A 57,671-nucleotide genomic window follows, 5' to 3' on the forward strand; every position below is an offset into this window, starting at 1 on the left:
ACTTTAGTGGCTGACAGTGTAGGCAGAGGTTCATCAGAGTAACGACCTGCTGCCCAGTCAATAGCGACGTTGGTGAACTTGTAAGTGTTTGCACCTGCTTGTGTGTTCTTCATGACTTTATCATTGTGAATGAGCTCGCTAAATACGCGGTTTTGGCCTGCGCCACTGAGCATGTAACCGACTTGAGATGACTGTAGTACCAAGCCACCACCGTTGTAACGGAGGTCAACAACGACCTCATCAACTTGCGCTTCTGATAGTTTAATAAACGCATTGATCAGTGGGGTCTGCGCACTAGGTTCAAATGAGTTGTACTGAAGGTAACCGACTTTTTTGCCATTATAGTTAATGACTTTCGCATTGCGGACTGGGGATGTCACAACATCTGTAGCAGTTAATGTGACGGTTTTAGTTTGTCCGCTGACACTCTCAAACGTAAAAGTATAGTCTTGGTTCAGGTTCGGATTGAATAAGGTCGCATTAATAAAGTCTATGTCGGACTGGCTACCAGTATTGACAACATCAATGGAATTAATCGCAATTAGTTTATCACCACGAGCGATGCCATTTAGCGAAGCGGGTGAAGCATCCTCAGTGTAAGAGATTCTGACATCTCTTGGCTGAGTGCCTCGAATGAAGGACCAATTGAATCCAAACCCAGCAACAAGGCCAGACTGTGATGATTTCATGTCCTCTTCATAAGGTACCGTGAAATGGAAACGATCTTTCGGCTTGCCAGTTTGTGTCACTTCAGGTGTCACTAAGGTGTTGAAATAATCAACCACTGTGCGGTAGTTACTTGGATTGTTATCTGGTACTTCGTCATACCAAAGATAAGTTTCATTGGTAAATGCACGTAAGAACATCTTTTCTTGTAAAGAGGAACCGGCTTGGTCTGGGTATGCTGTGTTTCCTGCATACGGGTCTAAACCTGTTCGCGGATTTTCGCATTTATTCGCGAAGTCGCTAGAAGACTGACTAAAATCTCCTGCCTTCCAAACGGAATTGGTCGTCGTATTGGTGTTAGAAGATGAATCGCCACCTCCACAACCTTGAAGTAATGCAAGGGTCACTGCCGTTATCAATGAATACTTAAACTGCATGAAATTATTTCCTTATAAATTATGTAGTTATAATTGTTGTTTATGTTGATTTTTCTTTTCTAGGGTTGATGAATGTATAAATTTATCCAGTTTTTGCGCAAGTTTATATTTTGATTGTGTGACATGGTATGCATAAAGGTTGGAGTAAGGTATTGATATTCAGACATTAGGAGCGACTAATTATCTTTAAGTAATAGGCGTAAGCGGTATTCTCGACGAGTTTGCTCAAAAGATATGCTCTGGAGCAAGTTCAAAGTGGGAGTTTAGGGATATGATTGAGAGGTCAATGATCTAATCAGTCTATGACGAGTGTTACTAACACTGATAAGGGAGGGCGTTATGGAGTTTGAATTTTTTGTCCCATGCCAACCAGATTGGTTATGTCAGCCATTCATGACCGTGTTTACGATACTGCTTGTCATCGGGCTCATTGCTTTCATACGTATTGTTTATTTAGAGTACCTAAGCATTCAAAAAAGAACCAAAGTGAGACGCTTGCGGAAACTGACCAAGCAGCAGCGTGAGCAACTACGCCGCCGCTACCCAAGAAAAAATACCAACAAGTTAAGATAAGTTATCTAGTTTCTGCTGATATTTCTCTTTCAGAGCGTCATTGCCAGCGGCTCGCTCTAGTTCCACCATGAGTTGTAATGAGGTTTTCTTTAACCCGTAGGTCTGATGAAAACGCATGAGTCGAATACGGGCGTCCGTGTACTCTCCATCGTCAATTTCCAATTTTGCCAGTTGTAGGATGGATTTTGGTCGATGAGGGTCATGATCGATGGCTCTTTCAAAGTAATATTTTGCTCGCTTTGGTTGTTGAGACTTAAGAGCACAGAAAGCGGCATTTTCGTAGCTGGCGGGAATCAGATAGTAGTATGGCTGCTCGATCGCCCGAGTGAACATTTTATCGGCTTGTTCGTATTTCCCTTGTTTACACAGAAATGTCCCATAATTGTTCAATACGTTTCCGTTCTTAGTATGCTGGCGAAGTGAGCGTTTATACATACTTTCTGCTTTATCGACTTCACCTACTGTTTCGTAATAGTGCGCCATAGAGAGCTGGGTTCGGTAATATTGAGGTGCGTGAGAAAGCGCTTGTTGCAAATTATCGTGTGCACGAATCATGTTTCCATTTTCGAGGTACCCTAGACCCAGCGCAATGCGAGACTCAGCCATGGCGATGGGATCTGCTTTCTGGGTGGGCTCTCCTTCATTGACGGTTACACAGCCGTTTAACATCACCAGCGCACAAATTGAAAGTGAATTCTTTAAGCTCATCTACATCACCTAATTACCATTGAGTAAAGGCATGATATGAGTTCACGTGGAAATGACTAATAGCGCCAAATTACAATGCGACAAGGTTTGCAAATAACGATGAAATAGCCGGATTTAGCCGGCTATTTAAATAGGGCCTGTTGCTCTTTCGAGCTGATTTTTGCAGCGAATTGTTGGGTATTTATACAAGGCAGAGACTTTAATGTGTAGTTAGCCTACATGAGAAGTCGATAACGAGGTAGAAATGGCCAACAAACGCTGCCCAGAGGGTTCGGCTAGGCGCCCCCGACTAAAATCGTTTCATGCTTTGTTAAGAAGTATTTGCTTAGAATGACTAGGCTACGCACTTCTTGCCTCGCCTAAAACGATTTTACCTCGAACAAAATTTAACCGCGAAAGAGCAACAGACCCTAGTATTCTCAATCATCTTTAGTAAATGCAGACTCGCTGAAATGGTCTAAATCGTATGGTGTTTGTTGGTATACGCAGTAGTTTAGCCAATTTGAAAACAACAGATGGCCGTGGCTGCGCCAGCTCGCTCGTGGTGGGTTGTCCGGGTTGTTATTAGGGTAATAATTTACCGGTATTGCTGGCTCCATACCTTCTCCCAAATCGCGGATGTACTCATTGTGTAATGTATGCGAGTCATATTCGGGGTGGCCAGTTACAAACACATTGCGCTTATCTTTCGTTGCAGCAAGATAAACACCAGCCACATCTGATGTAGCGAGGATATCTAGATCGGTGTGCTCATTGAGATACTCAGGAGAGAAATCGGCGTACCGAGAATGAGGAGCAAGAAACGAGTCATCAAATCCTCGTAATATTGGATGGTATAGGTGATGAATGTCGTGATGATAAACCCCGGAAAGCTTCTCTTTACGAGTTTTCTTCGGCAAATCATAAAGTAGTTTTAACCCTGCTTGGGCAGCCCAGCACACAAATAGAGTTGATGTTACATGTTCCTTTGCCCAATTCATTATGGTCTTGAGGTGATCCCAGTAAATAACATCTTCGAATTGCACTAGACCTAATGGCGCGCCTGTGATGATCAAACCATCGAAATTTCGGTTCTTAACCATTTCGAACTGACGATAAAAGGTATCTAAGTGCTCTGTTGGTGTATTTTTACTCGGCCTATCGTCAATACGTAATAGTTCGACATCTACTTGCAGTGGGCTGTTTGAAAGTAATCGCAGGAACTGGGTTTCTGTTTCGATTTTTTTGGGCATTAAGTTCAGTATGAGAACGCGCAGAGGGCGGATTTCCTGACTAGCGGCACGTGTCTCATTCATCACAAAGATGTTCTCTGTTCTAAGAATATCTGACGCGGGTAATTGATCTGGAATTCGTATTGGCACAGCTTTCTCCCTAAGCTTCTAGACGTCTATACATCTAAAGCTAACTTAAATCAGGCCATATGTCGATACAGAATGTGAGATTGAAAGATTTTTATTGGCGTCGTCGAGTATGGCATCTTCCAATATGCAATGTAGTTGTGCGATCTGTGGTTGCTTTTTAGTTTAGCGAAAACCCTATAACTTAATCGTACTCTCATAGACGCGATGAAATTTGTTATGCCATTAATGGTATATGTTGATTTTGGTCAAGAAAACAACACTTTGGTACGTTGGCTGTTAATTCCCTGCTTACTATTGATAGAGGACAACGCATTAGCTCATTATGGCTGAAAGGGGAATTAACGTGCGTTACATAGTGATTTGTTTACCTTTGCTACTGATGGGGTGTGACTTCGGTAAAGATATTTCTGTTAAAGGTCGTACTTTGTATTTTTATGAGGAAATAACACCACAGACGGTTCAGTTTGCTCAGACGTTAATAAAGCAATCGAAAGAGCCGATTTCAACGATAATGGTAGATAGCAAGGGAGGGGAGCATCAAGCTGCGATGGAGCTAGGGCGCTGGATGCATACTAGCAATGTACACCTTATCATCAGTGGTGACTGTCAAGCTGAATGCGCAAACTATGTTCTCCCTGCGGCATCGTCAGTACTAATTACTGGTGGGGCATCAGTACTATGGGTTGATCATCTTGAGTATGCTTCTTTTAAGTTAACAAATGATAAAGAAGCAATGGAGCGTTGGAATCGCGCACTGCAGCTACTTAAAAACCATGAGAAGACCTTTTATTCTATGATTTCGGTTAACCCAAAAATCAGTCAGTTTGGGTATCTGAATAATCAAGAAAAATGGCAAAGCCAAGGGTGCAACTCAGACATGAAGGGCTGGAGCTATAATATCGATAGCCTCAAGAAATTAGGAATAAAAGACATCACTTACGTTGACTTGAAACGAACGCAATCGAACGACATCTGCATTCTTAATATAAACGAAAGTGAACTCTAGCCAATTTAAATCGATGAGTTCGGAAGATGCCCCATGATTCCCTTGATTATTGCTAGTACGTAAAATTGCTTTTCTAAAACTAGGCTAGATAAGCGGTAAAGAATCTCTATAATGCCGCGCTTGAGTTAATCTTCTTGCGTGGTAATTATACTCAAGTGACTTCAAGATGCAGGGTTCAGAGCGTTGTCACTGATTCAAGTTCAAGGAAAGCAACGAAGTGGAATAGCTCGCTCTTTCCAAGTTGTTTGACGAAGAAATTGCTTCAGTGACACGCTCCCGAAGGGCGAGTTGCCTTGGTTCGTATGCTTCGTTAACAATTTTCGATTTAGAACCACTAGATATTTAAATTGTTGCCTCGCCTTCAAACCAAGTCATTCTCGCTGAACTAAGCATCTCGAGGTTACTTGAGTATATGTTCAAGCTTTTAGTTTCTTTACCGCCATTGGTCGCGTTAAGTATTGCTATTGTTTGTGAAGTCATAGCAACATCCTATATCCCTAAAACCGAACAGTTCACGAAATGGTTGCCGAGTTCGATTGTACTGGTTGGCTATGCTATTGCTTTTTTCCTTTTGTCGGTGACGGTAAAAACAATGCCAGTTGGTGTTGTATACGCGATATGGAGTGGGGCGGGCATAGTATTGGTCGCTGGGGTTGGTTACGTCTTGTACGGCCAGAAACTCGATCTCGCTGCTCTAATAGGTATTGGCTTCATTATAATTGGCGTATTGATCGTTAATTTGGTGTCTAAAACAGCAGCACATTAGAGTGACAAAGGTAGGCAAGTGCCTACCTTGATTGCTCAACTTCTGTGTTGCATCAGTATTCAACCCCGTTTCTCAAGGCAAATTGCACGAGCTCCGCGTGTGAATCGAGTTCTAACAGGTCTAATAGCCGATACTTGTGTGACTCGATGGTTCTTGGGCTTAAATTCAGCTCTTTGGCACATTCCTTGGCTGACTTCCCTGTCGTTAGCAGTGCTAACACATCATACTGCCTCTGGCTTAGGCGTAGCATCTTTGTATTTTCATTATGTGTCGATACATCGGTCTTATATAAGGTTCGATGTAACTTAGAGTGCTGCCAAAACGACAGCCACATATGTGAAAGGTAAGTATACTCGTTGAGTTCTTTCTCGCTTAACGCTGCTCTTTGGTTGTTGAAGAGCGTAAAAGACATGCCCCCCCCAACGCTGTCCGAATTGAACCAATGGAATGGTATAGTGATGGCTACCGCCTTGCGCGGCGATCATTCTCAGCACTGTGACGTCGCTTGACTCCATCTCTTTCGTTGAAAACAGTTGTGTCTTAGATGAGTTGCCAATCAAGCGAAGGTACTTTTCTCCATCTACCGGAGATACCTGCTTTGCGGTTAAGATTTGATGAGGGGGACGAGCAACACTTATTGTTTTGCCATGACTAAAAAATAACATTGAGTTGGGGAACATCGTTGTTCGATCAATGTTGAACCAATCCATCGCCTCAAGAATACATTGCTTAAGGGTTTCTTCACAATTTTGGGCTTGGGTGTTGGCAAGTAGCATGGTTTGCTTTGTTGCGAGTGCCTCAAAGCTATCAACGATTATCGATGTATGTATCTCGCTTTCCATAAAAATTAATTAGCCTCACTGATTTTTATAAATGCAGTATTTTTACTCTACATTCTAATCATATCATTTTGCAGAATGTGTGCGGTGTTATTTCGAAAACTATGGAATAACTAATTACACCCAAGGTTAGCATTCTGATTGCACCATAACCAAAACAATGACTTCGATTGTTTATGGTGTTTTAGTTGATAACTCGGGTGTCTGTGCGTAAACAACAAGATGTAAAATTTATGAAAATGATGAAACTTCGCTACCGAATCGGAATGAGTGACCAATGGACAGAAGTTGTAGTATCCATGTTTGTGGCTCAAAGTTTAGCGAAAGAGTATCTTGGTTACGGATGGCAGGCTGAAGTTCTTTCAGTATAAAAATGGATTAGGGCAGTTGAGTCTTTTGACACTGCCCTTTATAACATCAACTAAGCGGATGCCTCATGATGACGGCTTTCCCATCAGGTTCGTAAATCGTTTTTTGGGTGTTCTCAAAACCAGCCGATTCAAAAAGTGTAATCCCCACTTTGTTTGAACAGGAAACGGTTGCACAAATAGAATTACTCTCCGCATCGATGGCGTAACCATAAACCATCAACTTTTGAAGCGTCGCTTTCCCAACGCCTTTCTGTTGAAACTGCTTGCCAATTACCATGTAGCTCAGCTTAAGTTCATGCCGTTTTGCAAACGGTGCATACTGAGCAAATGCCTTATCTATAACTAAGTAGCCTACCGCCAAGCTGTCTTGGAATATGGTATAAAACACTTCTGACTTACTTCGGTTTTGGTAAGCTTGCTCAAACGGTTTAAGAAATCCTTTTTGATCGTCATGCACTTCCAATTGCATCAAGCTCGCAAAATCTTTCAACTTTGCCGGTTTAATCGCGATCATATCTATCTGGATCTATTCAGAGGTGGTACACAGCATACCGCTATTATAGTGAGGGATGCGATAAAAGCGCAATTACGCTCATGAAGGTTTGAAGAAAAAGCCCCTGTCAACGCAGGAGCGGGTAATAGTAGCCTTGATGGATATAGGCACCAAGAGTAGTAAGTAGATGAGCGCACTCGGCACTTTCCACACCCTCAACGATAACAGTGCAATGGTAGGTACGTCCCATGGCGATTAGCTGACGAAGCATTTCTGACTTTTTATCATCCTGTTTGAGATCCATAACGAACAATCTATCGATCTTTAGGTAGTTGGGTGTGATATTACCAATAAGCTCAACATTGTTGTTACCAGTGCCGAAGTCATCAATGCTGACTTTGCAACCCAGGCCTTTCAGCTTGTTGACGTTCGAATATATCTCTTCGGTGTAGTACATGGACGCGTTTTCTGTAATCTCTATCGTTAGGAGCGAACAGTCCAACTTACTGAGTTGGCGATAGAGCTTGAGAAAGTTGCGCCCTTCAAGCAATGAAGGGCATACATTGATACTAAGTGGCGCGATTAGCGACCTAGATGAGCCGTAAATAAGCCGAATTAGTAGCATTGTATGAGTGAGCAAAAGCCCATTACTAATAAGACTCTCAATGAACTTTTGGGTGTTTTTCACTTGAAAGCGCGAAAGTACCTCATAGTGAATGTTCACTTTATTGGCCGTGTTGTAAATGGGCTCAAGCTTTAATTTGAAGTGACGGATGGCCCACATATAAGTCAGAAGTGAACGTAGTAGCTTGTGATTAACCAACACGATAAGAAGTAAGCTCAGCGCCAGAATACTACTCACAGGGCCAGTGACGTAATAGACTTCTCTATAGCCACTGCCATTGACGTTGTAAAGAAACGACTGACCTTTTGTATCGCCGATCTCCAAAGCAGGCCCCGTGTTTGTGCATACTTTCATTCCTGATAGGAACATCCGTGACATGTGATTTTCTATGTTATTTGTAATGTTGATGTTTTTGACTCGCACCATTGCCGTGGCGCCAGCAAGCTCGAATGTGTGGGTTGTATAACTGTCATTATCTAACCACTTGGTTATGTCGTTGTTGTTTACCGGGACCACAGCCTCAGGTGTGATAAGACAGCGGATATTATGTCGGTCAGTCAACAACGCTGATTCAACCAACCTTACATTGTCGAAAAAACCTTTCAAGCGGTCTTCATTTTCAAAACAGCTTTTAAGTGCAATGTCTTGAGCTAATGATGACGCGCTATCGAAATAATTCTGTCTTACGATGTTGCTTATCGCATAAAAACAGATCGCAAGATAAAGCAACCCAGTGAGTACAAGAAAGAACAAAATGTTCAAGTAGAGCAGTCGATTTCTTAAACAAATCTCTATAAAAGTCCTAATACTATGAGCAGTTCGCTTGTCGATACTCTCTTGCTGACGTAAGCCGTCCTTTTGTGCGTGTTGATTGTGGAAGGGAACAAAATACCCCTTGCGGTGAATATTTTCGATGAGTGATTACTGCATAGAAACATGGTTCTGCGTGAGGTGTCTGAATTTCTTTCTAAGTGAGGCGATTGAGTTTTTAAATCCATTTTCAGGCAGTACCAGCTGATACTGCGCTAATAACTTCTTTTCGATATTCCTCTGACTAATCGGTGCATTTAAGTTCCCAAAAGCCGCGATGGTGCTCAAAAGTAAATATTCAATTCTACTGATAGGAATAGAAGAGTGGGTGGAATTGTTGAGCTCAAGTGAAAGTTGTTTGTCGGACAAGCAAACGCAGATTTGGTTTCCTAGTTCAAACCTAATCATGTGTTAAAGCGCTCCAAATGTAATGTTTTGAATACGGTATCAATATTGAATTGGAAGGTATGTGATGTTCTACGGGCATATCCTAAATTTCTGGATATAGTGGACATTTTAGATTTTTTTATAAAGCTCAATCTAGAGGGAATTTTTCCTAGGTGGATATAGGAATGAAAAAAGCCCGAGCAATGCTCGGGCTTTTCAATTCAGAGAGAAGAGGGGGATTAGCAGATAACTTTAACTGCTAGACCACCTTGAGATGTCTCACGGTATTTCGCGTTCATGTCCTTACCAGTCTCTAGCATGGTCTCGATAACCTTATCTAGAGAAACTGTCGGAGCTGAAGAGCGACGTAGTGCCATACGAGTCGAGTTGATCGCTTTTACTGCCGCGATACCGTTACGCTCGATACATGGAACCTGTACCTGACCTGCAACTGGGTCACACGTTAGGCCTAGGTTGTGCTCCATTGCGATTTCCGCCGCCATACATACTTGCTCAGGGCTACCACCCATAAGCTCAGCAAGGCCCGCTGCCGCCATAGAACACGCTACGCCAACTTCACCCTGACAGCCAACCTCTGCACCAGAGATAGACGCGTTTCGCTTGTAAAGACCACCGATTGCGCCAGAAGCCGCGAAGTAACGGATGTAATCTTTTTCAGTTACGGTTTGGATGAACTTATCGTAGTAAGCCAGTACCGCAGGGATGATGCCACACGCACCGTTAGTTGGTGCTGTCACAACACGGCCACCTGCTGCGTTCTCTTCGTTTACTGCGAAAGCGAACATGTTTACCCAATCAACAACCGACATTGGATCGTTCGTTGTTTTTTCAGAAGTAAGCAGTTGCTGACGAAGTGCTGCTGCACGACGAGGTACACGTAGTGGACCAGGCAGAATACCTTCTTCGTTCATACCACGATCCATACACTCGCGCATTGTGCGCCAGATGTTTGCGAAGTATGTACGAGTCTCTTCATCAGAGTGCAGAGAGTGTTCGTTCTTCATTACCAATGCGCTAATAGAAAGACCGCTTTCTTTACACTGGTGAACAAGCTCTTCTGCTGTTGTGTATTCGTAAGGAACCTTGATTGGGTTCTCTACTTCTTTACCGAAGTTCTCTTCATCAACGATGAAACCGCCGCCGATAGAGTAGTAAGTCTTTGAGTACACTTTTTCGTCTTCGATCCACGCGTGGATCTGCATGCCGTTTTCGTGAAGCTCAAGGTTAGTAGTATGGAAGTTCATACCACCATCTTTCGGGAACGATACTGTGTGACAGTGCATGCCAACAGGAAGGCGTTCAGTTTCTTCTACGCGAGCGATAAAGCCCGGAATAGAGTCGATATCTACTTTCTCAGGGGAGTTGCCAGCAAGACCCATGATGATTGCGATATCCGTGTGGTGACCTTTCCCTGTCAGTGATAGTGAACCATAAACGTCAACGGTGATTTTAGTGATGTCGCGCAGCTTTCCCATTGCACGGAGATCATCAATAAACTCTTTACCCGCTTTCATTGGACCTACAGTATGTGAGCTTGAAGGACCAACACCGATTTTATAGATATCAAAAACACTAATCATATCGATTACCTCAGAACAAAGCCTCCCAAGGGGAGTTGGGAGGCTTTTTATTATCGTTATATTCTTGAATTAATCACGCTTTATAGAGAGCGGTGATTAAAGAGCGCCGTAGATTACAGAACTAATTGCTGCAAGACCACAGATTGCTGTGAAAATCTGTACAGGTGCTGAAGTTTTGTACTTCGCCATTGCAGGAACTTTGTTCATAGCGAATACAGGCATCAAGAATAGGATAGCTGCAATCATTGGAGCACCCATCGTTTCAATCATACCTAGGATGCTTGGGTTAACGATAGCAACGATCCAAGTAGTCACAACGATGAAGATTAGTGATGCTTTTTCAATCTTGCTCTTAGGTGATTCAGAGCGAGATTTGATTAGACCAACTAGACCTTCGTGTGCGCCTAGGAAATGACCGAAGTAGCTAGAAGTGATTGCTGCGAACGCCACTAGAGGACCCATGTAAGAGATAAGTGGAGACTCGTGAACGTTAGCTAGGTAAGACAATACTGAGATGTTTTGTTCTTGCGCAGTTGCTAGTTGCTCTGGAGATAGAGAAAGTACTACAGAGAATACGAAGAACATTACAAAGCCCATAAGCATCATCGCTGCACCGCCAGTGATCGCGTCAGTTTTCTTAACTGCGTCATCACCGTATACACGACGTTGTTCTTTAGAGAACTGAGAGATGATTGGGCTGTGGTTGAATGAAAATACGATGATTGGAATTGCTAGCCAAACGATTGAAGGCATTTCGCCCCAGTTTGGAGACACTTCCATCATTGATGTATTCCAATCAGGAATTAGGTAGAAAGACAGTGCTAGTAGGATGAATACTAGAGGGTAGACCATCGCTGATGTTGCTTTCAGCATTAGCTCTTTACCGAACACTACGCCTGCTGTCATAGCAGCGATTAACGCGCCAGAAAGTAGCCAGCGAGGGATAGATTCCATACCCATTTGGTTAACTAGGAAAGAGTCAACCGTGTTTGTGATACCAACACCGTAGATAAGTACGATTGGGTAGATAGCGAAGAAGTATGCAAAAGTAATAAGGTTTGCGCCAGTCTTACCGAAGTGCTCTTCTACTGTGTCAGTGATATCAGCTTCAGGGTTTTTCGCAGAAAGTACGAAACGAGCTAGAGATTTGTGTGCGAACCAAGTCATTGGTGCTGCGATTAGAGCAAGGATAACTAATGGCCAGAAACCGCCAGCACCCGCTTTAATTGGAAGGAATAGTACACCAGCACCTACTGCTGTGCCGAATAGAGACAAACACCAGGTGAAGTCTTTGTAAGAAAACTTACTAGACGATTGTGCGGTTGAAACCGCAGAAGTAGTTGTATTCATTTTTGAGTTACTCATTTTGGGAACAGGAAATAAGTCGGGAGCAATTTTGCAAGATTTTGCACTAGGAAAATTAGATCTAAATCATGTATTGCTCGAGCTTATTGAATGATATGTCAAAAACCTGCTTTTTATCACGAAAATGGCGTGCTACACGTGATTATTGCTAATGAGTGTGATTAGAAAAAGTTATCCGATGCATTAGTTGTATGAATTTATCTTTGCGCAAGCGTTTGCTTTATGAAAATTAAATTAAACTAATGTGAAGTGATGTTTGATAAATAACTTTTTATTAATATTGATGCACATGATGATTGACGTCATGCTGCGAAATTAATTGATAGAGCAATCAATTTGAAGTGATGTGTTTTTGCATCGATTCGATGATCTGTGCAGTCATGCCCCAAATGAAATGTTGTTGAAAAGGAATGGCAAATACGCGATGGCTGGTGTTTTTTAATTTGAACTGATTGCTGAATAGCTTGCTAGGATTCAAAATGTGGTTAGCTGGCACTTCAAATACTTCGGCCACTTCATTGGGATCGATTCGCGTCGTGTATTCAGGTGAAACGAAAGCCAAAAATGGTGTGACATTAAATTGGCTAATGGTTGGTAGTGTAGGGAGCTGTCCAAACACCCTAATATGAGACGATTCGATTCCGATCTCCTCTTCGACTTCCCTCAACGCGGTGTTTACTAATTGGCCATCTTCAGGTTCATACTTACCACCAGGGAAACTAATTTGCCCAGGATGGTGGCGCAAATGCATTGCACGCTTAGTAAAAATAACCTGTAAGCCTTGCTCTCTTTCTACAAAGCCGATCAATACTGCCGCTTCACGTAACTCCGCATTTTTTAAATGCGCTAAACGAACCAGAGACTCTTTATGGTATCCGGTTGGAAGCTGTAGTTGAAAGTTTTGTAAAAGCGTTGATTTGTTGATGACCAAAGTTCAATCCCTATTTTCGGCACTCTATGAGCAAAGCGTTGTTACCAACACATTTATTTGAAAGTTATAACGTTATACACCATTCTTTATTTTAAAGCCTCACTATAAGGTTAGTAGAAGAAGATGAAAGGGATTATTTTCACTGAGTTCATGGAGTTAGTTGAAGACAAGTTTGGTCTAGAAACATTAGACCAGGTTCTCGAACTTTCTAACGACGAAGGCATCTACACCGCAGTTGGTAGCTATGATCATCGTGATCTAGTTAAGCTGATTGTCAGTTTAAGCAAAATATCTAATATTCCTCCGGAGCAGTTGCAGGAAGTTTTTGGTGAATGTGTGTTCCAAAACCTGCTCGCTTCCATTCCTAACCATGCAAGCTTGCAGCAATGCCAAACAACTTTTCAGTTCGTGCGCCATGTTGAGGATTTTATTCATGTTGAAGTAAAAAAACTCTACCCAGAAGCCAGCCCGCCGCAATTTGACTTTATTAGTGAAACGGAAACAGAGATGGTTTTTGATTATCGAAGCGCCCGTTGTATGGCTCATGTTTGTGTCGGTTTGGTTAAAGGGTGCGCGAGTCATTTCGGTCAGTCTGTGAATGTACGTCATCAGAATCAATCGGCAGATGGAAGCCAAGTTCGTTTTTGGCTAGAGGTAGTATAACAGTTCATGACAAACCACTCTCCAATAGAACGAAAGCTAAAAAGAGAGATCGCCTCACGCAAAGCGGCTGAGCAGTTGTTGGAACAAAAGAGTCTCGAACTCTATGAATCTAATCAGCGACTTAGTATTGCGTTGAAGAAGCTTGAAATGAAATCAGAAAAGGATCTGTGCAAGTTTGAGTTCGAAGAGCAGATCGATGCGACTCTTATTAAGTTCGGACGTTCATTCTTATCGAGTGTTTTTGATGAAACGCTTGTGGCAAGTTTTCTAGAGCAACTGACTGCGAGCTCAGTCGTTAGAGGCGCTTTTTTGATTTTGGATGACGTGCATTTTTCATCTCTCAAACGACATCAATTTGGGCATTTGACTTTATTGGCCAATACAGTGAAACCAACACACCCAGTGTGGAATGGAGAGTTTCTCAATTTACCAGTTACTCTGCATAACCAGGTTCTTGGTGAACTTGTTTTTGATATTGCTCTAGAGCAGATGGATAAGGCATTTATCAGTAAACAGATGGCTTTGGTGTCTGACCTTGTGCATGGCGTGATCAGCCGTCACCTTAGTATGGAGCGAGAAATTGCTTCTCGTAAACGAGCAGAAGAGTCTGAACGTGCAACAAAAGAGTTTGTGGCGATGATCAACCATGAGCTAAGGACACCACTCAATGGCGTGTTAGGTAGTGCTGAGTTGCTAGGCCGAACCGAGTTAGAAACGGAACAACACCAATACCTCACGAACTTGATGCAATCAGGTGAGCTGCTGAGAGTCATCATTAATGATCTGCTTGATTTCAGCAAGATGAATGCGGGGATGATGGAAATTATCCGCAAAGATTTTGCGTGGCCAGAACTGGAAAGTTCATTAATGGGAGTCTTCGCAGCGAAAGCGGCGGAAAAGCGCATTCATTTCTCAATTGATAAGAAGCTAGGCATACCTAACTATCTCAATGGGGATGCTGAGAGGATAACGCAGATACTGGTAAATCTGGTTGGAAACGCCATTAAATTTACCAAATTGGGCGGAGTAGTCCTAAGGGTAGAGTGGCTAGATGGACACCTTTGCTTTGATGTTGAAGATACTGGTATTGGTATCCCACTAGACGCTCAGGCGACGTTATTCGATCCGTTTGTGCAAGTTGATCGTTCGAGTAAACGTAATTTTGAAGGTTCTGGGCTGGGTTTGGCAATCACCAAGAACTTAGTGGAATTAATGGACGGAGAAATTAGTTTTGTCAGTAAAGAAAAGCAAGGAACGATATTCAAAGTATCTATCCCTTTAGCGCTAGGGAAAGAGCAAACACTCATGTCCGTTGGTGGGGTCAGCACTAAGAAGGGGATTCGTCTTGCGAACAGGAACGTTCTCGTCGTCGATGATATCCGAATGAATCAGGTCATTGTCACGCAGATGCTTAAAAAATTAGACGTTGTTCCTGATTTAAGAAACAACGGAATGGAAGCTCTTGCTGCGGTCGATGAAAAGGACTACGAGTTGATCTTTATGGATTGTAGAATGCCCGAAATGGATGGGTATGAAGCGACAATGTTCTTGAGACAGCGTGGTTATAAAAAGCCAATTATCGCACTCACTGCTGGTACGACGTTAGAAGAAAGGCAAAAGTGTATCAAGTCAGGAATGAACGACATTCTTACTAAGCCTTACACCGCCGCTGATATTGAGCAGGTTATGTGTAAATGGTTAGAAGAATGACGAGTCACGAATAATTGCTACAAGTAAAAACGGCTCTGTTATAACAACAGAGCCGCTTTTCTTAGGACTGTGTAGCGTTGAAAGTTACTTCAGTGCCGGTAAGATCTTCGACAGTTTATCCAGCGTCTCTTGATACTCTGCTGCACAGTCACTGTCTGCAACGACACCTCCGCCTGCCCAAGCGTAGAGCTTGTTATCTTCCGCAACTAACGTACGAATCGTAATACTGGTGTCCATTCTGCCATGGCGTGAAATGTAGCCAATACTACCGCAGTAAGCGCTACGGCGGTGCGGTTCTAGCTCTTCAATAATTTGCATCGCTCGAACTTTTGGCGCACCAGTAATGGACCCCCCCCGGGGAAGCAAGCTCGAAGCAAGTCTGCTGCGTTGTACTGCGTATCTAAGTTCGCTCGAATAGTGCTTACTAAGTGATGCACTGCTGGGAAGCTCTCGATATCAAACAGCTTAGGCACGTGAACACTACCCGGTGAAGCAACACGGCCAATATCGTTACGCAGCAAATCGACGATCATCAGATTCTCGGCTTGATCTTTTTCCGCCGTCTGTAAGTCGTGTGCGTTGGCTTGGTCTAGCTTGTTGTCTTGGCTACGAGGGCGAGTACCTTTGATTGGCTTGGTTTCAATGACGTTGTCTTTCAGCTCTAAAAAACGCTCTGGTGACACGCTCACAATTGCCGAATGAGGCATACGAATGAACGCAGAAAAAGGAGCTTGGTTAGCCGCTTCTAACTTGGTGTAAGCTTGCCACTCACTCCCTTGGTACGAAGCGTTAAAACGTTGAGCCAAGTTGATTTGATAACAGTCGCCGCTTAATAGGTATTCTTGAACGCGATCAAAACGTGAAGCGTAAGAGTCTGGCGTCATGTTTGATTGCCAATCTCCAATCAGCTTGAAGTCTTCAACATCAGCTGGAGATTGTGAATTAAGCCATTGCCACGCTTGCTCAATGTTTTGGCCTACCATGCACGCTTTCTTCAACTTGTGATCGATCACTAATGCCCATTCATACAGCCCAACCGCCATGTCTGGCGTTTGAAGGTCTTTGGTCGCCAGTTCTGGCATAGATTCAACACGGCGCCCTAAATCGTAACTGAAATAGCCGAGCGCACCACCGACAAATGGCAGCTCCAAGTTTGCTTCCAAATCAAGGTTTGGTAAAAGCTGCTGTTGAAGTTCATCCAGTAGCGAGAACGGATCTTCTTTAGACACGTATTGTCGCGACTCTGTTTTAATGTGCGTATCGTCGGCAACGGTCTCTAGTGTTGCGATTGGATTGGCAACCAGAACATCAAATCGGCTGTCGATATGTGTATTGGAAGCCGAGCGCAAAAGCATGGCCCAAGGTTGGCTTTCAATACGAGAAAATAGGGAGGTAGCTAGGTCGTTGGCGTAATCCAATGCCTTAAAATCAAGCAATTGCGTATCCATGTTGTTCATTTGTTTAAATTGTGACAAAGAGTTCGTTCACTGCATGGCATGTCATGGGCAGCAAGAGTATCATAAACGCCTGTATAGCCAAACTACCTCTATACAAAGGCTTGGAGGTGGTTTTACTATATGAGAAGGCGACTTCAATTACTCGTGTGTCGATATCAGCCATTCGACAATTGTTTATAAAACATGGTTTAAAAATAAACGTTTATAAAAACAAAGCTCATTTAAGAGCAATAAGCTCAACAAACACGATAGAAGCCAAGCCAATAATGGAAGCAAAGCATAACAATAATGAGGCATGCAATGACGGTAATACGCACGCAGGATGTCATCAGCAGCGTTGCTGATGCGCTACAGTATATTTCTTACTACCACCCGCTAGACTTTGTTCAGGCCCTTGAAAAAGCCTACCACCGCGAGGAGAGCCAAGCGGCAAAAGACGCCATCGCTCAGATCCTAATTAACTCCCGTATGTCGGCAGAAGGTCATCGACCGATTTGTCAGGATACTGGCATCGTAACTTGTTTCGTGAACATCGGTATGGGTGTTCAATGGGACTCGACGGACATGACAGTTCAACAGATGGTGGATGAGGGCGTTCGACAGGCTTACACAAATCCGGACAACCCATTGCGTGCCTCGGTTCTAATGGACCCTGCTGGCAAGCGAATCAATACTAAAGACAACACGCCAGCGGTCGTACACATCAATATGGTGCCAGGCGATAAAGTTGAAATTCAAATTGCGGCGAAAGGCGGCGGCTCTGAAAACAAAACCAAGATGGTGATGCTAAACCCGTCTGACGACATTGCTGAATGGGTAGAGAAAACGCTGCCAGCGATGGGTGCAGGTTGGTGTCCACCGGGCATGCTTGGTATTGGTATCGGCGGTACCGCTGAAAAAGCTGCGGTATTAGCAAAAGAATCTCTGATGGAGCACATCGACATTCAGGAACTGATTGATCGTGGTCCTCAAAATGCTGAAGAAGAGCTTCGTCTTGACATCTTCAACCGTGTAAACAAGCTGGGTATTGGTGCTCAAGGTTTGGGTGGTTTAACAACAGTTGTTGACGTAAAAATCAAAACTGCACCAACGCATGCAGCTTCTAAACCAGTGTGCTTAATCCCGAACTGCGCAGCGACTCGTCACGTGCATTTCACGCTAGATGGCAACGGTCCTGCTGAGCTAACGCCACCGAAGCTAGAAGATTGGCCAGATATCACTTGGGAAGCGGGCGAGAACACACGTCGCGTGAACTTAGATACCGTGACCAAAGAAGAAGTTCAAGAGTGGAAAACCGGTGAAACGGTTCTGCTGTCGGGCAAAATTCTTACTGGCCGTGATGCTGCGCATAAACGCATTCAAGGCATGCTAGAAGCGGGCGAGGGCCTACCTGAAGGTGTCGATCTAAAAGGTAAGTTCATCTACTACGTTGGCCCAGTTGATGCGGTTGGTGATGAGGTTGTGGGTCCAGCAGGCCCTACCACATCAACACGTATGGATAAGTTCACGGACATGATGTTAGAAGAAACCGGCATCATGGGCATGATCGGTAAAGCAGAGCGTGGCCCTGCAACGGTTGAATCGATCAAAAACCACAAAGCGGTTTACCTCATGGCAGTCGGCGGTGCGGCTTACCTAGTAGCGAAAGCGATCAAGAAAGCACGCGTGGTTGCGTTTGAGGATCTTGGTATGGAAGCGATTTACGAGTTTGAAGTCGAAGACATGCCAGTGACGGTCGCAGTGGATTCAAATGGCGCGAACGCTCACCAAATTGGTCCAGATACTTGGAAAGTGAAAATCCAAGAGATGGAAGCGTAATTGCTGTGGGCACTCATCACGCGTCTCACTTCAGAGAATGTGACAAAGTGCTGATTTAACTAGCAAACATTTGACAAAAGTGCAGCGAAACCTGCACTTTTTGTCTATATAATCAGATATAAACTTATAGGCATAGCAAATTACATTGTTGTGCGGACTATGATTAGGAGAAAGCATGCCTCGTTTTATACAAATTCTACAGATCATTCTTGCAGTAGTGGTGGGCGGCTTTGTTGGCTACGACTTGATTCTTCATGGCATCAGTATCTTTGATGAAAAATACGTCACCATCACTTGCGTATTGTGGTTAATGCTGGAAATTGCTTTGTTTGTTATCTACAAATTGATTGAAGATGATTAGAATTTCCAACCGCAGTTAGAACCTCCAAGCCTCTGAAATTCTCAGAGGCTTTTGCGTTTTTAGGGATCATATATTGCAGTGAATACTTTGTTCATCTTTGATTAAGGTTGGTAAAATTACACTGCGTAGCAAGAATTGATGAGATAAATAAAAAGTATGAAAAGAATAACGCAAGAAGTTAATGACTTTATCAACCGTGGTATGGACGCAAACGTCCGCATCGCCGTAACGGGGCTATCGCGTGCCGGTAAGACGGCTTTTATTACTTCTCTGGTTAATCAATTATTGCATACCGCCACTCACGACAATTTGCCGCTACTTAATGCCGCCCGTGACAAACGCTTAATTGGCGCCAAACGTGAGCCGCAAACTAACATGATGGTGCCACGTTTTGCCTACGACGATGCGATGAGCCAAATTCATGCTATGCCACCTCAGTGGCCAGTGCCTACGCGTGATGTCAGTGAAATTCGCTTAGCGCTAAAATATAAGCCAAACAAAGCCACTAAAAAGCTGTTGAGTAAAACTGCCGTACTGAACGTCGATATCATCGACTATCCGGGCGAATGGCTATTGGACCTACCTTTACTTGATATGAACTTTGCGACTTGGTCTCAGACTCAGTTTGAGGCCTTGAAAGGGCAGCGCAGTGAACTTGCCGCTAGTTGGTTGACTGAACTTGAAGCGTTAGATTTGAATGCAGATCTGAATGAAAAGCAGCTTGAGAAAGTCGCAAAAACTTACACCGACTATTTGCATGCATGCAAAGAAAGCGGCTTACATTGGGTTCAACCTGGTCGTTTCGTTCTGCCTGGTGAGCTTGAAGGTGCGCCAGTATTGCAGTTCTTCCCATGTCGATTTGACGCAGATACGAAGCCAGCCAAAGGTAGCAACTTAGCGATGCTAGAAGCGCGTTATCACGAGTATCAGCAAAAGGTCGTAAAGGCATTTTACAAGCATCACTTTGCAACGTTTGATCGACAGATTGTGCTGGTGGATTGCTTACAGCCACTCAATGCGGGTGATGAAGCCTTTTACGATATGCGCCAAGCGCTTGAGCAGATCATGCACAGCTTCCGATATGGGCGCAGCAGCTTTTTGCGCCGTTTGTTTTCGCCAAAAATCGACAGAGTACTGTTTGCCGCGACGAAAGCGGACCACGTGACCCCGGATCAACATCCCCACTTGGTTTCATTGCTGCAACAGATGGTACATCCGGCTTGGCAAACCGCTTCGTATGAGAACATTGAAATGAGCTGCATGAGTATTGCCTCGATTCAAGCGACGACCTCAGGCTTTATTGCTTCTGGTGATAAGACCGTGCCAGCTTTGCAAGGTACAACACTAGATGGCGATCCAATGACGATGTTCCCCGGAGAAGTGCCGAAGAAGTTACCTAATGCGGCATATTGGCAAAACAGTGGCTTTGATTTTACTTCTTTCCGTCCAATGCCTTCAGAAACCGACGAGCCGATGAAACATATTCGACTCGATAAAGCATTGGAATACCTATTGGGAGACAAATTGAAATGAGCGAGCTAAAACAAAAACAGGTCTTCTCAGAAAGAGCGATGCACAGTGATGAAGAGAGAGTTTCACCTGAGTTGACGGCTCAAAAGACGTTTTCAGAAAAAGAAACCTTCGTTCCCGTGGCGATCGAGGAGCAACAGGAAGAAACCGAGCAAGAGTTGCAGCTCGAACAAGTCATTCGCCCTAAATCTGGCCGCAAATGGCTGACAACGGGTCTCTTTGCCACCTTTGCCGGTTTAGTTGGTTGGCAAGCGGTCGATTCTGTTATTACCGCAGTACAAACTGCCGATTGGCTTGCGCTTGGTTGGGCGGGCTTTACCACTACCATCGCTTCTTTTGGTTTAGGCGCGTTAGGCAAAGAGTTATGGAAGCTGCGCAAACTGCGTAATCACTTTAGTGTGCAAGAAGAAAGTGAAGCGCTTATCGATAGCCAAAGCGTTGGCAAGGGTAAAGCGTTCTGTGAAAAAGTCGCGGAGCAAAGTGGTGTACTGGCAGAGAACCCAGGTTTTGACCGTTGGCAGAACAGTGTGAATCCCGCTCACAGCGATGCTGAAATTCTAGAGATGTACGACTCCATGGTCGTTAGCCAGCAAGACAAGCTCGCAACCAAAATTGTTTCTCAGCACGCAACTGAGTCTGCGGCTTTAGTGGCGGTGAGTCCATTGGCTGCTGCTGATATGCTGCTGGTAGCGTGGCGCAATTTCAAAATGATCGACAACCTTTCTAAGGTGTACGGCGTTGAACTTGGCTACGCTTCTCGCATCAAACTGCTCCGTGCGGTGTTTGTGAACATGGCTGCGGCTGGTGCTAGTGAGCTTGCAATAGATGCCAGTATGGACCTGATGTCTATGGATCTAGCAGGGAAGATCTCAGCGCGTGCGGGGCAGGGGCTTGGTGTGGGGATTTTGACAGCCCGTCTTGGCCTGAAATCCATGGCACTGCTTCGACCTTTGCCTTGGTATCCAGAGCGTCAAGTCAAATTAGGGGCGATTCGTAAGGAAGTGGTGGCGAAAGTTGCATCAATCACGGTCAAACCGTAAGCAATGTCACCTTTAGCATAGAGGATTGCTTGACGGCATACCAAGCTTAGGAGAAACTACTGTCAACTTTTCCTGACAGTTGTGAATTGGGATTTTTTCAGTGCGTCTTGAAGTCTTATGTGAAGATAGGCTCGGTCTTACCCGAGAACTGCTCGATATTTTAGCATCTAAAAGCATCGATTTGCGTGGTATCGAAATCGATATTAGTGGCATCATCTACTTAAACTGCCCGGATATTGATTTTGATACTTTTAGTGAGCTGATGGCTGAAATTCGTCGTATTTCCGGCGTCAAAGACGTTAGAAAGATTCAATTTATGCCAATGGAGCGCCACAATACAGAGCTACTATCATTGGTAGATAACCTTCCAGATCCTGTATTTGCGATTGACCTTAAAGGCGCTGTCGATATGGCAAATATGGCAGCACTATCATTACTTGGTCAGCACAAACAAGATGTGATCGGTACGCAAATTGGCACATTGCTACCAAGCGTGCGTTTTTCTCGTTGGTCTGAAGGTGTTAACGCGCGTACTCGTGAAAGTTTGGTGATCGACGGCTTAGACTACATCCTTGAGTTGATGCCCGTTTACATTAAAGACGAAGCGCAGAACTCGACATTAGCCAGTACACTGATGACAATTCGTTCAAGCCAGCAAGGCTCACAAATCGAAGAGACACTGCCGTTACACAATCAATTAGGGTTCGAGCACTTTGTTGGTTTGTCTAACCGTCATAGGGCATTGATAAACCAAGCGAAAAAACTGTCAGTTCTCGATCAACCTCTATTGATTGAAGGTGAAACCGGCACTGGTAAAGAGATGTTAGCAAAAGCGTGTCACAGCCGTTCTGGCCGTGCGAGCAAACCGTTTCTCGTCTTGAGCTGTGCATCGATGCCTGATGATGTGGCTGAAACTGAACTCTTTGGCCACGCGCCAGGCTCGTTTAATCATGAGCAAGGTCATAAAGGCATTTTTGAACAAGCAAACGGCGGTACGGTTTTCCTCGATGAAATCGGTGAAATGAGCTCGCATCTGCAAATCAAACTTCTACGTTTCTTACAGGACGGTAACTTCCGTCGTGTGGGCGCAGAAGACGAAATGCACGTTGATGTTCGTATTATTGCTTCGACTAAACACAACTTGGCTGAGCTTGCTGAAGCTGGCAAGTTCCGTGAAGATTTATACTATCGTCTGAATGTCCTAACATTGAACATTCCACCTCTACGCAAGCGCTCGAATGATGTGGCACCGCTACTCGACTTGTTTGTAACGAAACACGCTCAACAACTTGGTATCGATAAGCCAGAGCTGGATGAGGAGTTGGTAGATGCGTTAGCTAATTACCAATGGCCGGGCAACATGCGACAGCTCGATAACATGGTTCTGCGCGCATTGACTGAAATGGATGGGCACGTCCTAAAAGCAGAAAACTTTAATCTGCCACAACCACAAGCAATGGGTGGCACGAGTACGACACTGAACCTTGATGGCTCGCTTGATGAGATAATGCGTGACTATGAGTCGCAGATCTTAGAGCGTCTGTACCAATCGTTCCCATCAAGCCGTAAGCTCGCCAAGCGATTGAACGTTTCGCACACCTCTATCGCGAACAAACTTCGAGATTATGGTATTCGTAAAAGCTAGGATATTCGTAAAAAACGGGCTATCCGCAAAACTCATCCGAAATCAAATGGAAGTTGTCATTCATAATGGAAGATAAAAGCTCCTCTATCGCCGTTCACAAGTTGGACGGCGACTTGCTTCTGCGTACTGCAGAAATTGGCGATGCCGATATGATTGCGGCGTATTTTCAGACTAACCGAGAGTATTTGGCACCATTTGAGCCGCGACGTGAAGAAGCATTCTACTCCGTGAATGGTTGGCTTCAAAAGCTCATTAAGCTGAATGAACTGCATCGGCTGGGGCTTGGTTACTATTGTCTGCTTGTTCATGCAGAATCTGGTAAAATGCTTGGTACGCTCTCTTTTAGCAATTTGACTCGCTTTCCGCTATACGCCTGTAACGTAGGCTATTCCCTTGCGGAAGACGCACAGGGCAATGGTTATATGTGCCGCGCGCTTAAAATGGCCTGTGATTACATGTTCGACGTGCAAAAGTTACACCGTATTCAAGCTGGCTACATGCCGCATAACAAGCGCAGCGAAGCGGTGTTACAGCATGTCGGTTTTGAGAGAGAAGGGTACGCAAAGGACTATTTGTTGATCAATGGTCAATGGCAAGATCACGTACTGACATCGTTGACCAACCCAAACTGGACAGCAGAGGCATGATAAATGGAAAGATTGGAAAAGCAACTAGCACTTCTCATTGAACTGGATCAGCTAAAAAGTGTACTTCGTCGTACTCGGATAAAGAGTGCCGACCGACGCTTAGAGAATAGCGGTGAGCACAGTTGGCACGTTGCATTGATGGCGGTATTAATGCAGGAACATGCGAATGCACCAGTCGATATTGCTCGAGTGATGAAAATGTTGCTTATCCATGATGTCGTAGAGATCGACGCAGGCGATACCTTTGTTTATGATGTCGCAGCCTCAAAAGAGCAAGAAGAGAAAGAACTGAAAGCAGCAGAGCGTTTGTTTGGAATGTTACCAAGTGATCAAGGTGATGAACTGTTCGCCCTGTGGAAAGAGTTTGAAGCTGTACAAAGTGATGATGCGAAATACGCTAAAGCGTTAGATCGCCTTATCCCGATGCTGCTCAACTGCCACAACGATGGTCAAAGTTGGAAAGAACATGGTGTCACGCGCGAGCAAGCGTTAACCATCAATAAAAGAATTGAATTTGGCTCTGTCACCCTATGGGACAAAGCTAAAGAACTGATTGAAGAAGCCACCGAGAAAGGTTGGCTGAAGTCGTAAGAAAGGAGACTGAATGTCTTATTTGCCTTTGGATGAATACCAAAGAAAATGGATTTTTACTCACCAGTCAATGCCAGTGCCTGAAGAGGACCTCGAGTTTATCAAGCCGATGAGTCAAGCTCGCGCCGCGCAGTTCTGGAAAGAGAACATTAGTGCACAAAGTCCCGATATGGATCGTTTGAGCTCGTCCGATTGGCCAATGAAAGATTCTAATTGGTCAGAAGAAGTCGATTGGATGACCGCTTGGGAAGCCGATGAACCTGAGTTACCAGAAGAAATCGCGGCGTTTATCGATTGGCAAGATGATGTCACGGTGTACTTCTGTTATGAGAAATACAACGTAATAGAGACGAAGTGGTCAACGTTCAAAAAATATTGGAAGAACTTCCTGTTTTATGATGATGGTCCGATCTTGCTCGGCCGCCGCCGTGCTCAAGCGCTTTGGTTTGATTCCAAAGGCAACGTCAAATTGGGCGAGCGTCACTAGGACATTATATTGCTGAAGCCACCGAGTTATGTCTAATAACTCGGTGGCTTTTGTGTCTCTATAGGTTTGATAAGGGACTTAACACTCCTCCTGCGCCACGTTCGATCACGTGGGTGTAGATCTGAGTCGTTTTCACATCGGTATGTCCAAGTTGCTCTTGGACGGTTCGTATGTCGGCACCTGACTCAAGAAGGTGGGTAGCAAAGCTGTGCCTAAGGGTATGGCAAGTCACCGACTTTTCTATTCCCGCATCTTTTGCCGCTCGTTTTACAGCCCTTTGTATTGCGCTTTCATTGACATGATGCCGTCTAAATTCACCGGTATCTGTATCTATGCTTAATTTGGTTGATGGGAAGAGAAAGTGCCAATTAAAATCCAATTCTGCGCCGAGGTACTTCTTTCGTAACCCATCGGAGATATAAACACCGGCATACCCACCCATATGACGGTCTTTCTGATAATAATCTCTCGCTAGATTGACCTGCGCTTTTAGTGGGTCGTGTAACTCTTTGGCTAATGTGACCGTTCTATTCTTACCACCTTTTCCTTGCCAGACTCTAAGCGCACCGTAGTCGTAATCAATATCTTGAATTCTTAGCCGTAAGCACTCCATGATTCTCAGGCCAGATCCATACAAAAGTTGGATATGGAGCTTGTATTTGGGGTCAATATGCTGAACAAAGCGTCGCACTTCGTCTCTTGTTAAGACAACGGGCAGTTTTTTCTCAGTGAGTGATTTTTGAAACCTCATATTCAATGAAAGTGGCATCTGGAAGTACTCTCGATACAAAAAAGAGATGGCGTTTAACGCAAGTGCCTGCGTTTTGACCGCTACTTTTTCATCAATAGCGAGGTGACTAAGAAAACGTTCAACATCGTCTTCAGAAAGTTTAGAGGGGTGAGCTAGCTGGTGGAAGACAATGTAACGTTTTATCCAAAATAGGTAGGTTTCAATGGTCTTCTTTGCATAGTGACGCGAGATCATATGTTCTTTGACGCTGAGTAAAAACTGACTTTTCATTTCCTAATTTAACTGGTTATTTATACAGTTTTGTTAACTTAGCTCCTCATTAAGAATTAGGCGCCACTACGCTGTCTAATTGCGTGTGTGAGCACACAGATTCATACTGATTTTCTATTTGTTTCATAAAGATAAGTGCTAGCATGCATACTTTCTTTTGGAATGAAAGAAGGCGGTAGCGTGCCTGAAAGACGGCGACAGGCCGTATAGAAAGCGTTATGTGCTTTGGGAGAAAATGGACATGGATATTCCCGACAGATTCAAAAATGTAAGATACGTTTCATCCCGCATACCAGGTTGTAAAGATGATTCAGACTTAACGCTTGGCGCTAACTGTCAGGTCTTTGCTTATAATCTGCTCAGAGACTTCGGTCTAAATCCACCTAACTACCGTTCTAGTGAACTGTGGGATGACTCAGAGTTTAGTGAGGTGGTCACTGAGTTTAAGCCGCTAGATATCATGATGTACAACGATTCTACTGACTCATACGGAGCGCATGTTGGAGTGTACGTCGGTAATGGACTCGTCTACCATCTGTCTTTATCCAATGGCTTACCCAAGTTTGAGCGCCATTTAGACTTACTTCAACAAAGTAAGTATCGGTTTTTTATTGGTGCCAAGCGTGTTAAGCAGTTTGGTGCATAACGTAAGCACGCACATAACAAACTGTTCAAGAGGGATTCGCAACGCGTGGCATTTTCACAATGCGTTGGTTTTAGTGTTTAAGGTGGAATGCGGTGACTTCGGTATTGCGTTGCTCACCCCTTAACAGGGCGTTATGTTTAAGAGGCAAATTTGAGCGGTATAAAGATAACTTTTGCTTATGATAGCAATGGAGTTCGAGTGAATGCGGACTCTTATGGGGCTTTTCCAATAGCCCATCCTCTTACGTGTCCAGATAAAAACTGTGAAGCCTTTTTGGAGCACGTAAATGGATATAAGCGCGAAAGCTATGGTAAACAGCAGTTCATTCCTGCTTTTTACCGATTAGAAAAAGGCTTCGATCATAGTGAATATTGCAGTTACAAGTCTTCTGGCAGAGCAACCATAGTAGCTGGAGAATCTGACCATGAAGTTAAGGATGCTCTTGCTAAAGGCGACTTTTTGTTTCGTGTCCATGTTATGGATGCAGAGGAAAGAAAAAAGTTAAAAGACAAGTCAGGCACCTTTCAACAATTTCCGCCGAATGATACGACTGAGCGGAAGTATCGAAACCGAGGGCGCAGGTCTACCTATGTCCGTACGATGAATAGCCTATTAGAAATATATAACCATGGACGTCTTAACCCACAAGACAGAGCTAAAATTAAGCTCATAATCGGTGGTAAGGTAGTAAAGTGGACAGAGTTCTTTTACTCGACTAACCATCTAGGTAGCTTAAAATCCCGTCTACATCGAGAGGGGATAGTTCAGGCAGCAGTAGTGGTCAAAATAAATGTTGTTGGGTTACCGAATCAAAAGCTGGGTGGCTTTCGCTTTATAGAGTGCAGTCCTAAGACTACGGGGTTGGGTAGACACATATACACTACGTTGAAGCTAGCTAAAGGTTTACCAAATAACAGCTTTACTTTGAATCAAAGTGTGATGGTTTTGGGTAAGTTTAGTATTCCAGACCCGAATGATCGTGTCACTCCTACATACTTGGGTAATGAAATCAGGACACTAGTAACTCACACACAGCAAGTAGTGGAAATTTAAACATAACAAACAATTTAAGAGTGATTCAGCACGCTTGGCATTTTTGGTTTGGGTTGAGTAATGTGTTTACGGTGGTCAAATTAAGTGTCGTGGTCGCGTGCTTCACACCTTAATTGGGCGTTAGTCGCCAGAAAAAGCTAGCAGTCAAAATCATGTTTCTAAGCTCAAAACTTGGCTACTGGTTGTTTGATTCATAGTTCCATCTTCGACGGTCAAAGCTCAGTTTCATCGGTTCTAAATCAATGCATTACTATTTTCCAAGCGGTTGTTTCGTTCTTTGGTGGTGATAGAGCGGGGTAATCGAAAATCTGTTTTTGGTTGCAAATCTGCTCGGTGAGTTTGTTGGTTTAAAAGCTTATTTACTTGCTGAAAGGACGTTTTCTCTGGTGTGGTAAGTTCCACGTAGTTTCAGTGACTTTGTTGAAAGTCCGCACTGTGAGATTGGTTTTCCAAAAGCGCTTTTTTGGTGTTGCCAGTCCGTTTTCTGCGGCGTTGGCTGTTCCAAGTGGTTTCATTGAATAGCCGCTTTGAGACTACGCCTGACTTAAGTGCATCAAAACACATAAAGTTTGTTGTTCGCAAAGTTTAGTTTGGCTTAAAATTGTCGCTCGGTGCCTCGCGACTAACAAACTGTTCAAGAGTGATTCGCAACGCGTGGCATTTTTACTATGCGTTGGTTTTAGTGATTAAGGTGGTATGCGGCGGCTTAGGTATTGCGTTGCTCACACCTTAACAGGGCGTTATGCTTCAGGAGGAAGAGTTGGATAATCAGTTTAAAGATTTAGCAAAGGAACATCCGGAAGCCGGTAGCAAACTAGGAATTGCACTCTCTACCTTAAGTCAGGTTCCTATTAATGGTATGAGAGTCGCTCCCGAAAATGGTACTAATGGCGGGTATATCTGGTGCGGTGAAGAGTTATCTTCAAACTCAGACTTCTTTGACCCGCTACATGTTGAGCATATAGTTAAATACCTACCTCAAGTGCAAGCTTATCTTGGTTTGCCTCCTGGCTACCGCTTCCTAATAGATAACAATGGCTACGAAGATATCTGGTATGACAGCAGCTTGTTGGAAGGAAACGCATAACAAATTGTTCAAGAGGGATTCGCAACGCGTGGCATTTTTACTATGCGTTGGTTTTAGTGATTAAGGTGGTATGCGGCGGCTTTGGTATTGCGTTGCTCACCCCTTAACAAGGCGTTATGTGCTTTGGTGGAAATGAATATGGAAATCACAATCAGGCGTATCGAAACAGAAAGCATTGAGGACAAAAGTATATTGGAGACTCTGTTCAAAGAGTATCTATCTGGATTCTCAGTTGAACTAGATCTCTCAGTAATTGCTCGGCTATTTACGTTGCCTTATTTCCACGGGTTTATCAGTTTTGTCGACAATAAGCCTGCTGGCTTTGCGGTTTGCTTTGAATCATTCTCAACTTATCGTGCGCAAAGAGTGATGAATATCCATGATTTTATGGTGTCGGACAGCTTTCGTGGTAAAGGTGTTGGCAAGGCGCAATTGAATGGTATCGAACAATATTGTCGTGATAATGATTACCTCAAAATCACACTAGAAGTCGGTGATGATAATGTTGCAGCTAAAAAGCTCTACAGTTCATTGGACTACAAAGATTACAGAGTAGTTTTGAAAGGTCAGCAACATTGGCAAAAGTACCTCAGTTAGCACGCACATAACAAACTGTTCAAGAGGGATTCGCAACGCGTGGCATTTTCACTATGCGTTGATTTTAGTGATTAAGGTGGTTTGCGGTGACTTCGGTATTGCGTTGCTCACCCCTTAACAGGGCGTTAGCTGAATAGAGGCAACTTTGATTATGTTTGTAATTCCAGATACTGATAAGAAAATACGGGCGAAGATCTCTAGCTACAAATCGGCGTTTAACCGTGAACTGAGAGATTATGGCTATATCTCTGATGGTTATGGCAAGAGATACTTAATGTTTCCGTTGTTGCTTGTTCTAAATGATCTAAAGAAAGCAGAAGAATATGTAAGGTGGCATGATTCACAGTTTCCTGATGATATGGGAGAGCCTATTCAGATGCTGTGTCGTTCTATACTAACGTATCGTATAGGCAATATTGATCAAGCTTCTTACGAATTAGCTGAAACCATGCTTTCAAATGTGTACTTATTGCCATGGCTACTAAATGAAAAAGTAGAGCCTTTTGATATGTGGTATACATCTAACTTTCAAATGGTTGAGCACTGTGAGTATGTACCAGATAGGGTTCTAGAAAGCATATCAGAGCAAGAGTTTGAATGGATTTCCCGTTGCTATAATTCAGAGGCTTTTATAAAAGCGCGGACACGTTACATTGAAATCCACATGCTCTTAAATCTTGTATCAGACATTGATGAACGCGCTAAATTATTAGGTGAGTCCTATAAGTTACTAGAACCCCTTGAAAAATTCAGCTAACAAACAATTTAAGAGGGATTCACAACGCTCGGCATTTTTGCTTCTACTTCAAGTTTAGTGTTTATGGCACAATGTTTTAGGTTTGGGTGGAGGCGTTGTTCACCCCTTAATTGGGCGTTATGTGTTAATCGGATTTCAATGGCTTAAATGCCTTTGAGTCGTTCTTTTCCCCTTTAGCCATTCGTTGGGAGTAGACTCAGCAAATCACGATTGTCGTTCCATTCTTAAATCACTTAACCCGTAAAACATGCCAAGGTTCGCGGGTTGCTTCATTCGAGTTTTAGGTGGTTTGTTCGTCTTGTTTCTCTGGCTCAAAGTCGCTTTGGGCGTATTTCTCAATCAGCCAATAACCTTGGCAGTTGAGTCGGCAAATCGCCATTGTTCTGCGCTGTTGTTGCAAAGAAAGGGCGCTTGTTGAGGCTTGATCGAGTTGCCTCATTGTCAGGGAAGTGGGCTTACTCGTTTCTGGCTTGGCGCATCTGGTGGTCAAGTGTGTTCGAGCTTGTGATTTGGTTCAGAAATCTAGGTCTACATTGTAGTTCTTTGCCAAATAAATCAGTCGTTTGTGTTAAAACATAACAAAGCATTTAAGACGGATTCTCAACGCTTGGCAATTTCAGTTTGGGTCAGCTTTAGTGCTAAATGTGGCAAGGTTTAAGGTTGGGTGGTCGCGTTGTTCACCACTTAATGCGGCGTTATGGCTCCGAGTACCCCACGTTTAGTAGACACTTTACTAAGTTAGATCTAGGGTCTAATTGAGAGGTGATTTATGGCTAAACATCGTAATCCAGCGTACACCGAAGAGTTCCGTAAAGAAGCAGTCCGCTTGGCCAGTCTTCCTGGCCGAACAGCCGTCTCCGTTGCCAAGGAGCTGGGCATCAGTGCCCAGCAGATCCGGAACTGGAAGCGCCAGTTCACACGCCTATCTGATAAACAGTTTAACACCTTAGATGGTGTCGATTATTCGAAGAAAGAGTCCGAAGAGCTTCGAGCGCTAAGGCGCGAGAACAAGCGACTCAAAGATGAAATGGAATTCCTAAAAAAGGTCTCGGCGTACTTCGCGAAGCAGCAAGAGTGAAGTACGAGTTCATTGAAAGCTATACCGGCGAGTACTCGATTAGCTTAATGTGTCGTACGTTAGAGGTGAGTCGAGGTGGTTACTACAAGTGGTGTCATCATACGCCGAGTGAGCGTTCAAAGCGGCGAGAGCGCTTTGAACAGCTCGTCATGTGTACCTTTGCCCAATATCGGGCACGTTACGGTTCAGTGCGAATAGCCGAAGAGCTCAACGAAGCAGGCCATGCCTGCTGTGTGAATTATGTGGCTGATATTATGAAGGAAAAAGGTATCAGGGCACGTAATGGCAAAGGGTTTAAATACAGCAAGGATGTGGCTGCGATGACGAATGTTGCTGACAACTTACTGCGTAGAGACTTTGTATCTGAGACACCGAATCAGAAATGGGTCACGGACATCACGTATATCTGGGTGAAGAGCCGTTGGCTCTTCTTGGCGACAGTGATGGACCTGCATTCAAGGCGCATTGTGGGTTGGTCTCTAGGGACAACGATGACCGTCGAGCTCATCACCAATGCGCTAAAAATGGCGCTTGAGTCACGTAAGCCGCCTAAGGGCGTCATTATCCACTCGGACCGTGGTGTACAATACAGAGCATATAAATATCAAGACTTCATGCGCAAGCATGGAGGTGTACCGAGCATGAGTCGGCAGGGTAACTGCTGGGATAATGCGGTGATGGAGTCGTTCTACAGTCGACTGAAAGTCGAACTGATATACGCAGAAGACTATCAAACAGTCGAAGAAGCCCGAATGGGCATCTTCGAGTACATCGAGGTATTTTACAATCGCAGAAGAAGACACTCAGCGTTGGGGCACGTTAGCTCAGTTGAGTACGAAAGTATGTAGTTATGTAGTGTCTACTTTTTGTGGGATACACCAATTTTTAGGAGGATAGGGTGCAAGTAAATAATACCTTTCGGCTTCAAATTGAAGAGGCCCTTTGTAAAACACAGTTCAGCTTAGAGGATGTGGAAATAACATATCCTTCTTATGGTGAATTGGTCTCCATTAAGTTTAAGCATCATGACGGATTCAAGATCTCGCTTGAAGAGATTGAATACCAAGAAACGTTACAGCTTCACAGGGATATGGAAGACGAAATGCTTGCTCCTATGCGCGGTACGCATTATGGTGAGCCTGATACTAAAACCGTCACAAAGAATAAGTATGTCTCGACGGAATCTCCGGGTTCTGTAAAAGCTACAGATACGATTTCTTTTCTTAACTTAACTAGCTTTATCCAGCGATTGCCTGTTTGGGCTAATAATATAGAAGCTGAGTTGTTATCAATCTACAACCAACCAGAATACAGCGATGCGGAACTAGAAAAACAAGTAGAAGCGATTTTTCCGCATGATATTGACAAACCTAATCAGAAGTTCACAGAGAATGAAGTGACCTCGTTAAAGGAGAACCTTGAAAGGTTGTACCAACGTGTTGAAGAGCTTCAAGAACAGTGCGATATTTCTCAGGCAAAAATTGAAGCACTGCGTTCAGCCATAGATAAAGCCAGTGAAAATGCACCTAAGTATCCTAAATCAATGTGGTTAAAACTTAATAAAGGAAAGATTAAGGAGACCTTGATCAATATATTTAAGTCCGAGGAAGGGCGTAAATTCCTTCTAAAGGTAGTTGAAAAGATTGCGTTGAATTAAAAATATAACAAAGCATTTAAGAGTGATTCGCAACGCTTGGCAGTTTCGCTTCGCTCAAGTATAGCCAAGCGCTGCTCACACCTTAATGCGGCGTTACGTATCCGAGTATCCCACGTTTAGTAGACACTTTACTAAGTTAGATCTAGGGTCTAATTGAGAGGTGATTTATGGCTAAACATCGTAATCCAGCGTACACCGAAGAGTTCCGTAAAGAAGCAGTCCGCTTGGCCAGTCTTCCTGGCCGAACAGCCGTCTCCGTTGCCAAGGAACTGGGCATCAGTGCCCAGCAGATCCGGAACTGGAAGCGCCAGTTCACACGCCTATCTGATAAACAGCTTAATACCTTAGATGGTGTCGATTATTCGAAGAAAGAGTCCGAAGAGCTTCGAGCGCTAAGGCGCGAGAACAAGCGACTCAAAGATGAAATGGAATTCCTAAAAAAGGTCTCGACGTACTTCGCGAAGCAGCAAGAGTGAAGTACGAGTTCATTGAAAGCTATACCGGCTAGTGCTCGATTAGCTTAATGTGTCGTACGTTAGAGGTGAGTCGAGGTGGTTACTACAAGTGGTGTCATCATACGCCGAGCGAGCGTTCAAAGCGGCGAGAGCGCTTTGAACAGCTCGTCATGTGTACCTTTCCCCAATATCGGGCACGTTACGGTTCAGTGCGAATAGCCGAAGAGCTCAACGAAGCAGGCCATGCCTGCTGCGTGAATTATGTGGCTGATATTATGAAGGAAAAAGGTATCAGGGCACGTAATGGCAAAGGGTTTAAATACAGCAAGGATGTGGCTGCGATGACGAATGTTGCTGACAACTTACTGCGTAGAGACTTTGTATCTGAGACACCAAATCAGAAGTGGGTCACGGACATCACGTATATCTGGGTGAAGAGCCGTTGGCTCTTCTTAGCGACAGTGATGGACTTGCATTCAAGGCGTATTGTGGGTTGGTCGCTGGGGACAACGATGACCGTCGAGCTCATCACCAATGCCCTAAAAATGGCGCTTGAGTCACGTAAGCCGCCTAAGGGCGTCATTATCCACTCGGACCGTGGTGTACAATACAGAGCATATAAATATCAAGACTTCATGCGCAAGCATGGAGGTGTACCGAGCATGAGTCGGCAGGGTAACTGCTGGGATAATGCGGTGATGGAGTCGTTCTACAGTCGACTGAAAGTCGAACTGATATACGCAGAAGACTATCAAACTGTCGAAGAAGCCCGAATGGGCATCTTCGAATACATTGAGGTATTTTACAATCGTAGAAGAAGACACTCAGCGTTGGGGCATGTCAGCCCAGTTGAGTAAAAAAGTATGTAGTTATGTACTGTCTACTTTTTGTGGGGTACACCACTTGTGACGCCCTAGCTCTTTAGCGATGTTGACGACACTAATGCCTTGCTTTCTAAGTGCGGACATCATATACCTTTCATTCTCAGTGAGGTGTGTGTAATTCATGGTTTTTCACTTCTTGGCGGGAGTAAAACTTATGAATAGCACATCTCACTGTTTTAATTTTCTGGGGTGTCGCACTTCGTACTTGAATCTAAGATTTGGCAGTGCCTCTCACAATGACCTTAAAGAATTTAGGCTTAAGCCTCTAGCGGCGGTGAAACCGGATACAGTTACAATAGACTACGCTATCAAAAAGAAGTGGCATGTCGTTTACTGTCCTAGTTTGGTTTATGGTGGTGAAAAGTGTCAGCTAAAGCGTATTGTAGATTCCTTATCTGACCAAACTCTCCAAGTAGCGATACCATCTCAAGGATACAACCAATATATCCATGTTTATGATATTGCGCGATTTTATTTGGCACTGGTTCGAGGTAAACGTCCAGCTACACAACACTTTATTGCTGAGACTAAGGGGTATAGCCCCGAAGCATTCTCTCAATTGCTACTCGACTTTCAAGTCGTAAAGCAGGTTCACGAGAGCAGTTGGAGTGACTTTGAGAAATGCCATGGTTCTTCGGCAGTCGAAATTGAAAAGCTAAATCTTAATCTTCCAATTAGTCCTTTGTTTGAACCGACAGAGTCCTTAATGAAGTATATAGAAAATTACACATAGCAGTCTGTTTAAGAATGAATCGTAACGTGTGTCATTTTTACTATGCGTTGGGCTTCGTGTTTATGGCGCAGTGGCGCTGTACATTAGTAGCTTTTTTACGCTTTAACTCATAGGGTATGCCAGCTAGTTTGAGTGAGAAAATGCATAGCTGTGTACTGAGCATAAACCAAGATCTTCAAAAATAGGGCTAAACCTGAATTCATGAGCTTTAATATAAGCACTGACTGACAAGAAAGGTGGCCAAATGTTAAGTGAACTCAATGATCGTCTTGCTACTGTTTCGGAAAATATCGCTCAACTCGAAGGGCAGTTTGGCGAGTACTTCAAACCAGACCGTTGCCAGTGCACAGTGAATAATCATGAGGTTTTCCTCGAGTATCAGCATGATTTAGTATTTGAGGAAGCTTCGGAGCAAGCGCAAGTGTTGTTGCGTTTGTTAGACATTCCCACCATTGGTGGTGGTCGACGAAATTTACTGCGTGATGTTTCTGGGAAGGGCGACACTACCAAGCTTCACTTGGACTTATCCTGTACTGAAGAGGACCTATTACTCCAGTATGTTTGTTCTGAGCTCTTGTTATTTTTCCAGAAAATTGCCAATAACCCTTAACTCAACATATGAGTTGAGTATTTTGGGTGTATTGGTTTTCACCTAGAAATCTCTCCTATTTGTTGTACGAGCGTACAGAGGTAAGACTGGTCGTGAGCTGACAGACAAAGAGTTACCTATATAGTCATCCTGAATGAATTGAATCAATTAATCTGCACTTGGTCATATAGGCTTTCTAAACAAGGAGAGTTCTATGAGACTGTTATTAAAAGGAATATTGTCATTAACCACGCTCCTGGGGTACGTATCAGTTCCAATTACAAGTATCTACAAGTTGATGACACTTGATGTTCTTGGCGTGGTCCCCAGCGAAGTCAAGGTCGTAACAAAGACACCGAAATACTTTGAAGTTACAGAAGAGGATCTCAAGATCACATCATCTGACAATGGCGGGAAAGCACAGGAAATATTTCCACTAGTTTTGGACGTAGCTTCTACCCCAAGTGAAGAGGTGTTGGAAGACTTACGTATAAATGAGCGTTTGTACACGTTGTTATTATCCGACCAAGATTTATCTCGCTTGACCGCTAGTCTCAATAAAATTCGCACTGAAAGGGCTGAAGGACAAAGTGATAAAGAATATAGCTTAGGGATTACCATCGTTAATGGGTGTGTCCGCTATGAGCAACCCATAAAATCTGCCCCTGTTTCTCTTTATCTTCAGCCTAGTGAAAACATAGGTATGTTTAAAGTATTAGATGATTTTAACTTAGCCTCGCAGGACTTAAGTTCATATAAAAATGTTCAAGATTGGAATGATTGTTGAGCTAATCAGACAACAACTGCTTCACAAGGTATTACGAGAAGGATAGGCTGCGTAAGCATATTGATACGCAGCCTACTATAGATAGGGCTGGCTAGTTTTGTCTTCTTGATCTCCTAGTTACAACTTTCGTAACCTGAAGCTAAAAGCAGTTCACGCTCATGCTTAATCAACTTGGCACGATCTTCAATTAGTTCATTCAACGCTTGAGAGGGCTTACCCGCTAATGCTTTGAATGCGTCAAACGACTCTGCACTGTCAATCTCGTCGATCATGCTGCTGATGACGTTACGCGCTTCGCATGGGTTATCATCGGTAGTGAAGTATTCTACTTGCTTCGCTGCCGATTTCATTTCAGTCAACAGTTCTAATGGGCTAGTTTCTTTTGCCACAGCCATGTAATTATCAAGTACACGCTTCGCATACAACAATTCTTTTAGTGGGATATCACGGCCACTTTCAATCAGCGATTCATTAAGGATCATACTTGAGCTCATTGGCATTCCTTTTTTATCAATAATTCAAACTTCTTGGGCGTTTGATTGAGTCTAATTTATTGAAGTCTGAATGGGAATGCCTAAAAAGCACATTATTAAACGATTTTTCTGATTATTTACGCTTTGTTAGTGAGTAAATACGCGAATGGTGAGTCTGGTAGAATCTTCAGATAATAGGACTGTCAGGACCTCGGAGTATCCAAAAGCTCAAACTCTGCATCAAATGCGGGCTTTATTCGTCCTCAATATTCAATATTAATTGATAAAGAAGCGACCCGGTGTCACCCCAAAGCTTTGTTTGAATAGATGATTAAAAGCACTTACGCTGGTAAAGCCGCACTCTAATGCCACGGTAGTGACAGGGTGAGTTTGCGCCAACAAAGTCAGAGAGTGGAACAACCTTACTTGTTGACGATACTCGATGAAAGACATGCTAACTTCATTACGAAACAAGCGGCTCAAAGTACGACTGCTGACGTTAATTTCTTCGGCCCATTGCTTTAATGAACGATTGTCCGCAGGCTTGTCCAATAGCGAGTTACAAACCAATCCGAGCTTGGCGTCGTTGGGAAGAGGGACCTGAATGGATGCTTGCTCAGAAAGATGAATGATCATCTCACGCAGCATTGGTGACACATTTAGAACATCACTCTGATTTGGCAGCTCAGTATCGATGCTTGGCAACAAGTAGACATTTTTCATCGCCGCATCGCCATACATGTACACCTTGTGGCTCTCATGCGCTGGGATCCACACCGCTCTCTGAGGCGGAACGACCCATAACTTGGATTCTGTCTCGACCGCCATCACACCACTGCTGGCGTACACCAATTGGTTGTGCCGATGGCAATGCCAATCAATGACGTGTCCATTGGCGTAGTGCTTGGGAATGACCACCGCCTCTAAGCAATTGATGTTGGTATCCAAACTGATGGCTTTGACGTCTTGGCTCATTTGAGCAATAACCTGTCTCAATAGAATCTATACGCCAAATGCTAGCCAGATAAACTGAGCTTGTCATTAATTAGCTTTCCTTTATTTGGTTTGGAGTCGAGATGAACCGTTCCTTTCACGCTGGTGTCCTCAATGTGGGGCATGCGCTCAATCATTACTTCTTGCTCATTTTTCCTTCTGTCGTACTAACGCTGCATAAAGAATGGAACATGAGTTACGCCACACTACTTCAAGTAGGAAGTGCAGCCATGTTGGTTTATGGCGTGATGTCGCTACCGGCTGGTTGGCTAGCGGATCGTTGGAGCCGAAAAGGCATGATGCTCGTTTTCTACTTTGGGATGGGCACCTCTGCGTTATTTACTGCTCTTGCGCAAACGCCATGGCAAATGGGATTGGGGCTTTGTGCCATAGCCTTGTTTGCAGCGATTTATCATCCCGTCGGTATCGCACTTATATTCAGTTCTGCAAACAAAACAGGCAGGGCTATCGCAGTAAATGGACTAGCAGGTAACTTAGGTTTGGCGTTTGCGGCAATTGGAACCGCTTTGTTGTGTCAATGGTTCGCTTGGCAAGCCGCATTTTATATTCCAGGTCTTGTGTGTTTATTAACTGGCGTCGTGTACTGGTTTGCATCGAAAGGTGTTACTGATATAGAGCATGCGAAAAATATAAGTGACAACGTAACAATGCCTTCGCGACAACTCAACGTGTTGTTCGCTTGTGCTGCGGTGATTGTCTTCTTCGGTGGTTTGGTCTTTCAATCTACTACGACCTCGTTGCCTAAAATTATGGATGCACAATTTAGCCAATCATTGAGCCTTTCAAGCACGTTAACCACATCGATTTTTGTTTGTGCCGCGTTTATTCAGCTTGTTGTTGGTGAACTAATAGATCGCGTTGATATCAAGAAGCTGCTCGCCTGCATTGCTGGTGGACAGTTGTTATTCCTGCTATTGGCGACGGTTACTCATGAGTGGTCATTGGTTTTCGTGTTTGTTGGTTTGATGCTGTGCACATACGCGCAAATACCAGTGAACGATTGGCTTATTGGCCGTTATTCCGATGCGAAATGGCGCTCAAGAATCTATGCCGTTAAGTACACATTGAGCTTTAGTACTGGACCTATCGCGTATTGGCTTATCGCAGCGACTTATGCCCATACACAAGAGTTTGTATTGATGTATTTCATCCTTGCTGGTGGGATGGGGCTTGCATCACTGAGCGCATTGATGATGCCTTCTTCAAGCAAAAGAAAAACGGATAGCACCACATTAGTGAAACAAAAAGGAGCGCAGGTTGCGCTCCTTATTCTTATCTAATTAGTTACTTTAGAAGAATACCAGTTATTTTGATACGCCTTTGAAGCAAATAGAGCGTTGGCCTTAGCGCGCTCTATCACGGCAGGGTCAACTTGAATTGGCTTCATAGTTTGGTTAACAAAGTCATATTCCATTGTGGAGACTTTCTTACCCGGTGAGAACACCACTAGATTATCTCGGGTTAAGTAACCAAAGTTCTTATCGTACTGCATCATTGCTCGCTCATCTTCACGTGCCAGAGGCTTAGTCAAGTCACGACCAATCATCGGTGTTTTGGCATCAATACCGATAAGTGACAATAGTGTTGGCGGCATATCGATGTTGTTCGCAATACGGTCATCTTTACGCGGTTGGATGTCTTTACCAATGATCAACGCAGGAATGTGGAAGTGCTTCACGGGCACCAAGTCAGCGCCAAATACACGAGCATCATGGTCAGCAATGACGATGAACACTGTATTATTCCAGTATGAAGACTGCTTTGCTTTGTCAAAGAATGTCCCCAGAGCATAGTCAGAATATTTAACCGCGTTATTTCGCGTCATGTACTCATCATCGTGCTGCTCAATTTTACCCTGTGGGTACTCATAAGGGCTATGATTACTTGAGGTGAATACCAAGCTGAAGAAAGGCTTGTCAGTTTTAGATAAGCGCTCAAACTCTTGGTCTGCTTTAGTGTAAAGATCTTCGTCACTTACACCCCAAGAGCCAACAAATTCAGGGTTCTCATAGTCCTTTTCTTCCACAACCTGGTCGAAACCGTTACCGAAGAAGAAGGTTTTCATGTTATCGAAGTTTGCTTCACCACCATAAATGAACTCAGTGTGGTAACCGCGGTTTTTCAGTAAACCGGCAATAGTAAAGAAACCTGTTTGGCTTTTGCTTAGTTTTACAACTGCTCGCGATGGTGATGGCGGGAAACCTGTTGTTACCGCTTCGATACCACGAACAGAGCGCGTTCCGGTTGCGTACATTTCCGTAAACTGCCAACCTTCAGCCATCAGTTTATCGAAGTTAGGAGTTAGTGGAAGGCCACCTAGTGAGCCTACGAACTGTGCTCCCAAACTTTCTTGTAGCAAGATAACCAAGTTTTTTGGCTTCCCCTGGTAAGTCGCTTTATTCGTGTTCATTGTTGGAAGAGCTGATGGGTCAAAATCAGACTTCGCAGAAGAGGTGCGAACGATGTCGAGCATCTTTTGATCGTCCATCTTGCCGTAGAACTGTTCTGCGTTCTTTTCTGATTTCATATTGTTCACAGCAAACAATAATGAGTAAGAAGAGTTAAGTGCTAAATCGTTCATCAGCGGGTCATTAGAAAACGCGACCATTGCAGGGTTTAGTGGACGGTGGCCTAGAGATGAACGAGCGCCAGCAACACCAATCAAAACCACCAAAATCGCAAGCACAGGGCGCCACTTCCAATTAACTTGTTGGGCGTTATCAGTGAGCTTTTTACTCCACTTCCAGCCAAAGAAAAGTGTAATTACAGTACCAAGAGTACCAATAAATAGTTCTAACTTGTAACCAGTCCAAAGCATGCTGAAGACCTCTTTTGGATAAATGAGGTATTCAACAAACAAGCGGTTAGGGCGTAGATCGTACTCTTGAATAAATGGTGCGGTTGCGAGCTCCATGTAAACCAAGATCCATAGCCCTGCAACCATCCAGCAACGTAATACCCACTTCCAGCAATCGCCAACTTTTCCTTTTACGGGCAATAGGGCAGATAGCAAGCCAGGAAGGATGAACAGCCAACAAATGGTTGCAAAATCAACACGGAGCCCTTGACCAAGAATGTAGATTAAGTCGTTAAAAGATTCGATTCGGTCAGAAAGCCAAACGGCAAGTAAAATCCGCGAAACGGAAAGAAAAGCAAGCGAAAATAGCGCAAATACAGCGATAGGCTGCAAAGGCCCAAATGTGGGCTTTCTCATAAATATTCCCTAATTTACTGATGTGTCTAATTTTTATGGTGCGTTTTGTACCAAACAAAACGTGAAGCAAACGTGAAATATAAGGCTTATTTATAGATTTAATTGTAATGATTGGTATGACTTTGTAAGGGAGAGTATGTGAAGGCTACTTGCCGCGAATTATTGTCATTTAAGAGGCAAATTAGCACTTGGTTGATTTTTATCTTTTTCTTTTTTAATGTGGGGACTATGAAACGCTTAACTATTTCTATCTCGACTGATTGTTGCTGCTGCACCTCCCAAGACGTGCGGCGGCTTTCGCGTAGCTATTAGTTAGCAAAAAACCATAAAGACATACCAAAGGCCGCAGGTGTTTTCATCCGCGGCCTTTTTGCATTTAAAGGAATAACAATATGAGCCAGCCGAAATTACAACTCTTTAATACAATGGGGCGCACCCTTGAGCCGTTCCATACCATCGAATCAGGTAAAGTTGGTTTGTACGCATGTGGTCCGACGGTGTACGACTATGCGCATGCAGGGAACTTGAGAACCTACCTTTTTGTTGATGTGCTAAGGCGCACGTTAGAGCTCAACGGCTACGACATAAACCACGTTATGAACATCACGGATGTTGGCCACTTGGTGTCTGACGCCGATACCGGTGAAGATAAAATGGAAAAGGGCGCGAGAAAACAGAACAAGTCTGCTTGGGAAATTGCAAAGTACTTTGAAGACGCGTTTTTGGATGACCTTAATCGCTTGAATATCATCAAACCATCAATCATTTGTCGCGCTACTGAGCACATTCAAGAACAGATTGAATTCGTCCTAGAGCTTGAACAAAAGGGCTTCACCTATCAAACCTCTGATGGCGTTTATTTTGATTCAGCGAAGCTTCCGGATTATGGAAAACTTGCCAAATTGGACCGCGAGGGGTTAGAAGCGGGCATTCGTGTCGAAATGGCAGAGAAAAAGAGTCCAACTGATTTCGCACTCTGGAAGTTTAGCGGCGATACACCAAGACAAATGGAATGGGAAAGCCCTTGGGGAGTGGGCTTTCCGGGGTGGCACATTGAATGTTCTGCGATGGCAGAGAAGTACCTTGGGGAAGTGTTCGATATTCATGTCGGTGGGGAAGACCATATCCCTGTTCACCACACTAACGAAATTGCCCAATGCCAAGCAAAGAATGGGCACGTACAAGCGAATTACTGGCTGCATGGCTTCTTCCTTCAACTTAATAAAGAGAAGATCTCCAAATCCGGTACGTCACTTCGTCTTGAAGCATTAATCGAGAAAGGCTATGACCCTTTAGCTTACCGCTATCTGGTGCTGACCGGTCATTATCGCAATCATTTGAGCTTTACTTGGGAGAGCTTGGACGCGGCACAAACGGCTTTGAAGCGCCTGAAAGCGAGAGTATCGGCATTACCAGAAGGTGGCAAAGTCGACCAAACGTATGTTGAGCGTTTTATGTCACTCATCAACAACGATTTAGCCATGCCACAAGCGATGGCACTAATGTGGGAGTTGCTTGGAAGTGCATTAAACGATGCAGATAAAAAGGCAACGGCGCGCTATTTTGACCGTGTGTTTGGTTTGGAGCTTGATAAAGTAGAAGAAGAGGAAGTCCCTCGCGAGATCTTGGAGCTGGTCGAATTGCGACTGCAAATGAAAAAGCAGAAGGAGTATCAACAAGCCGACGAAATCCGCCAGCAAGTCGCTGAGCTCGGCTATAGAATCAACGATGCCGGCAATAGCTCAACGGTGAGCAAACAAGGTTAGCAAGCCAGAAAACAAAAAGGCTCACTGCGATAGTGAGCCTTTCTAATTGAAAACGATCAACGCTCTCGTCGCTATTGAATCGCTAACTCAGGTTGCGAAGCCGTATTCACTTCTGCGGTTTGATTGTACTTCTTGATCACCAGCGTCAAGCGAATTAGCATTGCCATCGCAGCGGTGGTTAAGCCGGTCACGATACCAATCCAGAAGCCTTCTTCGCCCATTGCAGGAACGATTTCATCGGTGATACCCAGTAACATACCCAGTGGAAGCGCTAAGCCCCAGTAGGCAAGAATCGCCAGAATCATCGGGATCTTAGTATCTTTGTAGCCACGCAGAGCGCCGTTCGCAGAGGTCTGTAGTGCATCGCTGAATTGGTACATCGCAGTAAACATCAGCAGAGTAGCCGCTGTTGCTGAAACCACAGGATCTGTTGTGTACAAACGAATGATCCACTCAGGGAACAGCAAGAAGAAGCCGACTGAAACCAACGACAGTAGCGCAGCGGTAATAATGCCAACCAAACTACGGTGAGAGGCCGTTTCAAGCTTTTGTTCACCCAATGCATGACCAACGCGAATCGTGATACCAAATGAAAGGCTCATTGGGATCATGTACGTCATGCTAGAAATGTTCAGTGCAATCTGCGCCGCAGCAACGTTTTCTGCACCAATACGACCAATCAATAGGGCAATAACCGCGAAGATGCTGCCACAAACCGCAATGTTCAAACCAATCGGCATACCGAGTTTGAAGAGTTGTTTGATCTCTTGCCATATCGGCTTTAGCTCAGCGAAGTGCAGAATGTTTTTGTAGTGATGATGGCGTTTGATGTAGCTAAACAGTAGGGCAGACATCAGCCAGTAAACCAAGCTCGTTGCCCAGCCACAACCAACCGCACCCAGAGCCGGCATGCCGAATTTGCCGTAAATCAGAATGTAGTTAACAGGGATGTTTACCAACAAACCAATCACCGAAATCAGCATGGGTGCGCGAGTGTTGTTCATCCCTTCGCAAAAGCCATTCAAAGTGTAGAAAAGCGCAATGCCGGGAACACCAAATGCCAACGCAACAACATAATCACTCGCGATAGGAATGATCTCAGGTGCAACGCCTAGGCCAACGAGAATGGTTTCACCAAGTAGCAAGTAAACAATCAAAATTGCGCTAACGAACGCCGACAACCAAAGCATTTGAATAAACGCGATACGCACGTTATCCAAACTTTGTGCGCCGCGATGGTAAGCCACGACAGGTGTTAATGCCATGATGATGCCGCGAAGCAATAGCGAAACGGGTAGCCATAAACTGGTGCCAAGTGCGATCGCAGCGAGGTCGGCAGCACTCACTTGTCCTGCCATTGTGGTATCGATAAAGCCCATCGACTGAGTGGCAAGTTGCATCAGAATGATAGGGATCGATAGGTGTAACAAAGCGCCCGATTCTTTAAAAAAACGAGAAAAAGAGGAAGGTGTGTTTTGCATGGATGTAGTTAAACACCAATATCAATGCACCAGTGGAAGCAGGATGGCGTTGTGCATTGTAGGGTGTGCCGCGTAGGCAGGCGCAATATACGGACTTTTGTTCTGCCATTCAATATGTAATTTGGATCACAGAGAAACGATTGCGAAATGAGTTTCGGATAAAAAAGCGCCAGCAGTTTTGGTTGCTGGCGCTTGGTCTTATTTAGGAAGGAATTCGATAGTTAATTACAGTGACGCTTTTTTAGCTTCTGCAACCCAAGAGTCAAACAATTGTTGGTTTGCTTTGATCCAGCCATTAACGTGAGACTCGATATCCGCCGCGCTGTTTTTTCCTTGACTCATCATCATGTTTTGCGCGCTGACATCGTTGATGTTCAGCTTAACGATTTCGAACAGTTTTGCAGCAGAGGGGTTTTTCTCGGTAAAATCTTTGTTCGCCACGATGCGCATTGAGTTCATTTCAAACCCATAGTTTTTACCATTCTCAAGAGTGGTATCCACATCTTTACGTTCACCAGGTAGGGCAGAGAATGGGACTTCTAGCCAAACCACATCTTTACCCGGAACGAGTACGCCACTTACCCAATAAGGTGTCCACGTGTAGTACAAAATCGGGTCGCCTTTCTTATAACGAGAAATGGTATCCGCAATGATTGCCGCGTAGTTACCTTGGTTGTGTGTGACCGTGTCACGAAGTTGGTAAGCGTTAAGCTGCTCTTCAATTACCATTTCGCAGCCCCAACCTGGGTTACAACCAGTGAGGTCAGCTTTGCCATCGCCATTGGCGTCAAACAGTTTTGCTAGCTCAGGATCTTTCAGCTGACCAATGTTGGTGATATTGTACTTTTCTGCGGTTTTTTTATCGATTAAGTAGCCTTGAGCCGCACCACTAACGTACTGCCCTCGGCGGTAGAATTTATCATCACCACCTGACATCGTGTATTTGTCTGCGTGCAAAGGGAACCAACCCACAGCTAAGAACGTCGCATCGCCTTTTGCGATCGAAGTGTAGCCAACGTTGTAATCGACTTCCTTAGTTGGTTGAACATCGTAGCCCAACGCTTCAAGCGCGCGGTTAACAATAAGAGTTTGAAACGTTTCTTCGGCAACCGTTGATTGAACTGGTTGGACTGAAATGCCTTTACCCGGTAAGTCATTCGCTAAAGCTTGAGTAGAAAACGCCATCGTTGCTAACGTTCCTGCTGTTAGCGCTTTCTTCCATGAATTATTCATTTGTGTTTCTCCTAAGTTTGAGATCAGGTTGGTTCGATTTGTTGGTCAGCTTTAAAAGGTAAGAAACTGGACCGGTGTGGTACCAACGTAACTTCGTGTTACCCGCGTTAGCGCCTAAAACTTGTGTGATACGGTCGAGTAGAATAGCAAGGATTACGATGCCTAAACCGCCCACCGCTGCTAGCCCCATATCCAAACGTCCGATGCCACGTAATACCATTTGTCCCAACCCACCAACTGCGATCATAGAGGCAATAACCACCATAGAAAGGGAGAGCATCAGGGTTTGGTTTACGCCCGCCATAATGGTGGGTAAGGCAAGAGGAAGCTGAATGCGGTACAGCATTTGCTTTTTGCTGGCTCCAAATGAGTGTCCGGCTTCAATCAGCTCTTCTGGGACCTGTTGAATACCAAGAATGGTCAAGCGAACCACGGGAGGCAATGCAAAAATAATGGTGACCACCACGCCCGGTACATTCCCTATACCAAATAACATGACGATAGGTACTAAGTAGACAAAGGCCGGAGTGGTTTGCATCGCGTCGAGTATGGGACGTATGAACTTCGCGGCGGTGTTGTTTCTTGCTAGCCAGATACCAAGTGGTAATCCAATGATCAGACAGAAGAAGACGGATGTCAGTACTAATGCCAAGGTCGTCATTGCTTGGGACCAAGCGCCTATCAGCCCAATGAAGACTAATGAAGCGAATGTCGACATCCCCAAGCGTAAATTAGAAAATTGCCACGCAAATAAAAATAGAATGATGAGCATGAAAGGAGCGGGTGTAGAGACGAGCGCCGTTTCAAATGAGGAGAGAATGAAATCAATGGGAACGCGAATTGCCTGAAAGACCGGACGTCCATGTTCGACTAGCCAATCTAACCCAGATTCTACCCAAGTATCCAAAGGAAGGACCGCATTTTGAAAGGGATTCATGATATCAAAAGGGGCTGTTTCAACGGTTTCAGAATTCAACCAGTCCATACTTGACGTCGTTTCACCGCCTTGTGACCAAGGATCACTTTGTTCTGTCGTGGTTGTTGACCACGGGTCGGTTTGTTCCGTTTCTGTCGTTGACCACGGATCGTTAGTGGTTTGTTCAGTTGACATGATGACTAATCCTTATCCAACGTTTGCAGAAGACGTGATTTTGTAACGACACCATAGTAGTGGCCTTGCTCGTCGACAACTGGGACGGCATAAGGGACACCTGCGACGACACCAAGAATGTCGTTGATCGCTTGGTCTGGCAGGAGGGTGACTTCGTCGATCAATTGTGCGCTGGCTAGTGAGCGATTTTCTTTGTGGGCAACGCGTAACGAATCAAGAGAAACAATGCCAGAATAGTGGCTAGATTTATCAATGACGATGCCGTAATCGCGGTCGTGATCCATTAATATCTGCATTGCGGAACCGGGACCATCATGTTCGGACTTCTTGAAAACAGCGGCTGGCTTTTTTCGAGCGATGTCTTTCACGGTCAGTACGTTTGCAACGTTGACACCTCGGAAAAAGGCTTCCACATAATCATTGGCAGGTTTATGAAGAATTTCATCTGGTGTACCGACTTGAACCACATCGCCATTTTGCATGATGGCAATACGATCGCCGATTCGCATAGCTTCATCCAAATCGTGAGAGATGAAAACAATCGTACGTTTATCGTCATTTTGCAGTCGAATAAGTTCATCCTGCATTTCGGTTCGGATTAGTGGATCGAGCGCTGAAAAAGCCTCATCCATCAGAAGGATATCAGGGTCGCACGCGAGAGCTCGAGCGAGGCCAACTCGTTGCTTCATACCTCCAGACAGCTCATCCGGATAGGATTCTGCGTAGGCATCGAGGCCAACACGTTGCAAGGCTGATAACGCACTTTCTTGCCTGTCTTTGAGGCTCACACCAGCGAGTTCAAGGCCAAAAGCGGCGTTTTCGATCACCGTCATGTGAGGCATGAGCGCGAAGTTTTGAAAAACCATGGAAATGTTATTTCGGCGAACTTCTCTAAGTTCATCTTCAGAAATGTGGGCAATATCTTTACCTTTGAGGTAAACGCTGCCTTTGGTTGGTTCAATTAAACGATTGAGAAGACGAACGAGGGTGGATTTTCCTGAGCCAGATAGGCCCATAATGACAAAAATCTCACCTTCATTGATGGAAAGAGAGACATCGTTAACGCCAACCGTTAAACCTGTTTGTTCAAAAATACGATCTTTATCGATGCCTTTCTCAATCAGTGAGAATGCGCGGTCAGGATCGTCACCAAAAACCTTATACAGTCCCTTAACTTCCAGTATGGGATCCATGTAAATCATCCTTAATTTTGAATATTTTGTAGTAAAACGTTTCGTACTCTAAGTAATTTGTGGTCGGATTTCAATGTTCGACAAAAGGTTTATGTCGTGACATTACACAAATTGGACATAAATGGGTTAATCAATGACTTGGTTTTAAATGATTTAAAAACAGCGTCTTATGTTGATTTGTGGTGCGTCGCAAAAGGAGCTGAAATTGGTTATGAAATATTTTTGAATTTATTGTGGTTGATAAGTGACATTTTTAACCTAACTGAATCTTTCGCCAAGGGGACGCTTTAGAATGTTTTAAATTAGAGTTCAAATTAATGTATTGGTGGCATGTTCTGCTATTTGAGTCGATTCATACCAACTCTGGATTTATTTATTGCCTGATTGAATGCTTGGTGATATTTATCGCTGAAGTTTAGTCAATGCATGGAATAAAGAATGGAAGCCGAGCAATTAGAAGTACTCAATTTCATTAGCCAATACCCACCTTTTGATGACTTACCGGAAGAGCATCTAAGAAACATCGCAATGAATGCTGAAGTCGCGTATTACCGCGCAGGGACGGGCATTCTCAAGAAAGGCGATGACATTCGCGATTTGTACATGATCCGCAGTGGTGTGGTGGAAATCTTCCGCCGCAAAGGCGAGTTGTACAACCGTATCGATGCTGGTGGCTTGTTTGGACAAATGGGGTTGTTGATGAACAACCGTGTCCGTATGCCAGCCAAAGCGATAGAAGACACCTTGGTTTACTGCATTCCAGAGAAGATCTTCACTGAGCTATGTGACGAGTTTGAGAACTTCGCCGATTTCATGGAGTTGGAAGACAGCGCGAGGCTGCGCACTGCGGTATCAAACCACTCAGATGGGAATGACTTTACTACTGCGAAAGCGCGCAAGATTTTAAGCCGTGAGCCAGTGACACTAGAAGCCACTGCAACGGTGCGTGAGGCGGCAATCTTGATGGCGGAAGAGGGCGTTACTGCGCTTTTGATTGTCCGCGCACAAGAAGACATTACTGAAGACGACGATGATCAATTGCTTGGTATCTTGACCGAGAAAGATCTGTGCGTTCGCGTTTTAGCTGAAGGACGAGACAGCGACATTCCTGTGAGTGAAGTGATGAGCTACGACGTTGTGTCGCTTGATTACAGCGCTTACGTGTTTGAAGCCATGCTGACAATGCTGCGTTACAACGTTCATCACCTACCAATCTTAAAAGAGAAAAAGCCGATTGGCGTGATCAGCATGACGGATATCGTCCGTTATGAATCGCAAAACAGTTTGTTGCTTGTGAGCTCTATCTTCCAACAAAACTCGGTAGAAGATCTCAAAGCGGTATCTAAACAAGTGAAAGACTGCTTTGTGCGAATGGTAAGTGAAGACGCAAATGCCCACATGGTTGGACGAGCAATGTCGGTCATTGGCAGCAGCTTTAAACAAAGACTTGCAGAGTTAGCAGAACAAGAATTAGGTCCTGCGCCAATCCCTTATTGCTTATTAGCGATGGGTTCTATGGCGCGTGATGAACAGCTTATCGTCACAGACCAAGACAACGCGCTGATTCTGAATAACAGCTACGATCCAGCACTGCATGGTGAGTACTTTGCTCAACTCGCAAAATTCATTTGTGATGGACTAGCCGAATGCGGTTACACCTACTGTACTGGCGACATAATGGCGACCAACCCAGAATGGCGCAAAACGCGTTCAGAATGGGAAGAGTGCTTTGCGAACTGGATTGATGATCCTACGCCAGAGCGACTTCTGAACAGCAGTATTTTCTTTGACCTACTTGGTGTACATGGACGCGTGAAATGGGCAGAGCAATTGAGCGGCTTCATTGTGCGTCGTGCTAAGAAGAACAATCGATTCTTAGCTTGTATGGCTTACAACGCGATTCGTCGCACACCGCCGCTTGGTTTCTTCAAAGACTTTGTGATGGAGAAAGATGGTCGTCACCGCAATTCCATCAACTTGAAACGCCGAGGCACTGCGCCAATGGCGGATCTGATTCGTGTGCACGCCTTGGCAATTGGTTCACGTTCACAAAACTCGTTTGAACGCCTAGATGACATCAACAATGCGGGCATCTTACCGAAAGGCCGTGGCATGGACTTAAAAGATGCGATGGAGTTGATCTACATGGTGCGAATCCGACACCAAGCACTGGATATCGAAAATGGGGAAGAGCCGGATAACAACATCGAGCCAGAAGAGATGTCGGAGTTTGAGCGTCGCAACTTAAAAGCCGCTTTCCAAATCCTAAGCAACGCGCAGAACTACATTAAGTTCCGTTACCAGAGAAGTGGCAAATGATGTGGTTTTCAAAACAAAAGCAAGATATCACTGATTTGCTTGATACCAGCCAGACACCTGATTGGCCAATCTTCTTCGAGCAACTCGCCGAGCAAGCGAACGATACTCGATTAAAACGTTATTACTCTACGCCTATTGTGAATGGTGATATGCCATTAAAAGAGGTACCGTTTATCTCCGTTGATTTTGAGACCACGGGTTTAAACGCCGAGGAAGACGCCATTCTCACCATAGGTTTGGTGCCATTTACGCTAGGGCGAGTACAGTGCAGCGGATCTCGTCATTGGGTGGTGAATCCAAATCGAGAACTGAATGAAGAATCAGTGGTGATCCACGGTATTACCGACTCTGAAGTGAAGAATGCGCCGCAACTTGAACAAATTCTGGAGGCCATTCTTGATGCGTTAGCCGGAAAGATTGTGGTGGTGCACTACAAAAATATTGAGCGTCAATTCTTCAATAATGCGTTGTTAAACAGTGTGGGTGAGGGGATTCAATTTCCAGTCGTTGATACATTGGACATTGAGTACGCGATTCAACGTCGTGAGTGTGAAGGTTGGTTAAACAAGCTCAAGGGTAAAAAGCCGGGTTCTGTGCGACTTGGCCACGCGCGTGAGCGCTACCATTTGCCAGCTTATCAGCCACACCATGCGCTGACTGACGCTCTTGCTACCGCTGAGTTGCTTCAAGCCCAGTTACAGTATCACTTTGATGGTGACATGCCACTGTCCGTGATATGGCAATAACTCATCCATATCGTCTATGAATTGGCGATAAATTTTATTAGTCGTCCTGATAACAAAATGCAATGCGATATCAGGACGATTAACGCTAAAATTACAAAGTAGAGCAACCCTTCTAAAAGCGACGTAACGATCGCAAATAAGCTTTGCAGCAAGTGACGCAAGAAAGCCATCACTCAAAGTCCTACACAGATTTTAATTTGGTCACGTATTTTAAGGAGATAAATCGTGAGCACCGACAACAATGGCGGTATCCAACGCCCCGACGGTAAAGTGAACCCGATCGATACTGATTACCAGATCGGTCAGGATAACGTCGCGCTAAAAGTAGGTCCTTTTGGACTTGATATTCACAACCGTGTGTTCGCTATTTCAGGTATGTCGATCATCCTGTTCGTAGTGTTAACACTGACATTCAGACAACAAGTTGAGCCGTTCTTCGCGGGTCTGCGTGGTTGGCTTGTTTCTAACCTTGATTGGTTCTTCCTATCTGCAGGCAACGTGTTTGTCGTAGTATGTTTGATCCTGATCGTAACACCACTTGGTCGCGTTCGTATCGGTGGTACAGAAGCAACTCCGGATTATACGTACGCAGGTTGGCTAGCGATGCTGTTCGCGGCTGGTATGGGTATCGGTCTGGTATTCTTCGGCGTATCTGAGCCGATGTCTCACTTCAGTGCTGCTCTTGGCGGTGTGAACGTTGAGAATGGTGTTCGTACTGACTGGGCTCCACTAGGCGCAGCAGAAGGTGATACATCAGCGGCGTCTGCACTTGGTATGGCAGCAACGATTTACCACTGGGCACTTCACCCTTGGTCAATCTACGCACTGTTGGCACTTGGTTTGGCGATCTTCTCGTTCAACAAGGGCTTACCTCTAACGATGCGTTCTATTTTCTACCCTCTTTTTGGCGAGCGCGTTTGGGGTTGGGTTGGTCACATTATTGATATCTTAGCGGTAGTCGCGACGGTATTTGGTCTTGCGACTTCTCTTGGTTACGGCGCATCACAAGCAGCTACAGGTCTAAACTTCCTGTTCGGTATTCCGATGACAGAGACAACGCAAGTTGTGCTTATCGTGATCATCACAGCACTTGCTTTGATTTCGGTAGTCGCTGGCTTGGATAGCGGTGTAAAACGTCTGTCTGAAATCAACATGGGCTTAGCGGCACTATTGCTATTGTTCGTGATCATCGTGGGCCCGACAGTAGCAATCATGACTGGTTTCTTCGAGAACATCATGTCATACCTTGCGAACGTTCCAGCGCTTTCAATGCCATTTGGTCGTGAAGACGTGAACTACTCACAAGGTTGGACGGCGTTCTACTGGGCGTGGTGGATTTCATGGTCACCATTCGTCGGTATGTTTATTGCGCGTGTATCTCGTGGCCGCTCAGTTCGTGAGTTCATCGTGTGTGTTATCCTGATCCCATCAACCGTGTGTGTATTATGGATGACGGCATTTGGTGGTACGGCGATCAGCCAATACGTGAACGATGGTTACCAGGCGGTATTTGACGCAGAGCTTCCACTTAAGCTGTTCGCGATGCTAGATGTGATGCCACTGTCTCAAATCACCTCTATCGTAGGTATTATTCTGGTTGTGGTGTTCTTCATCACTTCTGCGGACTCTGGCTCGCTTGTGATCGATACGATTGCCGCGGGTGGTAAAGTAGATGCACCAACACCTCAACGTGTATTCTGGTGTACATTTGAAGGCTTAGTTGCAATTGCGCTAATGCTTGGTGGTGGTCTCGCGGCTGCACAAGCGATGGCGGTAACAACTGGTCTGCCATTCACTATCGTATTGTTGGTTGCAACGGTATCTCTAGTGAAAGGTTTGATGGATGAGCCTCGCCCAACATCAAAATCAATGAAGAAGGCGAAAGCGTAATTTAAGCTTCTTTCATAACAACGAAAAAACGGCATGCTTCGGCGTGCCGTTTTCTTATCTAAATTCTTCATCTTTAGCCATCAATCGGCTGCCATTCTCTTCCTGCTCGAAACAATTCCTCAGTGCGAAACTCACGATGTTTTGCTCATTTGGCTTCGTATAATTTTTTACCCCATAAATACATTAGAGCTCAAACTATTTTTAAAGTCATGCTCATTTGGTCTTAATGCGATCTAGATCAAATAAGTAGGTATTTAGAGCGGCTTTGTTTGATTTTCATGCACTATCAGTGTGCATAATAAAAAGGAAATTTAATTAGTGTACGAAGGATATGTATCTACACATGATTACCTCAGCCCCTTGGGTGATGTATCCAGAGATTGGAGAAGGCCCAAGCAAAAAATGGATTTTTCGTGAACCTGTCGTTTCTGACGGCGACGATATTTATGGTTTGATCGCAGATTGTCCACCGCTCGATATGAACTCTTCATATTGTAATTTCCTCCAATCTAGCCATTTCAGCAAAACCTGTGTTTTAGTTGAACACAAAGGTGAGATCGCCGGTTTCACCTCTGGCTATCAGAAGCCGGATGAACCTAATGTGCTGTTCATTTGGCAAGTTGCGGTTGCCCCACGTTTCAGAGGAAATGGCTTGGCGTCTCAAATGCTTGAACGCTTACTAAAGCGGGAAGGGCTCGAAGACATCAACGCTATCGAAACCACAATCACTAAATCCAATGATGCATCTTGGGCGTTATTTAAAAAGCTCGATGCACAACATGGAAACGCCGGCGAAGTGACGACTTTCTTGGATGAAAAGGATCATTTCAAAGGCAAGCACGATACCGAGTATCTGTATCGTATTCCCCTCAAGTAATCCCCACAAAATAGGAATCAAATAACGGTCTTATCATGGATATTTTCAAAAAGCAGGAATCCAACGTACGTTCATACTCAAACAGTTTCCCAGTCGTCTTTCGTAAAGCAAAAGGCTCCTGGTTAGAAACAGAACAAGGCGAACGCTACCTCGATTTCCTTGCTGGAGCGGGATCTCTAAATTACGGTCATAACAATCCAGTACTTAAGCAAGCGCTCCTTGAGTACATTGAAATGGATGGCATTACACACGGCTTGGACATGCATTCAGAAGCCAAAGCCGCTTTTCTTGAAGCACTAAATCAATACATTCTTGAACCAAGAGGGCTAGATTACAAAGTTCAGTTCACAGGCCCAACCGGTACCAATGCCGTAGAAGCTGCAATCAAGTTGGCAAAAAAAGTGAAGGGGCGCAGCAGTATCGTTGCCTTCACAAACGGTTTTCATGGCTGTACGGCTGGCGCTTTAGCTGCAACGGGCAACCAACATCATCGCCAAGGAGCGGGTTCTAGCTTAAACAATGTTACTCGTATTCCTTTCGAAGGTTATGCAGATATTGATGGCCTCAAATTGTTTGAAACCATGTTGTCAGATAACTCGGCAGGCATGGACAAACCGGCTGCAGTTTTATTAGAGACGGTACAAGGCGAAGGTGGCCTTAACGTTGCGTCTAACCAATGGTTGCAGAGTCTCAGCAAGCTTTGCAAAGCACACGATATCTTATTGATTGTTGACGATATTCAAGCTGGCTGCGGTCGAACAGGTACTTTCTTTAGCTTCGAGCCATCGGGCATTAAGCCAGACATGGTAACGTTGTCAAAATCGATTGGCGGTTATGGTCTGCCAATGGCCATCGTTTTGTTAAAACCTGAATTGGATAAATGGAAACCAGGCGAACATAACGGCACATTCCGTGGCAACAATCACGCGTTTGTCACAGCAGCTAAAGCACTTGAAACATACTGGTCAAACGACCGCTTTGAGCTGCACATTAAGCGCTGTTCAAACATGGTTGAAGAAGTCATTCAACGCTCCGTTCAACGATTCCCTGAGTTGTTTGTTCAGAGTAAAGGTCGCGGCATGATGATCGGTATTGAGTGTAAGAATGGCGAGATTTCAGGAGCTATTGCAAAAACCTGTTTCGACAATGGCATGGTGATTGAAACAGCCGGACCAAATGATGAAGTGGTGAAGTTCTTTTGCCCATTGACCATTTCTGAGGCCGAACTCACTCAAGGGCTTAATATCTTCGAGGGCTCGGTCGAAGCCATCGCAAGTAAACATTTCAAACAAGCATCATAGCAAGGAAAGAATTATGATCGTTAGAACACTCGATGAGTGTCGCAATAGCGAAAGACGTGTTGTGTCTGATAACTGGGAAAGTGTCCGTATGTTATTGAAAGACGACAATATGGGCTTCTCATTCCATATCACGACGATATACGAAGGAACCGAAACACACATTCATTATCAGAACCATCTAGAGTCGGTATTCTGCATGAGTGGAGAAGGGGAAATTGAAGTCGTTGGCGGTGAAACTTACCCAATCAAACCGGGTACGTTGTACATCCTAGACAAGCATGACGAGCACTACCTACGCGCCTATAAAAACAAAGAAATGGTCATGGCGTGCGTGTTCAATCCGCCGATCACCGGTGCGGAAGTGCATGATGAGAATGGTGCTTATCCCTTGGTAGACTAGTCAATCTCTTCAAATACTTGAAATGGGGTGAAGATTCACCCCTTTCTTTTTCCTTTCTTTCAAATGACCAATCATTAAGGCCCCCTCATGACATTTACCGTAGAAAAGATCGGCGGTACTTCGATGACAGCGTTTGATGCTGTGCTCGACAACATCCTCCTTCGTCCACAAAACCCATATAACCGTATTTTTGTTGTTTCTGCTTATGGCGGTATGACAGACGCTCTATTGGAATGTAAAAAAACCAGTAAGCCCGGTGTCTATCAGCTTATCGCTAAGAGAGATGAGGCGTGGCAAGACGCTTTAGCCTACGTTGAAAGCCGAATGCTATTGACGAATGAACACATCTTTGCTGATCCGATGAATAGAATGCGAGCGGATAAGTTCATTCGTTCCCGAATTGCGGAAGCAAAAACATGTGTCACCAACATCCTAGAAACTTGTCAATATGGGCAGTTTTCTCTGCGTCAGTACTTACCGCAGATTCGCGAATTTCTTTCTTCAATTGGTGAAGCACATAGCGCTTATAACACCGCGTTAAAGCTCAAAAATATGGGAATTAATGCAAAATTTGTCGACCTTTCTGGTTGGGATAATCAACAACCTCGCAGTTTAGATGAGACGATACGTGAAGCGTTTGAAGAGATCGATGTGACTCAAGAGCTGCCAATCGTGACGGGTTATGCGTACTGCAAAGAAGGACTAATGCACACTTATGATCGTGGTTACAGCGAAATGACCTTTAGCCGAATTGCTGCAACAACCAAAGCCGATTTAGCGATTATTCATAAGGAATATCACTTAAGCTCTGCCGACCCAAGAGTTGTGGGTGTCGACAGCGTTAATCCCATCGGATTTACCAATTACGATGTAGCCGATCAATTGGCCAATCTTGGCATGGAAGCGATTCACCCCAATGCGGCGGCGGGTTTACGAGAAAGTGGTATTGAGTTGCAGATCAAAAATACCTTTGAACCTGAGCATAAAGGGACGCTGATCTCGGCCGATTACCGTCCTGAGAGTGACCGCATTGAAATTATCGCAGGAAAGCAGAAGGTATTTGCGCTTCACTTGTTTGATCAAACCATGGTTGGAAAAGTGGACAATGTCAGTTACGAACTGATGGAAATCATTGCCGATGCACGCGTCAACCTTATCGGTAAAGAGATGAATGCGAACTCAATAACGTATTATCTAGGTGGCAGTGTCGATAGCCTAAACAAAGTACGTTACAAAGTAGAAAAACGCTATCCGCAAGCCTCGATTACAGGGCGTATGGTGGCTCTTATCTCTGCAATAGGTTCTCAAATCGATACCAATAAAACGTTAGCTAAAGGCGTTTTTGCACTGATGAATCGCGATGTGACACCCATTGCTCTCCATTCATCAATGAGAAACGTTAACGTACAGTTTGTTGTGAGTGACGACGAGTATAAAGAAGCGATTTGTGCACTACATGAAGAGTTCTTTGAGCAAGACAGCGATGCAAATAAGTCGGCGAATGTTGCTTAATCGATTTGCCTAATGATGATGCAGTTTCAAATGCGGTTAATCGCTATTTGAAACTGCTTAACTGAATACATATTTTAAACTTCGCATGATAGTGGAGAATACAAGAGTAAATAATGACTTTGAGCGTCGTTTATCAATCAGTTCTTCTATCACCACTATATCGTCTTTAGTTAACCTTGCTCGCCAAATTAAGCACCAAATGACCCTAACACGATAACACTGGTTGTTAACGGTAATTGGAACGTTTCTAAATGCGATAACAAAAAGCCGTCTTGAATAGAGGATCTCTTCGCCAATTCGCAAGGTAAATCTCGTCGACAGACGGTGATACTCTGCTGTGACGAGTATGCCATCGACATAATGTGATTGTGTTTGAACGGTTTTGAACCCCATCTTGATCTATCCTTAGACCTCTCACTTAACACTACTAATCAATATCTTACTGTAAGCTCGTCCAAAAAATTTAATTACATTGAATTTCTTCATAAAAGCAGAGGTTATGCATGTGGGGTGATATGCAATTGGTAGGAATAACAGTAAGAAGGTGAGACTGAAAAAGTCATAGATTCGATAGATAAAACTTTGTTGAAGCGGCTTGATAAGCAGCAAAGGAGCCAACCATGGCTCCTTTGTTGTTTATGAGCGACCGAGTTAGATATTTGGACGTGCCGTCTCGTGGGTTGATGGTGGTAGATGAGGAAGTGTTACCTCTGGTTGGTCACCGGTTAACGAGCGTAAGAACTCAGTGATTTTCACCGATTCCTCTTTCGTTAGCTTCTGACCAAGTTGAAGGTCAGCCATCATTGCGACTGCTTCTTCTAAATCCCAAACCGAGCCATCGTGGAAGTACGGGTAGGTGAGTTCGACATTACGCAGTGTTGGTACTTTAAACACAAATTTATCGAAGTC

The 57,671-nt window shown here is 44.4% G+C and carries 53 protein-coding genes and 4 pseudogenes (2 of these 57 cut by a window edge); 36 read left to right on the forward strand and 21 right to left on the reverse strand.

What is annotated here, in order from left to right; translation table 11 throughout:
• Positions 1 to 1,103, reverse strand: partial view of a S41 family peptidase gene (locus tag B853_RS06520; RefSeq protein ID WP_038886970.1) — the 5' portion only. 478 nt of this gene lie to the left of the window's left edge; 1,103 of the gene's 1,581 nt are visible here — the first part of the coding sequence; the start codon lies at positions 1,101 to 1,103; its stop codon lies beyond the left edge, outside the window.
• Positions 1,104 to 1,442: 339 nt separating this feature from the next.
• Here B853_RS06520 and B853_RS06525 point away from each other — a divergent pair, with 339 nt between their 5' ends.
• The gene (locus B853_RS06525) at positions 1,443 to 1,676 is read left to right on the forward strand and encodes a hypothetical protein (RefSeq protein ID WP_038886971.1); all 234 of its coding nucleotides are present in this window, start codon (positions 1,443 to 1,445) and stop codon (positions 1,674 to 1,676) included.
• Here B853_RS06525 and pilW read toward each other — a convergent pair.
• Positions 1,668 to 2,384 (reverse strand): type IV pilus biogenesis/stability protein PilW, encoded by a 717-nt coding sequence (pilW, locus tag B853_RS06530; protein WP_038886973.1) that lies wholly within the window; start codon positions 2,382 to 2,384, stop codon positions 1,668 to 1,670. The genes B853_RS06525 and pilW overlap by 9 nt on opposite strands.
• A gap of 419 nt (positions 2,385 to 2,803) precedes the next feature.
• Positions 2,804 to 3,745: a homoserine O-acetyltransferase MetA gene (gene metA / locus B853_RS06540; protein WP_038886974.1), complete on the reverse strand. Its 942-nt coding sequence runs from the start codon at positions 3,743 to 3,745 to the stop codon at positions 2,804 to 2,806.
• 343 nt (positions 3,746 to 4,088) lie between these two features.
• On the opposite strand from metA, the gene B853_RS06545 reads away from it, so the two are divergent.
• Together B853_RS06545 and B853_RS06550 are read left to right on the forward strand one after the other, a co-directional pair.
• A complete protein-coding gene (locus B853_RS06545) occupies positions 4,089 to 4,751 on the forward strand; it encodes a hypothetical protein (protein WP_128826830.1) in 663 nt (220 codons plus the stop codon).
• Between the two features lie 412 nt (positions 4,752 to 5,163).
• Positions 5,164 to 5,517: a DMT family transporter gene (locus B853_RS06550; protein ID WP_010448758.1), complete on the forward strand. Its 354-nt coding sequence runs from the start codon at positions 5,164 to 5,166 to the stop codon at positions 5,515 to 5,517.
• 52 nt (positions 5,518 to 5,569) lie between these two features.
• Here B853_RS06550 and B853_RS26800 read toward each other — a convergent pair whose 3' ends face one another.
• Both B853_RS26800 and B853_RS06555 read right to left on the reverse strand, forming a co-directional pair.
• Positions 5,570 to 5,929: a response regulator transcription factor gene (locus B853_RS26800; protein WP_310648720.1), complete on the reverse strand. Its 360-nt coding sequence runs from the start codon at positions 5,927 to 5,929 to the stop codon at positions 5,570 to 5,572.
• Complete coding sequence (locus B853_RS06555; RefSeq protein ID WP_249027404.1) at positions 5,823 to 6,359, reverse strand: hypothetical protein; 537 nt, start codon at positions 6,357 to 6,359, stop codon at positions 5,823 to 5,825. The genes B853_RS26800 and B853_RS06555 overlap by 107 nt, the downstream gene beginning before the upstream one ends.
• A 230-nt stretch (positions 6,360 to 6,589) precedes the next feature.
• On the opposite strand from B853_RS06555, the gene B853_RS25935 reads away from it, so the two are divergent.
• A complete protein-coding gene (locus B853_RS25935; protein ID WP_167381312.1) occupies positions 6,590 to 6,727 on the forward strand; it encodes a hypothetical protein in 138 nt (45 codons plus the stop codon).
• A 46-nt stretch (positions 6,728 to 6,773) separates the two neighbouring features.
• Here the strand turns inward: B853_RS25935 and B853_RS06560 are convergent, their stop codons facing one another.
• The 5 genes and pseudogenes from B853_RS06560 to B853_RS06580 form a co-directional block, all read right to left on the reverse strand.
• Positions 6,774 to 7,241: a GNAT family N-acetyltransferase gene (locus B853_RS06560; RefSeq protein ID WP_038886978.1), complete on the reverse strand. Its 468-nt coding sequence runs from the start codon at positions 7,239 to 7,241 to the stop codon at positions 6,774 to 6,776.
• A 106-nt stretch (positions 7,242 to 7,347) separates the two neighbouring features.
• A pseudogene (tpdA, locus tag B853_RS06565) lies at positions 7,348 to 9,063 on the reverse strand (cyclic di-GMP phosphodiesterase TpdA).
• Positions 9,064 to 9,281: 218 nt separating this feature from the next.
• Positions 9,282 to 10,643, reverse strand: coding sequence for an L-serine ammonia-lyase (locus B853_RS06570; protein WP_010448769.1), 1,362 nt, complete (start codon positions 10,641 to 10,643; stop codon positions 9,282 to 9,284).
• Positions 10,644 to 10,739: 96 nt separating this feature from the next.
• Positions 10,740 to 11,993: an aromatic amino acid transport family protein gene (locus B853_RS06575; protein WP_038886980.1), complete on the reverse strand. Its 1,254-nt coding sequence runs from the start codon at positions 11,991 to 11,993 to the stop codon at positions 10,740 to 10,742.
• Between the two features lie 346 nt (positions 11,994 to 12,339).
• Entirely contained in the window at positions 12,340 to 12,939 is a 600-nt protein-coding gene (locus B853_RS06580; protein ID WP_038886981.1) for a CoA pyrophosphatase, read from the reverse strand.
• 123 nt (positions 12,940 to 13,062) lie between these two features.
• Here B853_RS06580 and B853_RS06585 point away from each other — a divergent pair, with 123 nt between their 5' ends.
• Positions 13,063 to 13,602 (forward strand): heme NO-binding domain-containing protein, encoded by a 540-nt coding sequence (locus B853_RS06585; RefSeq protein WP_010448775.1) that lies wholly within the window; start codon positions 13,063 to 13,065, stop codon positions 13,600 to 13,602.
• A 6-nt stretch (positions 13,603 to 13,608) separates the two neighbouring features.
• Positions 13,609 to 15,312 carry an ATP-binding protein gene (locus tag B853_RS06590; RefSeq protein ID WP_038886983.1) on the forward strand — a complete coding sequence of 568 codons (1,704 nt, stop codon included), beginning with the start codon at positions 13,609 to 13,611 and terminating at the stop codon, positions 15,310 to 15,312.
• A gap of 84 nt (positions 15,313 to 15,396) precedes the next feature.
• Here B853_RS06590 and pabB read toward each other — a convergent pair.
• A pseudogene (gene pabB, locus B853_RS06595) lies at positions 15,397 to 16,769 on the reverse strand (aminodeoxychorismate synthase component I).
• A gap of 300 nt (positions 16,770 to 17,069) precedes the next feature.
• Here pabB and B853_RS06600 point away from each other — a divergent pair.
• From B853_RS06600 to B853_RS06635, 8 genes are all read left to right on the forward strand, one after another.
• Entirely contained in the window at positions 17,070 to 18,587 is a 1,518-nt protein-coding gene (locus tag B853_RS06600) for a fumarate hydratase (protein WP_010448782.1), read from the forward strand.
• A gap of 175 nt (positions 18,588 to 18,762) precedes the next feature.
• Complete coding sequence (locus B853_RS06605; protein WP_010448784.1) at positions 18,763 to 18,948, forward strand: hypothetical protein; 186 nt, start codon at positions 18,763 to 18,765, stop codon at positions 18,946 to 18,948.
• 156 nt (positions 18,949 to 19,104) lie between these two features.
• A complete protein-coding gene (locus B853_RS06610) occupies positions 19,105 to 20,481 on the forward strand; it encodes a YcjX family GTP-binding protein (protein ID WP_038886987.1) in 1,377 nt (458 codons plus the stop codon).
• Positions 20,478 to 21,518, forward strand: a complete 1,041-nt coding sequence (locus B853_RS06615) for a YcjF family protein (protein ID WP_038886989.1) — start codon at positions 20,478 to 20,480, stop codon at positions 21,516 to 21,518. Before B853_RS06610 ends, B853_RS06615 begins: the two co-directional genes overlap by 4 nt.
• 100 nt (positions 21,519 to 21,618) lie before the next feature.
• Positions 21,619 to 23,163, forward strand: coding sequence for a transcriptional regulator TyrR (gene tyrR, locus B853_RS06620; RefSeq protein ID WP_010448791.1), 1,545 nt, complete (start codon positions 21,619 to 21,621; stop codon positions 23,161 to 23,163).
• Positions 23,164 to 23,228: 65 nt separating this feature from the next.
• On the forward strand, positions 23,229 to 23,810 hold the full coding sequence (gene rimJ, locus B853_RS06625) for a ribosomal protein S5-alanine N-acetyltransferase (RefSeq protein ID WP_038886990.1): 582 nt from the start codon (positions 23,229 to 23,231) through the stop codon (positions 23,808 to 23,810).
• A gap of 3 nt (positions 23,811 to 23,813) precedes the next feature.
• A complete protein-coding gene (locus B853_RS06630) occupies positions 23,814 to 24,401 on the forward strand; it encodes an HD domain-containing protein (protein WP_038886992.1) in 588 nt (195 codons plus the stop codon).
• Between the two features lie 13 nt (positions 24,402 to 24,414).
• Positions 24,415 to 24,888 (forward strand): DUF2947 domain-containing protein, encoded by a 474-nt coding sequence (locus tag B853_RS06635; RefSeq protein WP_038886994.1) that lies wholly within the window; start codon positions 24,415 to 24,417, stop codon positions 24,886 to 24,888.
• Positions 24,889 to 24,946: 58 nt separating this feature from the next.
• On the opposite strand, the gene B853_RS06640 is transcribed toward B853_RS06635, so the two are convergent.
• A complete protein-coding gene (locus B853_RS06640; protein WP_038886996.1) occupies positions 24,947 to 25,909 on the reverse strand; it encodes an integron integrase in 963 nt (320 codons plus the stop codon).
• A 235-nt stretch (positions 25,910 to 26,144) separates the two neighbouring features.
• Between B853_RS06640 and B853_RS06645 the strand changes: the two genes are divergently transcribed.
• The 10 genes from B853_RS06645 to B853_RS06720 all read left to right on the forward strand — a co-directional run bounded on the left by B853_RS06645 (position 26,145) and on the right by B853_RS06720 (position 34,096).
• A complete protein-coding gene (locus B853_RS06645) occupies positions 26,145 to 26,555 on the forward strand; it encodes a hydrolase (RefSeq protein ID WP_038887009.1) in 411 nt (136 codons plus the stop codon).
• A 150-nt stretch (positions 26,556 to 26,705) separates the two neighbouring features.
• Positions 26,706 to 27,608, forward strand: a complete 903-nt coding sequence (locus B853_RS06655) for a hypothetical protein (RefSeq protein ID WP_038886998.1) — start codon at positions 26,706 to 26,708, stop codon at positions 27,606 to 27,608.
• A 742-nt stretch (positions 27,609 to 28,350) separates the two neighbouring features.
• Positions 28,351 to 28,695, forward strand: a complete 345-nt coding sequence (locus tag B853_RS06670) for an immunity protein Imm33 domain-containing protein (protein WP_050569003.1) — start codon at positions 28,351 to 28,353, stop codon at positions 28,693 to 28,695.
• A 138-nt stretch (positions 28,696 to 28,833) separates the two neighbouring features.
• A complete protein-coding gene (locus tag B853_RS06680) occupies positions 28,834 to 29,292 on the forward strand; it encodes a GNAT family N-acetyltransferase (RefSeq protein ID WP_038887000.1) in 459 nt (152 codons plus the stop codon).
• A 151-nt stretch (positions 29,293 to 29,443) separates the two neighbouring features.
• Positions 29,444 to 30,049 (forward strand): hypothetical protein, encoded by a 606-nt coding sequence (locus B853_RS06690; protein WP_038887001.1) that lies wholly within the window; start codon positions 29,444 to 29,446, stop codon positions 30,047 to 30,049.
• A 769-nt stretch (positions 30,050 to 30,818) separates the two neighbouring features.
• Complete coding sequence (locus B853_RS06700) at positions 30,819 to 31,127, forward strand: transposase (RefSeq protein WP_004413754.1); 309 nt, start codon at positions 30,819 to 30,821, stop codon at positions 31,125 to 31,127.
• Complete coding sequence (locus tag B853_RS06705) at positions 31,124 to 31,975, forward strand: IS3 family transposase (RefSeq protein ID WP_170001015.1); 852 nt, start codon at positions 31,124 to 31,126, stop codon at positions 31,973 to 31,975. Before B853_RS06700 ends, B853_RS06705 begins: the two co-directional genes overlap by 4 nt.
• Before the next feature lie 50 nt (positions 31,976 to 32,025).
• On the forward strand, positions 32,026 to 32,784 hold the full coding sequence (locus B853_RS06710; RefSeq protein WP_038887996.1) for a hypothetical protein: 759 nt from the start codon (positions 32,026 to 32,028) through the stop codon (positions 32,782 to 32,784).
• A 167-nt stretch (positions 32,785 to 32,951) separates the two neighbouring features.
• Positions 32,952 to 33,260 (forward strand): transposase, encoded by a 309-nt coding sequence (locus B853_RS06715; protein WP_038884526.1) that lies wholly within the window; start codon positions 32,952 to 32,954, stop codon positions 33,258 to 33,260.
• Positions 33,261 to 33,307: 47 nt separating this feature from the next.
• The gene (locus B853_RS06720) at positions 33,308 to 34,096 is read left to right on the forward strand and encodes an IS3 family transposase (protein WP_128826832.1); all 789 of its coding nucleotides are present in this window, start codon (positions 33,308 to 33,310) and stop codon (positions 34,094 to 34,096) included.
• 45 nt (positions 34,097 to 34,141) lie between these two features.
• Here B853_RS06720 and B853_RS06725 read toward each other — a convergent pair.
• Positions 34,142 to 34,246: pseudogene (locus B853_RS06725) on the reverse strand (helix-turn-helix domain-containing protein); the annotation flags it as partial.
• A gap of 94 nt (positions 34,247 to 34,340) precedes the next feature.
• Between B853_RS06725 and B853_RS06730 the strand changes: the two are divergent.
• The 3 genes and pseudogenes from B853_RS06730 to B853_RS06740 form a co-directional block, all read left to right on the forward strand.
• Positions 34,341 to 34,856 (forward strand): annotated as a pseudogene (locus B853_RS06730) (NAD(P)-dependent oxidoreductase); the annotation flags it as partial.
• 244 nt (positions 34,857 to 35,100) lie between these two features.
• Positions 35,101 to 35,466 carry a hypothetical protein gene (locus B853_RS06735; RefSeq protein ID WP_038887710.1) on the forward strand — a complete coding sequence of 122 codons (366 nt, stop codon included), beginning with the start codon at positions 35,101 to 35,103 and terminating at the stop codon, positions 35,464 to 35,466.
• A 193-nt stretch (positions 35,467 to 35,659) separates the two neighbouring features.
• A complete protein-coding gene (locus B853_RS06740; RefSeq protein WP_038887709.1) occupies positions 35,660 to 36,232 on the forward strand; it encodes a hypothetical protein in 573 nt (190 codons plus the stop codon).
• Between the two features lie 113 nt (positions 36,233 to 36,345).
• On the opposite strand, the gene B853_RS06745 is transcribed toward B853_RS06740, so the two are convergent.
• Both B853_RS06745 and B853_RS06750 read right to left on the reverse strand, forming a co-directional pair.
• Positions 36,346 to 36,726 carry a hypothetical protein gene (locus B853_RS06745; protein WP_038887707.1) on the reverse strand — a complete coding sequence of 127 codons (381 nt, stop codon included), beginning with the start codon at positions 36,724 to 36,726 and terminating at the stop codon, positions 36,346 to 36,348.
• A 255-nt stretch (positions 36,727 to 36,981) separates the two neighbouring features.
• Positions 36,982 to 37,680, reverse strand: a complete 699-nt coding sequence (locus tag B853_RS06750; protein WP_038887705.1) for an AraC family transcriptional regulator — start codon at positions 37,678 to 37,680, stop codon at positions 36,982 to 36,984.
• A gap of 101 nt (positions 37,681 to 37,781) precedes the next feature.
• Here B853_RS06750 and B853_RS06755 point away from each other — a divergent pair, with 101 nt between their 5' ends.
• Positions 37,782 to 38,999 (forward strand): MFS transporter, encoded by a 1,218-nt coding sequence (locus B853_RS06755; protein ID WP_050569025.1) that lies wholly within the window; start codon positions 37,782 to 37,784, stop codon positions 38,997 to 38,999.
• Here the strand turns inward: B853_RS06755 and B853_RS06760 are convergent.
• On the reverse strand, positions 38,996 to 40,933 hold the full coding sequence (locus B853_RS06760) for an LTA synthase family protein (protein ID WP_038887704.1): 1,938 nt from the start codon (positions 40,931 to 40,933) through the stop codon (positions 38,996 to 38,998). The genes B853_RS06755 and B853_RS06760 overlap by 4 nt on opposite strands.
• Before the next feature lie 392 nt (positions 40,934 to 41,325).
• Here B853_RS06760 and cysS point away from each other — a divergent pair, with 392 nt between their 5' ends.
• Entirely contained in the window at positions 41,326 to 42,699 is a 1,374-nt protein-coding gene (gene cysS, locus B853_RS06765) for a cysteine--tRNA ligase (protein WP_128826833.1), read from the forward strand.
• Positions 42,700 to 42,770: 71 nt separating this feature from the next.
• Here cysS and B853_RS06770 read toward each other — a convergent pair whose 3' ends face one another.
• The 4 genes from B853_RS06770 to proV all read right to left on the reverse strand — a co-directional run bounded on the left by B853_RS06770 (position 42,771) and on the right by proV (position 47,717).
• Positions 42,771 to 44,180, reverse strand: coding sequence for an MATE family efflux transporter (locus tag B853_RS06770; protein WP_038884730.1), 1,410 nt, complete (start codon positions 44,178 to 44,180; stop codon positions 42,771 to 42,773).
• A 225-nt stretch (positions 44,181 to 44,405) separates the two neighbouring features.
• The gene (gene proX / locus B853_RS06775; RefSeq protein WP_038884731.1) at positions 44,406 to 45,413 is read right to left on the reverse strand and encodes a glycine betaine/L-proline ABC transporter substrate-binding protein ProX; all 1,008 of its coding nucleotides are present in this window, start codon (positions 45,411 to 45,413) and stop codon (positions 44,406 to 44,408) included.
• Positions 45,406 to 46,524: a glycine betaine/L-proline ABC transporter permease ProW gene (gene proW / locus B853_RS06780; protein WP_038884732.1), complete on the reverse strand. Its 1,119-nt coding sequence runs from the start codon at positions 46,522 to 46,524 to the stop codon at positions 45,406 to 45,408. Before proW ends, proX begins: the two co-directional genes overlap by 8 nt.
• Before the next feature lie 5 nt (positions 46,525 to 46,529).
• Positions 46,530 to 47,717 (reverse strand): glycine betaine/L-proline ABC transporter ATP-binding protein ProV, encoded by a 1,188-nt coding sequence (gene proV, locus B853_RS06785; protein ID WP_038884735.1) that lies wholly within the window; start codon positions 47,715 to 47,717, stop codon positions 46,530 to 46,532.
• A gap of 438 nt (positions 47,718 to 48,155) precedes the next feature.
• On the opposite strand from proV, the gene B853_RS06790 reads away from it, so the two are divergent.
• The 7 genes from B853_RS06790 to B853_RS06820 all read left to right on the forward strand — a co-directional run bounded on the left by B853_RS06790 (position 48,156) and on the right by B853_RS06820 (position 56,762).
• Positions 48,156 to 50,036: a DUF294 nucleotidyltransferase-like domain-containing protein gene (locus tag B853_RS06790; RefSeq protein WP_038884738.1), complete on the forward strand. Its 1,881-nt coding sequence runs from the start codon at positions 48,156 to 48,158 to the stop codon at positions 50,034 to 50,036.
• Positions 50,033 to 50,782 carry a 3'-5' exonuclease gene (locus B853_RS06795; RefSeq protein WP_038884739.1) on the forward strand — a complete coding sequence of 250 codons (750 nt, stop codon included), beginning with the start codon at positions 50,033 to 50,035 and terminating at the stop codon, positions 50,780 to 50,782. The genes B853_RS06790 and B853_RS06795 overlap by 4 nt, the downstream gene beginning before the upstream one ends.
• Positions 50,783 to 51,007: 225 nt before the next feature.
• Positions 51,008 to 52,672 carry a BCCT family transporter gene (locus tag B853_RS06800; protein ID WP_005433884.1) on the forward strand — a complete coding sequence of 555 codons (1,665 nt, stop codon included), beginning with the start codon at positions 51,008 to 51,010 and terminating at the stop codon, positions 52,670 to 52,672.
• Positions 52,673 to 53,015: 343 nt separating this feature from the next.
• The gene (ectA, locus tag B853_RS06805) at positions 53,016 to 53,549 is read left to right on the forward strand and encodes a diaminobutyrate acetyltransferase (RefSeq protein WP_038884741.1); all 534 of its coding nucleotides are present in this window, start codon (positions 53,016 to 53,018) and stop codon (positions 53,547 to 53,549) included.
• Between the two features lie 35 nt (positions 53,550 to 53,584).
• Positions 53,585 to 54,850, forward strand: coding sequence for a diaminobutyrate--2-oxoglutarate transaminase (ectB, locus tag B853_RS06810; RefSeq protein WP_038884743.1), 1,266 nt, complete (start codon positions 53,585 to 53,587; stop codon positions 54,848 to 54,850).
• A gap of 13 nt (positions 54,851 to 54,863) precedes the next feature.
• Positions 54,864 to 55,250 carry an ectoine synthase gene (locus tag B853_RS06815; RefSeq protein ID WP_038884744.1) on the forward strand — a complete coding sequence of 129 codons (387 nt, stop codon included), beginning with the start codon at positions 54,864 to 54,866 and terminating at the stop codon, positions 55,248 to 55,250.
• An 87-nt stretch (positions 55,251 to 55,337) separates the two neighbouring features.
• Entirely contained in the window at positions 55,338 to 56,762 is a 1,425-nt protein-coding gene (locus B853_RS06820) for an aspartate kinase (protein ID WP_038884748.1), read from the forward strand.
• Between the two features lie 651 nt (positions 56,763 to 57,413).
• Here B853_RS06820 and B853_RS06830 read toward each other — a convergent pair.
• Positions 57,414 to 57,671: the 3' end of a cytochrome-c peroxidase gene (locus B853_RS06830; RefSeq protein ID WP_038884750.1), read on the reverse strand. The gene runs 729 nt beyond the window's last position; 258 of the gene's 987 nt are visible here — the last part of the coding sequence; its start codon lies off the right edge, out of view; its stop codon occupies positions 57,414 to 57,416.

This window comes from Vibrio rotiferianus CAIM 577 = LMG 21460 (assembly GCF_002741985.1).
GTDB lineage: Bacteria > Pseudomonadota > Gammaproteobacteria > Enterobacterales > Vibrionaceae > Vibrio > Vibrio rotiferianus.

Coding starts and splice junctions, on each gene's coding strand:
- B853_RS06700 (WP_004413754.1), top strand. CDS start 30,819: ATGGCTAAACATCGTAATCCAGCGTACACCGAAGAGTTCCGTAAAGAA.
- ectA (WP_038884741.1), top strand. CDS start 53,016: ATGATTACCTCAGCCCCTTGGGTGATGTATCCAGAGATTGGAGAAGGC.
- B853_RS06715 (WP_038884526.1), top strand. CDS start 32,952: ATGGCTAAACATCGTAATCCAGCGTACACCGAAGAGTTCCGTAAAGAA.
- B853_RS06795 (WP_038884739.1), top strand. CDS start 50,033: ATGATGTGGTTTTCAAAACAAAAGCAAGATATCACTGATTTGCTTGAT.
- B853_RS06550 (WP_010448758.1), top strand. CDS start 5,164: ATGTTCAAGCTTTTAGTTTCTTTACCGCCATTGGTCGCGTTAAGTATT.
- B853_RS06755 (WP_050569025.1), top strand. CDS start 37,782: ATGAACCGTTCCTTTCACGCTGGTGTCCTCAATGTGGGGCATGCGCTC.
- B853_RS06745 (WP_038887707.1), bottom strand. CDS start 36,726: ATGAGCTCAAGTATGATCCTTAATGAATCGCTGATTGAAAGTGGCCGT.
- B853_RS06670 (WP_050569003.1), top strand. CDS start 28,351: ATGCTTCAGGAGGAAGAGTTGGATAATCAGTTTAAAGATTTAGCAAAG.
- B853_RS06760 (WP_038887704.1), bottom strand. CDS start 40,933: ATGAGAAAGCCCACATTTGGGCCTTTGCAGCCTATCGCTGTATTTGCG.
- B853_RS06630 (WP_038886992.1), top strand. CDS start 23,814: ATGGAAAGATTGGAAAAGCAACTAGCACTTCTCATTGAACTGGATCAG.
- B853_RS06720 (WP_128826832.1), top strand. CDS start 33,308: ATGTGTCGTACGTTAGAGGTGAGTCGAGGTGGTTACTACAAGTGGTGT.
- pilW (WP_038886973.1), bottom strand. CDS start 2,384: ATGAGCTTAAAGAATTCACTTTCAATTTGTGCGCTGGTGATGTTAAAC.
- B853_RS25935 (WP_167381312.1), top strand. CDS start 6,590: ATGAAAATGATGAAACTTCGCTACCGAATCGGAATGAGTGACCAATGG.
- B853_RS06575 (WP_038886980.1), bottom strand. CDS start 11,993: ATGAATACAACTACTTCTGCGGTTTCAACCGCACAATCGTCTAGTAAG.
- B853_RS06525 (WP_038886971.1), top strand. CDS start 1,443: ATGGAGTTTGAATTTTTTGTCCCATGCCAACCAGATTGGTTATGTCAG.
- B853_RS06820 (WP_038884748.1), top strand. CDS start 55,338: ATGACATTTACCGTAGAAAAGATCGGCGGTACTTCGATGACAGCGTTT.
- B853_RS26800 (WP_310648720.1), bottom strand. CDS start 5,929: ATGTCTTTTACGCTCTTCAACAACCAAAGAGCAGCGTTAAGCGAGAAA.
- B853_RS06570 (WP_010448769.1), bottom strand. CDS start 10,643: ATGATTAGTGTTTTTGATATCTATAAAATCGGTGTTGGTCCTTCAAGC.
- B853_RS06740 (WP_038887709.1), top strand. CDS start 35,660: ATGAGACTGTTATTAAAAGGAATATTGTCATTAACCACGCTCCTGGGG.
- B853_RS06640 (WP_038886996.1), bottom strand. CDS start 25,909: ATGAAAAGTCAGTTTTTACTCAGCGTCAAAGAACATATGATCTCGCGT.
- B853_RS06690 (WP_038887001.1), top strand. CDS start 29,444: ATGTTTGTAATTCCAGATACTGATAAGAAAATACGGGCGAAGATCTCT.
- B853_RS06615 (WP_038886989.1), top strand. CDS start 20,478: ATGAGCGAGCTAAAACAAAAACAGGTCTTCTCAGAAAGAGCGATGCAC.
- B853_RS06750 (WP_038887705.1), bottom strand. CDS start 37,680: ATGAGCCAAGACGTCAAAGCCATCAGTTTGGATACCAACATCAATTGC.
- B853_RS06585 (WP_010448775.1), top strand. CDS start 13,063: ATGAAAGGGATTATTTTCACTGAGTTCATGGAGTTAGTTGAAGACAAG.
- B853_RS06735 (WP_038887710.1), top strand. CDS start 35,101: ATGTTAAGTGAACTCAATGATCGTCTTGCTACTGTTTCGGAAAATATC.
- proX (WP_038884731.1), bottom strand. CDS start 45,413: ATGAATAATTCATGGAAGAAAGCGCTAACAGCAGGAACGTTAGCAACG.
- B853_RS06790 (WP_038884738.1), top strand. CDS start 48,156: ATGGAAGCCGAGCAATTAGAAGTACTCAATTTCATTAGCCAATACCCA.
- proV (WP_038884735.1), bottom strand. CDS start 47,717: ATGGATCCCATACTGGAAGTTAAGGGACTGTATAAGGTTTTTGGTGAC.
- B853_RS06645 (WP_038887009.1), top strand. CDS start 26,145: ATGGACATGGATATTCCCGACAGATTCAAAAATGTAAGATACGTTTCA.
- B853_RS06680 (WP_038887000.1), top strand. CDS start 28,834: ATGGAAATCACAATCAGGCGTATCGAAACAGAAAGCATTGAGGACAAA.
- rimJ (WP_038886990.1), top strand. CDS start 23,229: ATGGAAGATAAAAGCTCCTCTATCGCCGTTCACAAGTTGGACGGCGAC.
- B853_RS06605 (WP_010448784.1), top strand. CDS start 18,763: ATGCCTCGTTTTATACAAATTCTACAGATCATTCTTGCAGTAGTGGTG.
- B853_RS06560 (WP_038886978.1), bottom strand. CDS start 7,241: ATGATCGCGATTAAACCGGCAAAGTTGAAAGATTTTGCGAGCTTGATG.
- cysS (WP_128826833.1), top strand. CDS start 41,326: ATGAGCCAGCCGAAATTACAACTCTTTAATACAATGGGGCGCACCCTT.
- B853_RS06610 (WP_038886987.1), top strand. CDS start 19,105: ATGAAAAGAATAACGCAAGAAGTTAATGACTTTATCAACCGTGGTATG.
- B853_RS06555 (WP_249027404.1), bottom strand. CDS start 6,359: ATGGAAAGCGAGATACATACATCGATAATCGTTGATAGCTTTGAGGCA.
- ectB (WP_038884743.1), top strand. CDS start 53,585: ATGGATATTTTCAAAAAGCAGGAATCCAACGTACGTTCATACTCAAAC.
- B853_RS06590 (WP_038886983.1), top strand. CDS start 13,609: ATGACAAACCACTCTCCAATAGAACGAAAGCTAAAAAGAGAGATCGCC.
- proW (WP_038884732.1), bottom strand. CDS start 46,524: ATGTCAACTGAACAAACCACTAACGATCCGTGGTCAACGACAGAAACG.
- B853_RS06600 (WP_010448782.1), top strand. CDS start 17,070: ATGACGGTAATACGCACGCAGGATGTCATCAGCAGCGTTGCTGATGCG.
- B853_RS06635 (WP_038886994.1), top strand. CDS start 24,415: ATGTCTTATTTGCCTTTGGATGAATACCAAAGAAAATGGATTTTTACT.
- B853_RS06770 (WP_038884730.1), bottom strand. CDS start 44,180: ATGCAAAACACACCTTCCTCTTTTTCTCGTTTTTTTAAAGAATCGGGC.
- B853_RS06815 (WP_038884744.1), top strand. CDS start 54,864: ATGATCGTTAGAACACTCGATGAGTGTCGCAATAGCGAAAGACGTGTT.